The 57671-nt window shown below is 63.0% G+C and carries 47 protein-coding genes (2 of these 47 cut by a window edge); 20 read left to right on the plus strand and 27 right to left on the minus strand.

All coding sequences use genetic code 11. The features are described 5' to 3' along the window. The 8 genes from J2W46_RS29975 to J2W46_RS30010 form a co-directional block, all read left to right on the plus strand. A protein-coding gene (locus J2W46_RS29975; RefSeq protein ID WP_310358780.1) for a DNA-methyltransferase crosses the window boundary here: on the plus strand, nt 1-391 show its 3' end. The gene continues 521 nt to the left of window position 1, outside the view; the window shows 391 of its 912 coding nt (coding positions 522-912); the start codon falls outside the window, past its left edge; the stop codon is at nt 389-391. Between the two features lie 50 nt (nt 392-441). Continuing rightward, nucleotides 442-1254, plus strand: coding sequence for a tryptophan synthase subunit alpha (gene trpA, locus J2W46_RS29980; protein WP_027805100.1), 813 nt, complete (start codon nt 442-444; stop codon nt 1252-1254). 79 nt (nt 1255-1333) lie between these two features. Then, nucleotides 1334-2206, plus strand: a complete 873-nt coding sequence (gene accD / locus J2W46_RS29985) for an acetyl-CoA carboxylase, carboxyltransferase subunit beta (protein WP_012428630.1) — start codon at nt 1334-1336, stop codon at nt 2204-2206. 185 nt (nt 2207-2391) lie between these two features. After that, entirely contained in the window at nt 2392-3702 is a 1311-nt protein-coding gene (gene folC, locus J2W46_RS29990; RefSeq protein ID WP_310358783.1) for a bifunctional tetrahydrofolate synthase/dihydrofolate synthase, read from the plus strand. Between the two features lie 29 nt (nt 3703-3731). After that, nucleotides 3732-4691 (plus strand): SPOR domain-containing protein, encoded by a 960-nt coding sequence (locus J2W46_RS29995; RefSeq protein WP_310358786.1) that lies wholly within the window; start codon nt 3732-3734, stop codon nt 4689-4691. Between the two features lie 7 nt (nt 4692-4698). Next, on the plus strand, nt 4699-5193 hold the full coding sequence (locus J2W46_RS30000; RefSeq protein WP_020071047.1) for a CvpA family protein: 495 nt from the start codon (nt 4699-4701) through the stop codon (nt 5191-5193). Between the two features lie 144 nt (nt 5194-5337). After that, the gene (gene purF, locus J2W46_RS30005) at nt 5338-6888 is read left to right on the plus strand and encodes an amidophosphoribosyltransferase (RefSeq protein ID WP_020071046.1); all 1551 of its coding nucleotides are present in this window, start codon (nt 5338-5340) and stop codon (nt 6886-6888) included. Nucleotides 6889-7210: 322 nt separating this feature from the next. Beyond that, nucleotides 7211-8401 (plus strand): O-succinylhomoserine sulfhydrylase, encoded by a 1191-nt coding sequence (locus J2W46_RS30010; protein WP_204523774.1) that lies wholly within the window; start codon nt 7211-7213, stop codon nt 8399-8401. Nucleotides 8402-8526: 125 nt separating this feature from the next. Here J2W46_RS30010 and J2W46_RS30015 read toward each other — a convergent pair whose 3' ends face one another. Then, nucleotides 8527-9309: an AraC family transcriptional regulator gene (locus J2W46_RS30015; RefSeq protein ID WP_204523775.1), complete on the minus strand. Its 783-nt coding sequence runs from the start codon at nt 9307-9309 to the stop codon at nt 8527-8529. Nucleotides 9310-9342: 33 nt separating this feature from the next. Continuing rightward, nucleotides 9343-9684 (minus strand): FKBP-type peptidyl-prolyl cis-trans isomerase, encoded by a 342-nt coding sequence (locus J2W46_RS30020; protein ID WP_006047612.1) that lies wholly within the window; start codon nt 9682-9684, stop codon nt 9343-9345. A gap of 183 nt (nt 9685-9867) precedes the next feature. Here J2W46_RS30020 and J2W46_RS30025 point away from each other — a divergent pair, with 183 nt between their 5' ends. Beyond that, a complete protein-coding gene (locus J2W46_RS30025) occupies nt 9868-10671 on the plus strand; it encodes a sensor histidine kinase (protein WP_310358792.1) in 804 nt (267 codons plus the stop codon). Between the two features lie 92 nt (nt 10672-10763). Then, the gene (locus tag J2W46_RS30030; RefSeq protein WP_020071042.1) at nt 10764-12107 is read left to right on the plus strand and encodes a hemolysin family protein; all 1344 of its coding nucleotides are present in this window, start codon (nt 10764-10766) and stop codon (nt 12105-12107) included. A 61-nt stretch (nt 12108-12168) separates the two neighbouring features. Here the strand turns inward: J2W46_RS30030 and treY are convergent, their stop codons facing one another. The 8 genes from treY to J2W46_RS30070 form a co-directional block, all read right to left on the minus strand. Next, nucleotides 12169-15024 (minus strand): malto-oligosyltrehalose synthase, encoded by a 2856-nt coding sequence (gene treY, locus J2W46_RS30035; RefSeq protein ID WP_204523777.1) that lies wholly within the window; start codon nt 15022-15024, stop codon nt 12169-12171. Then, on the minus strand, nt 15021-17240 hold the full coding sequence (malQ, locus tag J2W46_RS30040; RefSeq protein ID WP_310358798.1) for a 4-alpha-glucanotransferase: 2220 nt from the start codon (nt 17238-17240) through the stop codon (nt 15021-15023). The genes treY and malQ overlap by 4 nt, the downstream gene beginning before the upstream one ends. Next, nucleotides 17237-19156: a malto-oligosyltrehalose trehalohydrolase gene (gene treZ / locus J2W46_RS30045; protein WP_310358801.1), complete on the minus strand. Its 1920-nt coding sequence runs from the start codon at nt 19154-19156 to the stop codon at nt 17237-17239. The genes malQ and treZ overlap by 4 nt, the downstream gene beginning before the upstream one ends. Before the next feature lie 66 nt (nt 19157-19222). Next, the gene (gene glgX / locus J2W46_RS30050) at nt 19223-21442 is read right to left on the minus strand and encodes a glycogen debranching protein GlgX (protein ID WP_020071038.1); all 2220 of its coding nucleotides are present in this window, start codon (nt 21440-21442) and stop codon (nt 19223-19225) included. Between the two features lie 144 nt (nt 21443-21586). Beyond that, the gene (gene glgB / locus J2W46_RS30055; protein WP_310358804.1) at nt 21587-23797 is read right to left on the minus strand and encodes a 1,4-alpha-glucan branching protein GlgB; all 2211 of its coding nucleotides are present in this window, start codon (nt 23795-23797) and stop codon (nt 21587-21589) included. Beyond that, nucleotides 23790-27251: a maltose alpha-D-glucosyltransferase gene (gene treS, locus J2W46_RS30060; protein WP_204523781.1), complete on the minus strand. Its 3462-nt coding sequence runs from the start codon at nt 27249-27251 to the stop codon at nt 23790-23792. The genes glgB and treS overlap by 8 nt, the downstream gene beginning before the upstream one ends. After that, nucleotides 27248-30700, minus strand: coding sequence for a maltotransferase domain-containing protein (locus tag J2W46_RS30065; RefSeq protein WP_310358809.1), 3453 nt, complete (start codon nt 30698-30700; stop codon nt 27248-27250). The genes treS and J2W46_RS30065 overlap by 4 nt, the downstream gene beginning before the upstream one ends. 475 nt (nt 30701-31175) lie before the next feature. Beyond that, entirely contained in the window at nt 31176-31838 is a 663-nt protein-coding gene (locus tag J2W46_RS30070; RefSeq protein WP_020071034.1) for a DUF1345 domain-containing protein, read from the minus strand. Between the two features lie 397 nt (nt 31839-32235). Between J2W46_RS30070 and J2W46_RS30075 the strand changes: the two genes are divergently transcribed. After that, the gene (locus J2W46_RS30075; RefSeq protein ID WP_020071033.1) at nt 32236-32973 is read left to right on the plus strand and encodes a metallophosphoesterase; all 738 of its coding nucleotides are present in this window, start codon (nt 32236-32238) and stop codon (nt 32971-32973) included. A 34-nt stretch (nt 32974-33007) separates the two neighbouring features. On the opposite strand, the gene J2W46_RS30080 is transcribed toward J2W46_RS30075, so the two are convergent. The 3 genes from J2W46_RS30080 to J2W46_RS30090 all read right to left on the minus strand — a co-directional run bounded on the left by J2W46_RS30080 (nt 33008) and on the right by J2W46_RS30090 (nt 35718). Then, complete coding sequence (locus tag J2W46_RS30080; RefSeq protein ID WP_088176547.1) at nt 33008-33709, minus strand: RES family NAD+ phosphorylase; 702 nt, start codon at nt 33707-33709, stop codon at nt 33008-33010. Next, entirely contained in the window at nt 33706-34143 is a 438-nt protein-coding gene (locus J2W46_RS30085) for an MbcA/ParS/Xre antitoxin family protein (protein ID WP_088176546.1), read from the minus strand. Before J2W46_RS30085 ends, J2W46_RS30080 begins: the two co-directional genes overlap by 4 nt. A gap of 723 nt (nt 34144-34866) precedes the next feature. After that, nucleotides 34867-35718: a LysR family transcriptional regulator gene (locus J2W46_RS30090; RefSeq protein WP_310358813.1), complete on the minus strand. Its 852-nt coding sequence runs from the start codon at nt 35716-35718 to the stop codon at nt 34867-34869. 98 nt (nt 35719-35816) lie between these two features. On the opposite strand from J2W46_RS30090, the gene J2W46_RS30095 reads away from it, so the two are divergent. Next, complete coding sequence (locus J2W46_RS30095; RefSeq protein WP_020071028.1) at nt 35817-36200, plus strand: tautomerase family protein; 384 nt, start codon at nt 35817-35819, stop codon at nt 36198-36200. 154 nt (nt 36201-36354) lie between these two features. Beyond that, nucleotides 36355-37191, plus strand: coding sequence for a TOBE domain-containing protein (locus tag J2W46_RS30100; RefSeq protein ID WP_310358816.1), 837 nt, complete (start codon nt 36355-36357; stop codon nt 37189-37191). Nucleotides 37192-37232: 41 nt separating this feature from the next. On the opposite strand, the gene J2W46_RS30105 is transcribed toward J2W46_RS30100, so the two are convergent. The 4 genes from J2W46_RS30105 to J2W46_RS30120 all read right to left on the minus strand — a co-directional run bounded on the left by J2W46_RS30105 (nt 37233) and on the right by J2W46_RS30120 (nt 40267). Further along, nucleotides 37233-37934: a sulfate/molybdate ABC transporter ATP-binding protein gene (locus J2W46_RS30105; protein ID WP_310358819.1), complete on the minus strand. Its 702-nt coding sequence runs from the start codon at nt 37932-37934 to the stop codon at nt 37233-37235. A 1-nt stretch (nt 37935) separates the two neighbouring features. Further along, a complete protein-coding gene (modB, locus tag J2W46_RS30110) occupies nt 37936-38610 on the minus strand; it encodes a molybdate ABC transporter permease subunit (RefSeq protein WP_020071025.1) in 675 nt (224 codons plus the stop codon). Nucleotides 38611-38661: 51 nt separating this feature from the next. Further along, the gene (gene modA, locus J2W46_RS30115) at nt 38662-39435 is read right to left on the minus strand and encodes a molybdate ABC transporter substrate-binding protein (protein ID WP_310358822.1); all 774 of its coding nucleotides are present in this window, start codon (nt 39433-39435) and stop codon (nt 38662-38664) included. Between the two features lie 130 nt (nt 39436-39565). Further along, on the minus strand, nt 39566-40267 hold the full coding sequence (locus J2W46_RS30120; protein WP_087752728.1) for a phosphatase PAP2 family protein: 702 nt from the start codon (nt 40265-40267) through the stop codon (nt 39566-39568). 333 nt (nt 40268-40600) lie between these two features. Here J2W46_RS30120 and J2W46_RS30125 point away from each other — a divergent pair, with 333 nt between their 5' ends. Both J2W46_RS30125 and J2W46_RS30130 read left to right on the plus strand, forming a co-directional pair. Next, a complete protein-coding gene (locus J2W46_RS30125; protein WP_310358826.1) occupies nt 40601-41791 on the plus strand; it encodes an extracellular catalytic domain type 1 short-chain-length polyhydroxyalkanoate depolymerase in 1191 nt (396 codons plus the stop codon). Between the two features lie 109 nt (nt 41792-41900). Beyond that, on the plus strand, nt 41901-42077 hold the full coding sequence (locus J2W46_RS30130) for a DUF3563 family protein (RefSeq protein ID WP_084530981.1): 177 nt from the start codon (nt 41901-41903) through the stop codon (nt 42075-42077). 133 nt (nt 42078-42210) lie between these two features. On the opposite strand, the gene J2W46_RS30135 is transcribed toward J2W46_RS30130, so the two are convergent. From J2W46_RS30135 to J2W46_RS30160, 6 genes are all read right to left on the minus strand, one after another. Further along, nucleotides 42211-43710, minus strand: coding sequence for a cryptochrome/photolyase family protein (locus J2W46_RS30135; protein ID WP_310358829.1), 1500 nt, complete (start codon nt 43708-43710; stop codon nt 42211-42213). Nucleotides 43711-43832: 122 nt separating this feature from the next. Beyond that, the gene (locus J2W46_RS30140; RefSeq protein WP_020071019.1) at nt 43833-44252 is read right to left on the minus strand and encodes an organic hydroperoxide resistance protein; all 420 of its coding nucleotides are present in this window, start codon (nt 44250-44252) and stop codon (nt 43833-43835) included. 171 nt (nt 44253-44423) lie between these two features. Beyond that, nucleotides 44424-44876 (minus strand): MarR family winged helix-turn-helix transcriptional regulator, encoded by a 453-nt coding sequence (locus J2W46_RS30145; protein ID WP_310358833.1) that lies wholly within the window; start codon nt 44874-44876, stop codon nt 44424-44426. Nucleotides 44877-45076: 200 nt separating this feature from the next. Continuing rightward, a complete protein-coding gene (locus J2W46_RS30150; protein ID WP_020071017.1) occupies nt 45077-45886 on the minus strand; it encodes a BPSS1780 family membrane protein in 810 nt (269 codons plus the stop codon). Then, on the minus strand, nt 45877-46872 hold the full coding sequence (locus J2W46_RS30155; RefSeq protein WP_310358838.1) for a homoserine kinase: 996 nt from the start codon (nt 46870-46872) through the stop codon (nt 45877-45879). Before J2W46_RS30155 ends, J2W46_RS30150 begins: the two co-directional genes overlap by 10 nt. Before the next feature lie 218 nt (nt 46873-47090). Then, nucleotides 47091-47486 (minus strand): hypothetical protein, encoded by a 396-nt coding sequence (locus J2W46_RS30160; protein ID WP_020071014.1) that lies wholly within the window; start codon nt 47484-47486, stop codon nt 47091-47093. Between the two features lie 200 nt (nt 47487-47686). Between J2W46_RS30160 and J2W46_RS30165 the strand changes: the two genes are divergently transcribed. Next, entirely contained in the window at nt 47687-49213 is a 1527-nt protein-coding gene (locus tag J2W46_RS30165; RefSeq protein ID WP_020071013.1) for an AMP nucleosidase, read from the plus strand. 75 nt (nt 49214-49288) lie between these two features. On the opposite strand, the gene J2W46_RS30170 is transcribed toward J2W46_RS30165, so the two are convergent. Further along, nucleotides 49289-49816 (minus strand): chromate transporter, encoded by a 528-nt coding sequence (locus J2W46_RS30170; protein ID WP_020071012.1) that lies wholly within the window; start codon nt 49814-49816, stop codon nt 49289-49291. Then, entirely contained in the window at nt 49813-50382 is a 570-nt protein-coding gene (locus J2W46_RS30175) for a chromate transporter (protein ID WP_027805094.1), read from the minus strand. Before J2W46_RS30175 ends, J2W46_RS30170 begins: the two co-directional genes overlap by 4 nt. A gap of 97 nt (nt 50383-50479) precedes the next feature. On the opposite strand from J2W46_RS30175, the gene J2W46_RS30180 reads away from it, so the two are divergent. Beyond that, a complete protein-coding gene (locus J2W46_RS30180; protein ID WP_087752667.1) occupies nt 50480-51412 on the plus strand; it encodes a transcriptional regulator GcvA in 933 nt (310 codons plus the stop codon). A gap of 39 nt (nt 51413-51451) precedes the next feature. Here J2W46_RS30180 and J2W46_RS30185 read toward each other — a convergent pair whose 3' ends face one another. After that, nucleotides 51452-52195: an LOG family protein gene (locus J2W46_RS30185; protein WP_310358845.1), complete on the minus strand. Its 744-nt coding sequence runs from the start codon at nt 52193-52195 to the stop codon at nt 51452-51454. A gap of 1 nt (nt 52196) precedes the next feature. Between J2W46_RS30185 and polA the strand changes: the two genes are divergently transcribed. From polA to J2W46_RS30200, 3 genes are all read left to right on the plus strand, one after another. Continuing rightward, a complete protein-coding gene (gene polA, locus J2W46_RS30190) occupies nt 52197-54938 on the plus strand; it encodes a DNA polymerase I (RefSeq protein WP_310358848.1) in 2742 nt (913 codons plus the stop codon). A gap of 155 nt (nt 54939-55093) precedes the next feature. Beyond that, nucleotides 55094-56440 carry an NAD(P)/FAD-dependent oxidoreductase gene (locus tag J2W46_RS30195; protein WP_310358851.1) on the plus strand — a complete coding sequence of 449 codons (1347 nt, stop codon included), beginning with the start codon at nt 55094-55096 and terminating at the stop codon, nt 56438-56440. An 88-nt stretch (nt 56441-56528) separates the two neighbouring features. Then, a complete protein-coding gene (locus J2W46_RS30200; protein WP_088176538.1) occupies nt 56529-57401 on the plus strand; it encodes a dienelactone hydrolase family protein in 873 nt (290 codons plus the stop codon). Between the two features lie 162 nt (nt 57402-57563). On the opposite strand, the gene J2W46_RS30205 is transcribed toward J2W46_RS30200, so the two are convergent. Next, nucleotides 57564-57671 carry the 3' portion of a sulfurtransferase gene (locus J2W46_RS30205; protein ID WP_204523793.1) on the minus strand. Its footprint extends 762 nt past the window's final position, so 108 of the gene's 870 nt are visible here — the last part of the coding sequence; its start codon lies beyond the right edge, outside the window; the stop codon is at nt 57564-57566.

Consider the following 57671-nt stretch of genomic DNA (forward strand, 5'->3'; position numbering starts at 1 on the left):
CGATGCAGTCACGAAGAAGGCGCGTTCGCGTAAGTTGTTCGAGGGCAGTAAGTGGCTGGAGCTTGGCTATAATCCAAAGGACGTCTGGTCTGTATCGAGGCTGCACCGGCAACACGCCGAGCGCGTCGATCATCCCACGCAAAAGCCTTTGGAAATTGTCGAGCGAATGGTGCTGGCAAGTTGTCCGAAGGGCGGCCGCGTGCTCGATCCTTTCATGGGCAGCGGCACCACCGCAGTCGCTTGCGCCCGTCAGCAGCGCGAATTCGTCGGCTATGAGATCAATGAAAGTTACTGCGCGATAGCGCGCGAACGCGTGAGCGCGGCTGCTTCCGTGCCCGCAACGCGTCGGCCGGCCAAACCCAAGGCTCAGCGGCAAACCGAAGTTCAATGACGCAACGCGCCGAGCGCCAGCGCAGCAGTAGCTTAATCGAGAATAACTCCATGTCCCGTATCAAGAACACGTTCGACGCGCTGTCAGCGCAAGGTAAAAAAGGCCTGATTCCGTTCATGACGGCCGGCGATCCGGATCCAGCCCGCACGGTCGAATTCATGCACGCGCTTGCCGCCGGCGGCGCCGATGTGATCGAGCTCGGCGTGCCGTTTTCCGACCCAATGGCGGACGGTCCGGTCATCCAGCAGTCGTCCGAGCGGGCGCTCGCACACGGCGTGTCGCTGCGCCACGTGATCGCCGACGTGAAACGCTTCCGCGAGACCAACGACACCACGCCGGTCGTGCTGATGGGCTACGCCAATCCCATCGAACGCATGGGTGCGGAAGCCTTTGCGAAGGCAGCGAAGGAAGCGGGCGTCGACGGTGTGCTGGTAGTCGACTATCCGCCGGAAGAATGCGCTAACTTCGCCGAAAAAATGCGCTCCGCGGGCATCGACCCGATCTTTTTGCTGGCGCCCACGTCGACCGACGAACGTATCGCGGAAGTCGGCAAAATAGCCAGCGGCTACGTCTATTACGTCTCGTTGAAAGGCGTGACCGGAGCGGCAAATCTGGACGTTTCCAGCATCGCGAGTAAAATCCCGGCGATCAAGTCGCGCGTGCCCTTGCCGGTGGGCGTCGGTTTTGGCATCCGTGACGCCGAAACGGCGCGTCTCGTGGCCGAAGTATCCGACGCCGTTGTGATCGGCAGCCGTATCGTGCAATTGCTCGAGCAGACGGCTCCCGAAGCCGCCGCTGGGACGCTCACACGCTTCGTCGCCGAAGTGCGCGAAGCGCTAGATAGCGTCGCGACCGCCCGATAACAGTAATTTTGTCGTCTGTAGTGCGAGCGGCGGGTTTATCCCGCCGTTTGCTCGACCGTTGACCCCAGAAGGATTGAATATGAGCTGGCTCGATAAGCTGCTGCCGCCGAAAATCAAACAAACCGACCCGAAGAACCGCAAGGGGATTCCGGAAGGCCTGTGGATCAAGTGCCCGTCGTGCGAAGCCGTGCTGTACCGCAACGACGTCGAGGCGAATCTGCACGTTTGCCCGAAGTGCGATCACCACATGCGTATCGGCGCGCGCGAGCGGCTGGACGGTTTGCTGGATCCTGAAGGCCGCTACGAAATCGGTCAGGAAATCGTCCCGGTCGACGCGCTCAAGTTCAAAGACAGCCGCAAGTACCCGGACCGCCTGAAAGAAGCCATGGACGACACCGACGAAACCGACGCAATGGTCGTCATGGGCGGCGCGATCCACACGCTGCCAGTCGTCGTGGCCTGCTTCGAATTCTCGTTCATGGGTGGCTCGATGGGCTCGGTGGTCGGCGAGCGCTTCGCGCGCGGCGCCCAGAACGCGCTCGAGCAAAAAGTGCCGTTCATCTGCTTCACCGCTTCGGGCGGCGCGCGGATGCAGGAAAGCCTGCTCTCGCTGATGCAAATGGCGAAAACCACCGCCATGCTGACCAAGCTGGCCGAAGCCAAGCTACCCTTCATCTCGGTGCTGACCGACCCGACCATGGGCGGTGTCTCGGCGAGTTTTGCGTTCCTCGGCGACGTCGTGATCGCGGAACCGAAGGCGCTGATCGGCTTCGCCGGCCCGCGTGTGATCGAACAAACCGTGCGTGAAAAACTGCCGGAAGGATTCCAGCGCGCCGAGTTCCTGCTGACGAAGGGCGCCATCGACATGATCGTGGACCGTCGCAAGCTGCGGGAAGAACTCGCTCAATTGATGGCGTTGCTGAGCCATCAGCCGGCGGACGCCGTCGCGTAAGCAGCGCTTGACGGGAACGCCCGTCGAACACCGTCCTCGTTGAAATGCAGTAAGAACAGCGCGCCGCGTGAGCAGTCAAGCGGCGCGCTGCCATTTCCGGGATAATCACGGTCTCACCTGCAGCACCATGTGCCGTCCCGCGCATGTTCGTCGCACCGCTCAATGATTTTCTCGCGATTCACCCGATGACCACATTCCCCACCCTCGACGCGTGGCTCACGCACCTTGAATCCGCGCATCCGGTCGGCATCGACATGGGTCTCACGCGCATCAGTCAGGTGCGCGACGCGATGGAACTGTCGTTCGCGTGCCCGGTGATCACGGTCGGCGGAACGAACGGCAAGGGCTCGACGTGCGCGATCCTCGAATCGATCCTGCTGCGCGCCGGTTTTACCGTGGGTTGTCATACTTCTCCGCATTTGCTGTCGTTCAACGAGCGCGCGCGGATAAACGGCGAGATGGCGAGCGACGCCGAGCTGCTGTCGCACTTTGAAAAGGTCGAAACCGCACGGACGAGCCTTGCCGAGCCGGTCTCGCTCACTTACTTCGAATTCACGACGCTGGCGATCATGAGCCTCTTTGCGTCGCGCGGACTGGACGCGGTGATTTTCGAAGTCGGTCTGGGTGGCCGCCTCGACGCGGTGAACATTCTGGACACCGATTGCGCGATCATCACGAGCATCGACATCGACCACACGGAATACCTCGGCGACACGCGAGAGAAAATCGCGCTCGAGAAGGCTGGCATTTTCCGGGCGGGCAAGCCGGCGATCTGCGCGGACCCGGTCCCGCCGCAAACGCTGATCGACTATGCCGACCAGATTGGCGCCGATTTGTGGTTGTTCGGCCGCGATTTCCGCTACGAAGGGCAGGCCGGCAGCGAGCGCCAGCAATGGAGCTACGTCGGCCCGACGCTGCGGCGGTCCGCGCTCGCCTATCCGGCGCTGCGCGGCGCGAATCAGTTGATCAATACGTCCGCGGCGCTGGCCGGGCTGGAGGCACTCCGCGACCGTCTGCCGGTCTCGGCCCAGGACATCCGGCTCGGTCTCGCGAACGTCGAATTGCCCGGACGTTTCCAGGTCCTGCCGGGCAAACCGGCAGTCGTGCTGGACGTCGGCCACAATCCACATGCGGCCGCCGTGCTGAGCCAGAATCTCGGCAACATGGGCTTCTTTCCGTACACGTACGGGGTGTTCGGCATGATGGGCGATAAGGATATTGCCGGCGTGCTCGCGCATCTGAAGGGCGAGATCGACCACTGGTGTGTGACCGATTTGCCGACGCCGCGAGCGGCATCGGCGGAAGAACTGGAAGCCGCCTTGCACGCGCAAGGCGTGGGCGACAGCGCCGACAGCACCGTGACGCGCTACGCCACGCCTGCCGAGGCGTACCAAGATGCGCTAAAGCGGGCGTCAGAGAATGATAGAATCGTGGTTTTCGGCAGTTTCTATACGGTAGCCGGCGTTATGGCCTACCGTAAATCGCAGCAACACTGAACGGGCGCCACGCTCGAACCAAGCGATTCATGGGAATTTTCTCGTTCGGCAAGAAAGACGACGCGCCCAGCCGGCGCGACGCAAACACCAGTTCCACCCGGGCTGCCCGTAGCGAGCGCGTGGAGCGGCGAACCCGCCGCACGGAGCGCACCGTCGACGCCGATGCGATGCTGCTCGACCCCACGTTGCCCGAAAAGCAGCGCGCGCGGCGTCGGCTGGTTGGTGCAATCGCAATGGTCGTAGCGGCGGTGGTCGTGCTGCCCATGGTGCTCGACTCGCATCCGAAGCCTGTCACAGACGACATCTCCATCGACATTCCGAGTCGCCCGGCGCCCAAGCTCGCGCGGCGCGAGGAAGACACTCAGGCTGGCGTAGCGCCGGACAATCCGACGCCCGACTCAGCGCTCGCGGCTTCAGGCCTCGCGCCCGCTACTTCGTCTGCGCAAACGCAGTCAGGCGGCGCAAAGAAGAACGCGACGCAGGAAGCAAAGCAGGACGCCAAGCCGGCGGAAGCGAGCACGAATCCTGCGCCCGCCGCCAAGCCGGCTGTGAAGCCGCAGGCACCCGCCGTTGCCGCCAACGCCGCGCCTGCACCTGCGCCAGCCACCGCGGCGCCAGCCGTTGCCGCGAAGCCGGCCAGCAAGCCGGCACCGCACAGCAATGCAACGTCCGCCGCGCCATCGGCGGAGGAATCCAACGCCGTCGCCAATACGGACGCGAATTCGGGAACGCCGGCGTCGCCGCCGGGCAGCCGTTTCGCTGTGCAGCTCGGCGCTTTTGCAAACGAAGCGAATGCGCGCAGTTGGGCAACCAAGTTGAAAGCGGCCGGAGTGCCCGCATATACCGAACATCGGAAACAGGCTGACGGCACAACGCTCACACTTTTGCGTGCCGGCCCGTTTGCGGACCGGGCAGCGGCGAGTGCCGCAATTGCAAAGGTTCGTGAGGCCGGCTTGTCGTCGGGCGCGAACAACGGCGCTGCACAGTAAGCGAGCGATGTTCACTGCCTTCGACTACGCTGTAATGGCGGTGATCGGTTTGTCGGCCTTGCGCGGCACGTGGCGCGGGTTTTTGTCCGAAGTGTTCGGGCTTATCGGCTGGATTGCGGCGTTTTTCATTGCTTGCCGCTTCGTCGGTTATGTCGTGCCGTATATCCCGTCCACGTGGCCGGGCGGCGCGTTGACACAGTGGCTGCTGGCCTTCGCGTTGGTGGCGATCGGTGTGGTGCTGGTGGCGAGCGTGCTGAACGCGCTGCTTGGCCGCATCGTGCAGGCTACCGGCCTGAGCGGCGTGGACCGCTCGCTCGGTTTGATGTTCGGCCTCGTGCGTGGGGTCGTTCTGGTGCTGATTCTGGTCGCCCTCGCAGGCTTGACCGAATTGCCCCAACAGGAATTCTGGCGCAACGCCTTGCTGCGGCCATATGCGGTAGAGGGCGTGCACGTAATGAAACCGCTGCTTCCGGAGACGCTCGCTGCCTACGTCCGCGTGTGACGAGCAATTGAGTGTCTAAGGAACGCCGCAGGAATCCGGCTCAAACCGGCTGCCTCTACATCATGTCGCGAACCCGCGCGTCATATCGTGCGCTTGCGAGGCACCGGCCGCTCTGACGAATTTCGTACCTTTGAAGGACATGCCATGTGCGGCATCGTAGGCGTAGTTTCCCATTCTCCGGTCAACCAGCTGATCTATGACAGCCTGCTGCTCCTGCAGCACCGCGGTCAGGACGCCGCCGGCATCGCCACGGCGAACGGCAGCAATTTCCACATGCACAAGGCCAACGGCATGGTGCGCGACGTGTTCCGCACGCGCAACATGCGCAGCCTGCCGGGCAACACCGGCATCGGCCAGGTGCGCTACCCGACCGCCGGCTCGGCGTCGAGCGAAGAAGAAGCCCAGCCGTTCTACGTGAACGCGCCGTTCGGCATCATCCTCGCGCACAACGGCAATCTGACCAACTGGCAGCAGCTGAAAGATGAGATGTTCCGCATCGATCGCCGCCACATCAACACGAATTCCGACACGGAAGTCATGCTCAACGTGCTCGCGCACGAATTGCAGCTTTCGAGCTCGGGCCTGCAACTGGATCCGGCTGCGCTCTTCAAGGCCGTGTCGGGTGTGCATCGCCGGGTGCGCGGTTCGTATGCGATTGTTTCGCTGATCGCCGGCTACGGGCTGCTCGGCTTCCGCGACCCGTTCGGCATTCGCCCGCTTTGCCTCGGCAAGCAGGAAACGGCGGAAGGCGTCGAATGGATTCTCGCGTCGGAGTCGGTGGCGATCGAAGGTATCGGCTTCGAGTTCGTCCGCGATATCGCGCCGGGCGAAGCGATTTTCATCGACATCGAAGGCAATCTGCATTCGCAGCAGTGCGCGACGAACCCCAGCTTGAACCCGTGCATTTTCGAGCTCGTGTATCTGGCGCGTCCGGATTCGGTGCTCGACGGCGTGCCGGTCTACAACGTGCGTCTGCGCATGGGTGACTATCTCGCCGAGAAGATCCGGCGCGAGCTGCCTGACGTCGCAATCGACGTCGTGATGCCGATTCCCGATTCGTCCCGTCCGGCCGCAATGCAGGTCGCGAAGAAGCTGGGCGTCGAGTATCGCGAAGGTTTCTTCAAGAACCGTTATGTCGGCCGCACGTTCATCATGCCGGGCCAGGCGGTGCGCAAAAAGTCGGTGCGCCAGAAGCTGAATGCCATGGGCATCGAGTTCAAGGGCAAAAACGTGCTGATCGTGGACGACTCGATCGTGCGCGGCACCACCTCGCATGAAATCGTGCAGATGGCGCGCGACGCCGGCGCGAACAAGGTGATTTTTGCTTCGGCCGCGCCGCCGGTGAAATTCCCGAACGTCTACGGTATCGACATGCCGACGCGCGGCGAGCTCGTCGCTCATGGCCGTTCGGACGAAGAAGTGGCACGCATGATCGGCGCGGACCATCTCGTCTATCAGGACGTCGACGCGCTCAAGCAAGCCGTTCGCGACATTAACCCGGCGCTGAAGGAGTTCGAAGCGTCGTGTTTTGACGGCAACTACGTGACCGGCGACGTGACCACGGAGTATCTCGACCGCATCGAAACCGCGCGTCTCGCACCGTCTTCGCAGTCGGATCGCGACGCTGCGAGCGAAGCGATCGACGGCGGCGGCCCAGCGCGCTCGCAGCTGCATTTGCAGTTGTCGGTGGGCTGAGTTCAGCGCTGGCGTTCGCGGCATGGCGCGCCTCGCTGCACGCCGCGCCGCGAGCGTGTTAGCATGGCAGCTTGCGTCGATTTGATCTCAGCTTGCGGACGCGGGGCAACCCAAAACAGCTAAAGCGAATGGTGGACAAGCCGCAACCATCCGCCTCCGCTCCAGCTTTCCCCCGCATATGAAGCCCGCTTGTACCGACGCAAAAGCGCCGGCACAGAAGCGGGCTTTTTTGTTGCTGCCGTTCGGCCGCGGTTTCGCTGCATACAACCGCAACTAGCCGCGCACCGAACGCAGTCATGGAACATTGGAAACCACAACGAACATGGACGACTCCCTGAACTTCGATACGCTGGCAGTCCGCTCGGGCACGGTGCGCAGCGACTTCAACGAGCATTCGGAAGCGATATTCCTGACGTCGAGCTTCGTCTTCGCGAGCGCAGCGGACGCCGCCGAGCGCTTCAAGAATTCCGAGGACTATTACACGTATTCGCGCTTCACCAACCCGACCGTCTCGATGTTCCAGGACCGTCTGGCAGCGCTCGAAGGCGGCGAAGCGTGCATGGCGACTGCTTCGGGAATGGCCGCGATCATGTCCGTCGTGATGTCCACGCTGCAAGCGGGCGACCACCTGGTCAGTTCGCAGGCGTTGTTCGGTTCCACGCTCGGCATGTTCTCGCAGATTTTCAGCAAGTTCGGCATTACCACCACGTTTGTCGATCCGACGAATCTGGACGCGTGGAAAAACGCCGTGCGTCCGGAGACGAAGATGTTCTTCCTCGAAACGCCGTCGAATCCGCTGACCGAGGTTGCCGACATTGAAGCAATCAGCAAGATCGCCAAAGCCGCCAATGCGTTGTTCGTGGTCGACAACTGTTTCTGCAGCCCGGCGTTGCAACAGCCGCTGAAGCTTGGCGCCGACGTCGTCATGCATTCGGCCACCAAGTTCCTCGACGGCCAAGGGCGTGTGCTGGGCGGCGCGCTGGTCGGCTCGAAGAAGTTCATCATGGAAAAGGTGTTTCCGTTCGTGCGGAGCGCCGGGCCGACCTTGTCCGCCTTCAACGCATGGGTGTTGCTCAAGGGCATGGAAACGCTGTCGCTGCGCGTCGAAAAGCAGTCGGCGAACGCGCTCGAAATTGCACGCTGGCTCGATGACCATCCCGCCATAAAGCGCGTGTTTTATCCTGGCCTCGAATCGCATCCGCAACACGCGCTGGCCATGCGTCAGCAGAAGGCGGGCGGCGCGATCGTCTCGTTCGAGTTGAAGGGCGACACGCCGGAACAGATGCGAGCGAACGCGTGGCGCGTAATCGACAGCACGAAAATCTGCTCGATCACCGGCAATCTCGGCGACACACGCACGACCATCACCCATCCGGCGACGACAACGCATGGCCGCGTGACGCCCGAGGCGCGCGCTGCTGCAGGCATTACGGAAGGCTTGATTCGACTCGCCGTGGGGCTGGAGAACGCAGCGGATATCCGCGCCGATCTGGAGCGCGGTCTGGCAGGCTGAGGCAGTCTGCGTTATCGAAAAGAGTGGTACATGGCGCGCTGAGATGGTCGGTCAGCGCGCCTTTTTCATGCCCCAAAGCGTGGCGTGTCACCGCGTCATTGGGTCAACGCTCAACTGCGCGACGCTCAATGCCGCAACGCGCGCCATTGACCGGGCGCGAGACCAAACCGTCGCGTGAACGCGTGCGTATAAGCGCTTTGATCGCCGAAGCCGATGTCCAACGCAATGTCAGTCAGCGAAAGCCGCGGATCGGCGAGTAGCGTGAGCGACGTATCGAGCCGCAGCCGCTGCAAATAGCGATGCGGCGTTTCGCCGAACGCTTCTATAAAAAGCTGGTGAAACCGCCGCATGCCGAAGCCGCAATGCGCGGCGAGATCGGCGATACGTAGCGGCTCTGATAAATGCGCGCGCAGCCAGCGGTCGATCCTCGCGAAGTCGAGTCCCGCGGCAGGCGCGTCGGCGTCGGTGCATTTCATCGCCGCGCCCGCCACCAGCGCCGCGCCCAGACGTGCGGCAGCATCCCAATGGAAACGACGGGCGTCGAGATCGTCCGCCGGCGCACCGTTCGCGGCCCGTGACGCAATGCGCTGAATAAGGTCGGTAAGCGGCGCGTCGACGGCGACGGCTCGCGCACGGTCGAACAGACGCTCCGGCACAGCGAGCGTCGTAGCCGGAAGATCCAGCACAAGCTGCCGGTTCTCGCCGAGGCCCGCGTAATCGTGCCGTGCGCCTGCGGGAATGAGCCAGGCGCAGTGTGCGTCGATGCGTTGCGCGACACCGTCCACAGACATCACCATCGCGCCATGGAGCCCGAGTACGACCTGGTGAAAGTCGTGCACGTCCGACGCTTGCGCCGCCTCGAAGCGGCGCAGCGAAACGCTCGGTGCGGTAACAGCGGCGTGCGTCATCGGAAAGGCGCCATGGCGAACAGCAACGACGATTTAGACGTCGAGCAATTCGACTTCGAACACGAGCGTCGCGTTGGGCGGAATCACGCCGCCTGCACCACGCACGCCGTAGCCGAGTTGCGGCGGAATGGTCAGCTTGCGCGTTCCGCCGACCTTCATGCCTTGCACGCCTTCGTCCCAGCCCTTGATGACCATGCCGCCGCCCAGCACGAACGCAAACGGATCATTGCGGTCCTTGCTCGAGTCGAACTTCTGGCCATCGGTCAGCCAGCCGGTGTAGTGCACGCTGACGGTCTTGCCAGCAACCGCTTCCGCGCCCGTTCCTTCAACGATGTCTTCATACTTCAAGCCGGATTCGGTAGTCACAGTCGACATATGTCGCTCCTCAGTTCAAAAACGTGAAACCGACATTGTAGGCGCGTTGACGTGGTGCGGTCGAACAATGCCGCGTGGCACGACGATTGCGTTCCAGCCGTCCATCCGGCCAGGGTGGTGACGCCCGGCGGCATGCCTATAATGGGGCTCCCCAATCATGATGCATTGCCAGAGAGGTCGATCGTGACAACGTCTTCAACCGGATCCGCTGGCGCACAACCGGTGACTTCCGGCTTCGCCGTATCCGAACGCACCGCGCATTTGCGCGCTGAAACCGCGCTGTTCATGCGCGACCACGTGCTCTCGCTGGTATCGCACGATCTGCGTGGTCCGTTGAACGCTATCCATAGCTGGGCTTACGTGCTCGAACGCAAGCTCGACGCCAACGATCCCAATTCGCAGCGCGCGGTCACCGGCATCCGCAATGGCGTCGATCAGCAGGTCAAGCTGCTCGAAACGATTGTCGACGCCACGCGCGCCGAAACCAAAACGCTCGCGCTCGTTTATGAGCCGTTCCCGCTTCATCCGCTGCTCGATGAAACCGCCGAAGAAATACGCTCGGCACTCGCGCGTTCGCGACGCGTGGAGATCGCGATCAACTCGCAGCTCGCCACCGAGCAACTGAATGGCGATCGCGAGCGTCTTGCCGCTGCGCTGTGGCTGATGCTCACGTTTGCCGTCGAATCCAGCGCAGAAGGCGCGACTGTCACGCTGGAATCGCGCGCGGATGCGACCAGCTGGCATGCGGCTGTCACGTACCAGACGAGCGCCGCACTGGACGATCCGTCGCTGCCTCATGTGCTCGAAGCGTTCGCGCGCAAGCAGGCCCGGGAAACGCGGGAAGCTAACCGCATCGCATGGGTACTTGCGCTCTGCAAGCGTGTCGCGCAGGCGCACGGCGGCAGCTTCGACCAGCATGACGCCACTGAAACCGCGCCGGCCGCGCTCGCTTTGCGTGTTCCGTTGAGCGCTTCGTCGCCCCGATGAACGGCCGCGCCTTGCACGTGTTGTTCGCGATTAACTTTTCGGCGAGCTTTCAACCTCTATACTGACAACTTTTGTCGCCGGAGCCCTCCGCTTTGATCCAGGTTGTCGCCCTTATCGGTGCGTTGTTTCTCGTCGCCCTGAACGGTTTCTTTGTTGCGGCCGAATTCGGCCTGGTCAAACTGCGGCAGACGCGCGTGCAGAGCCTCGCCGAAAGGCACGGCATGCGCGGACGTCTGCTCGCCAAGGTGCATGGCCGCCTCGACGCTTATCTGTCGGCCTGTCAGTTGGGCATTACGCTCGCGTCGCTCGGCCTGGGCTGGATCGGCGAGCCTGCGTTTGCCGAACTGCTCACGCCGCTTTTCAGCCTCGCCGGCGTGGAATCCGAGAAACTGATCCACGGCATTTCGCTTTTCTTCGCGTTTTCGTGTATTTCGTTTCTGCATATCGTGGTGGGAGAACTTGCGCCGAAGTCGCTCGCAATTCGCGAAGCGGAGAAGGTTTCTCTGTGGGCCGCCACGCCGCTGTACGGCTTTTATTGGGCAATGTATCCGGCCATCTGGGTGCTCAACACAAGCGCCAATGCGGTGCTGAGGCTCGCCGGTCTGAACGCCGACCATGCACACGACTCCCACTATTCCACCGACGAGCTGAAGCTGATTCTGCGTAGCCGCCGCACCAACGTTGCATCGGAACGCGGCGCGCCGGAAGACGCGTATAGCCAGGACGAGTGGAACACCATTGCGCATTCGCTGGACTTTTCGCGCATGACGGTGTCCGACCTGATGCGGCCGTCGTATGAAATGATCGGCTTGCGGCTCGACTTGCCGCTGCGCGAGAACATGCAGGTTGTGGCGCGGCATCGCTTTAGCCGCTACCCATTGTTCGAAGACGCCTCAGGCGAGCGCGTAGCCGGCATGATCCATTTGAAGGACCTGCTGCTGGCCCGCCACGCCGGCAGTACGCTCGACGATCTCTCGCAGTACGCGCGCCCAGTTCAATACGTCAAGCCGGAAATGCCGGCGCTCGAACTGTTTCGCCGCTTCCGCAAGGGTGCGCCGCACTTCGCGCTGGTCGGTCACAAGAACTCGAAGCCTATCGGTTTCCTCACGCTCGACAACCTGCTCGGCGCGCTGGTCGGCCAGATTCACGACGAATTCCGTCAGGGCGACGCCGACTGGACTCGCATGGACGACGGCACGTTGATGGGCAAGGGTAGCTTGCCGGTCGTGTCGCTGGAGCGCGCGTTGGGTATCGACATCGATGAAGGCAAGGCCGAATCGGTTGGCGGCCTCGTCATTCAGGCGCTCAACGATCTGCCTACAGAAGGGCAGCGAGTCGAATTCGATCGCTTCGACGTCGTCGTGAAAAAGATGAAGGGTCCGCGCATCGTGCTGGTGCGCGTGTACCCCAAAGTCTTCGACGACGAAGGCGGCTAGAGTCTCACGACTCCAACACCGCCTTCGTTCCGGTTCGGCAAGCCGGCAATCACGCCCGCTCTCAATTGCGCGGCACGCCGTCCTCGACGAGCACTGCAATCGGCATTGCCGCAAGGGCATCGCGCAAATACAGCAAGCCGTTTTCATCGACCTTCGGCGCAGCCGGACTCAGCCAGTCGAACAACGCTCGCGCTGACAGATCCGCCGGCATCTCGACCGCCGTGTCTTGCCATTTCTCCGGATCGACCATCGGCAGATCGCCTTCTTCGCCGAGCAAGCCGGCCGCGAGCCGGCTTGCTATGACGACAGCCCACGCATTCCCATGTCGCCGCGCGAACGCAATCACATTCGACGCATGCGCGCCCCGCACAGTCAGCGGCAGGTAGGTGCCCTGGCTCAGCAACTCCGGCAGATGCGCACGCAATGCAAGCACTCGCTGCACGACGGCGAGCTTCACACGTCCATTACGCCACGTCGACAGAAACTCCGAAGGCGGCGCCTGGGCAAGCCAGGTCGCACGCTGCTCGAAATCGACGGGCCGGCGATTGTCCGGATCGACGAGACTGAAATCCCACAACTCGGTACCTTGATAAAGATCCGGAATCCCAGGCGATGCGAGCCGCAAGACAGTCTGCTGAAAACTGTTGACCGCGCCGGCGCGTGAAATCCGCGCGACGAACGCGGCCAACTCCTTTAGGAAGCCGTCGCGCCGCTGCGGCGCCATGATGTCGAACAGGAAGTCGCGGCAACCGGCTTCATATGCTTCGTCGGGTGCGAACCAGTTGGTCTGCAGCTTGGCTTCGCGCAGTGCTTTGAGTTGCCACTGCGCGACGCGCTCAGCCAATGCCTTGACGCCCGCTTCGTCGTCCGGCTTCAGGTCCGGTGGCCAGCAACCGACCAGCGTCTGATACAGCATCGCTTCAGCGGCGGGGCCGGGCGCCCAGTCGTAGCTAGTGTCCTGTGCAACGCTGCTGATCGGCGTGCCTTCAGGCGAACGCCGGTGCGGCGCATTCAACGTCGACCATGCACGCGAGGTCGCGCTCCACTCGTGCGCAATTTCGCTGAGTACCGCGAGCCGTGCGCGCACGTCTTCGCCGCGCTTGTGATCGTGGGTCGCCGTTGCGAGCATTGCGTAAGGAAAGCGCTGTGAGCGCTCGACATTGCCCGCATGAAACTGCTCGACCGACAACGCGAATTCTCCCGGATCGGCACCCACCTCGTTACGCGACAACAGCCGCCCGTAGCGATAGCACGCGGTATCTTCGACCGCCTTCGCGGCAACCGGCGCAGTCAACTGCGAGAACAGCGTCTGCGCGGTGCGCCGCGCCGAACCCGCATGGTTTGGCGGTGCACCGTTCTGCCCTTGCTGTTGCTGGCCATGACGCCCTGCGGGCGCTTCGTCCACACTGCCGCCGAGCCATGCATTGACGCGCTCCAGAACGCCATGATCGGCGCGAGAAAGCGTCGCGCGCGCGCCGGCCAGCGCCTGCTCGAAGAACACATTGTCGGCGGCACTGCGTAGACCGTTTTGCGGATAAATGCGGTACACCGGAAAATGTACGACCAGTTCGGTCAGCACGCGGCGCAATGTCGTGAAGGTGTAATCGCGCGTGGCGAGCGAGTCGCGCGCAATGCGATGCAGCGCTCGCGCCGCGCGGTCGAGTTCCGCCGAAAGATTTTCCGCAAGAACCTTGCGCCGTGCGACGAGTGCTTCGTCCGCAAAATTCGCGCTGCGTCCCGTGAGTTCGGTCCACGCCTGCGCAAGCGGCTCTGCGCCCGCCGGGTCGTGCAACAGCGCGCCCACGTCGTTCATGAAGTCGTAGCCGGTGGTGCCGTCCACCGGCCAGTCGTCGCGCAGCGGTTCGCCGCGCGCAAGAATCTTTTCGACGACTACATACGGCGTGGTGTCGCGTAACTCTGTCAGACGTTGCCGCAGCCGCTGACAGTACTCGCGAGGCTCGGCGAGTCCATCAACGTGGTCGATCCGCAAACCGTCGATCGTGCCTTCCTGATACAGGCGAAAGACCAGCGCATGCGCGGCTTCGAATACTTCCGGCCGCTCGGCGCGCACCGCGGCAAGCGTCGAAATATCGAAGAAGCGCCGCCAGTTGACTTCGTCGGCGGCGGTGCGCCACCACGCGAGACGGAAGTGCTGACGCTCGAGCAGCCGATGCAGGCGGTCGCGTGTGACCGGGTCTTCGGGGGAATACGTCTGGATCACGGAATCGATTGCCGACTTGCCGTTTTGCGCGACGAACTCACGCAAAGCGTCGCGCCCTTCGGCGGCACGCGGCTGATCCGCGGGCTGCGTCGTCAGTCCATGGAAGCGTTCGGCGAGTGCGCTGAGATCGGCGCGGTCGGCGCTCTGCAGAATCGACGCGTAGTCGGTCGGACACACCGGAAAGACGTGCGGCCCGTAGCCGACATAAAAGCGTCCGCTATCTGCCGCGAAGTGCAACGCGATACGGCCCGACGCGAGTTCATCGCCATACGGGCCGCCAAGTGTCGGCAGCAACACCTTGCCGCGCAAAGCCGGATCGGGCGAATGCCAGTCGACATCGAAGTGACGTGCATAGGCGCTATGTCGCCCCCATTCAAGGATATCGAGCCACCACGCGTTGCTCGATCCGCCGACGCCCATATGGTTCGGCACCATGTCGACGATGAGGCCCATGTCGCGCGCGTGGAGTTTGTCGACGAGGCGCTTCAAGCCTGCCTCGCCGCCGCATTCGGCGCTGACCTGGGTGTAATCGACGGTGTCGTAGCCGTGCATCGAGCCTGGCTCGGCCGTGGTAATGGGCGACGCGTACACATGGCTAATGCCGAGCGCCGCGAAGTAGTCGACGTGCTTCGCGGCGTCGTCGAACGTAAAGCCCCGGTGAAACTGGAGGCGAAGAGTGGAGCGCGGGACGGTCATGGCGTGTCAGGCCCCGAAGAAGTGTTGGCTGATGGATTAGAAACGGTCGCGGTGCTGCGGGCCCGATCGACGGCGAGAAGCCTGTCGCAGAAATTGTCGTCTTCAAACATCTCGTCTACAGACAGATTCCCGCGACGGCGCCAGTTCGGATGCTCGTCGATCGAACCGGGCAGGTTCGGCTGGTCGGTCTGACCGAGCAGGTCTTCAAGCGGAAATGTGACGAGCGGGCTGGGCGTCGCCGCAACGAATGCGAGGGCTTCATCGACGGGCGGGCTCTCGGGCGGCGGCGCTTCGACATCGGGCGCGGCGACGCCGGCTTGCTGGAACGCGCGCCACAATTCGGCGCGGTCGCTTGCGCGCTCTTCCTGCGCCGCTTCTTCCGGATCGCGGCCGTCGGCGCGCGCCGTCGTCTGCCCAATCTTGTTGCGCCACGTAATGTCGCTGCCGCGCCACCAACCGGCGACGGTCGGCAGATCGTGAGTCGTGGTGGTGCCGACCGCGTTGCGGTCCCAGGACTGCGGCGGCTTGAAGCCGGTGCCGTCTTCGTCACGCTCGAACCACAGCACGCGGATGCCGGCAATGCCATGATCGTCGAGGCGTTCGCGGAAGCCGGGCGGCACGGTCCCGAGATCTTCGCCGATCACGATTGCGCGATGCCGCCACGATTCGAGCGCGATAAGACGCAAGAGGTCTTCGAGCGGATAGCGCAGATAAGCGCCGTCGCGCGCGCTTTCGCCTTCGGGCACGAGCCACAGACGCCGCAAACCGAGAATGTGATCGATGCGAATGCCGCCGGCATGCGCGAACGCGGCGCGCAACATGTCGATGAAAGCGGAGAAGCCCTGCGTGCGCATCGCGCGCGGTGAGAAGGTGGTGAGTCCCCAGCTCTGACCGGCCTGATTGAACAGGTCGGGCGGTGCGCCGACAGATACGCCTTGCAGCATGTCGTCGCGATACGACCACGCGTGGCTGCCGGCGCTGTCGCATCCCACCGCGAGGTCGGCGATCAGCCCGACGGCCATACCTGCCTCGCGCGCTGCGTGCTGCGCGTGCGACAACCCCTTGGCCGCGAGCCATTGCAGGAACAGATGGAAGTCGACTTCATGGCGATTCGCTTCGGCGAACGCATCGACTTCTGGACTGCGCGGATCGCGCAAGGCTTCAGGCCAGTTTCGCCAATGACCGTTGCCGCCTTGTGCGAGTTGCGCTGCCTGTAGCGCTTCGAAACGCGCGTGGTCTTCGAGCGCACGTCCCGCGCGTTCGCAGAATCCGTGAAATTCCAGCGCGCGCGGTGTGTCCTGCTTGCCGCCTTGCGCACGTTCCTGGCTGCAGAAATTCTCGAACAGCGCGCGCAAGACTTTCAGCTTCAGCACCACGGCGTTCGGCCAGTCGATCAGCGGCAAGGCTTCGAGTTGCGTCCACGCGTCGGTGGCTTGCGCGGACTCCATCGCGGCGCGTGCAGCGTCTGCTCCGAACACGGCGGCCGGATCTATGTGCGTGACGTTCAGCCACAAACGCGACGACGGCGAATACGGGCTGAAGCGATTCGGCTCCGCGCTGAACATGGCGTGCGTCGGGCTGACGGCAAGCGCATGCACGCCGTGCTTCGCGCTTTGCGTCGCAAACTGCGAGAGCGCCGAATAATCGCCAATGCCTCCATCGCCGGTGCGTCGCAGGCCGTACAGCTGCGCGGCGATGCCCCATAGCGGCGGAGTCCTGGCGTCGTCACCGCCGTCGTCGTTGCGCAAGGCGCGCCACGCGTCGTCGACGGTATAGCAACGCGACGGCGCGACCGCGAGCGTGACGCGCTGTTCGTGAATCACGAGCGTGTGATAGCCGGGTTCGTCGATCGGCGCGAGCAAAGCCTGCTCGCCTTTGGGCGCGGTAAAGCGTCCGTCGATGATCGAGCCGCTCTCCAGCTCGATCCGGTAGTGGCTGCCCGACTTCAGCGCCGACGCAGGCAATGCTATGCCGCGCCCGACTTCAGCGGTCATGAGCGGCGGCAGCTTGCGGCCCGACAGTTCGGCTTCGAGCGCGGCGGCGCTCTGGCGGATCTGCGTGGCATTGCCGCATGGCAAGCCCATCCGTTCGAGCAGCACTGCAAGCGTGTTCTCGGGCACACGATGCACCTTGCGATGCGCGTCTTCCCACTCCACCTCGAAGCCGGCGCGCGTCGCGAGTGTGGCTATCGTGTCGTTAGGGCGTCGGGTACTCACGTGCGGCGCTCCTCTTTGCCGACAACACGCGCATCGTGACCGCTCGCGTAGTCGTTGATGTCGCCCGTCAACCATGCGACGAACGCATTCGGCGGCAACACGTTCGCATCGATCTGTTCGCGCACGCGCGGCGGCGTTTCGAAAATGACCTTGCCCGCGGGCACGTCGTTGAACGGCACACTCTGTTTCGACAGATTGAGCGCGAACGACAACGTCTCGCCGTCGCCGAGTTTCCAGCGCGCAATCAACGCATTCGCGTCAGCGCCGTTCTCGTCGGTCAGCACCGTTGCGTCGAGCGCCTTGCCGTGTTTCAGTCGCGGCGTAATCAGTTTTGCGCGTACCGCCAGCGCGGACTTGTAGAAGTGCATCCAGTCCAGCCGGTCTTTCGCTTCGTCGTCCTGCGCGGGTGCCGTCGCGGTCTCCGGCGGCGACGATGCGGCGAACGTCCCGGCGTCGTTCGGATCGGGAATCTGCGCACGGCGTTTCTCATCGCTGAACGACGAGAAGCGCGCGAACTCGCGGCGGCGTCCTTCACGCACGGCGTCGGCGAGATCGCCGGTGTAGTCGGTGAAGAACAGGAACGGCTGCGTGGAGCCGTACTCTTCGTCCATGAACAAAAGCGGAATTTGCGGCGACAGCAGCAGCAACCCGGTCGCCGCACGCAATGCGTCGTCCGAAGTCAGCTTGCGCAGGCGCTCGCCGAATGCGCGATTGCCGATCTGATCGTGGTTCTGCAGGAACATGACGAACGACGTCGGCGGCAAATGCCCGCTCGATTCGCCGCGCGGCGCACCGTCATGAATCGGCGACGGATCGCCTTGATACGCAAAACCTTCGGACAGCACGCGCGCGAGACGCCGAATCGGCTGATCTTCATAGGCGTGGTAATAGCCTTCGGTTTCGCCGGTCAGCAGCACGTGCAGCGTGTTGTGCGCGTCGTCGTTCCATTGAGCGTCGAAGTGCGTCTCGAGCAGGCTCGCGCTGTTGTGCTCGTTTTCGAGCACGAGATGCACGTGGCGGCCATGTTGGACGTGCGCGCGGATATGGTCGGAGAGCTCGCGCAGCCATGCGTGATTGTCGATGGCGTGGACGGCGTCGAAACGCAACCCGTCAATGCGATATTCGTTGATCCAGTAGATGGCGTTGTCCGTGAAGAAATCGCTGACTTCAGTGCGGTCGAAGTCGATTGCCGGGCCCCACGGCGTATGCGTGCCTTCGCGGAAAAACGATCGCGCGTATTCATGCAGGTAGTTGCCGTCAGGTCCGAAGTGGTTGTAGACCACGTCGAGAAACACCATCAGGCCGAGACCGTGGGCGGCGTCGATCAGCGCTTTGAGTTCTTCGGGACGGCCGTATGCGGAGTCGGGCGCGTACGGCAGCACGCCGTCATAGCCCCAGTTGTGCTTGCCGGGAAAATCGTTCAACGGCATCAGTTCGATGGCGGTCACGCCAAGCGCAGCGAGCGCCGGCAAGCGCTTCTGCACGCCCGCATAGCCGCCCATTGCGCCGACATGCAGCTCGTACAACACCGTTTCTTCCCACGGACGGCCATGCCAGTCCGTATGTTCCCAACGATACGCGCGCGGGTCGATGACTTCGCTCGGGCCATGCACGTCTTGCGGCTGGAAGCGCGACGCCGGATCGGGCACCGCATTGCCGTCGTCCAGACGGAAGCGATACAGCGTGCCCGCGCCGCTTTCCACGCTTGCTTCAAACCAGCCGTTTCCCGCCGGCGTCATTTCATGCGCGCCTTTCGCGGGGCCGTTCTCGATTTCAACCTGAACGCTTTTGCACGACGGCGCCCAGAAACGAAACCGTGTGCGTGGGCTCGTCCCTTTTGGACCCAGCAATTGCGCGCCAAACGGCAGGCAATGAGCGTAATGATGCGCGTGTGGGTCGATTGGATTTTCTGACATGATTCTTCACCATTCGGTTTTGCTGTCGGATTGCTCACACGCCGTTGGCGGCATCGCCGCCGCGATCTACGTGGTCGGCGACGAGTCGCTCGTCGGCGGATGCTCGCCGGGATCGGGCGGCAGGGCAGTCAACAGACGCGGCCCATGCTGCGCGCCGGCTATCCAGCCCGCTTGCCAGTCGGCCTCGCCGACCGGTTGCGCGGCCAGTATCACGAGGCCATGCGCCGCGACTTCGATATCCAACGCGGCGAGCCGGTGCGGCGCGCTTTCCGTATCCGCAGTGTCTAACAGCACGTGCCATTCCAGGTGCGGCGCAGGGGGCGTAAAACGCAGCCCTTCCGCACTCGCGTTGAGCATCATCAACAATACTTCCGTTTCGCCATTCAGGCCCGGACCCGCACGCCGCAATGTGAATGCGCGCCCTTCAGGGTCCTGCCAGGCTTCGATCGTCAGCGGGTCGCCTTTCTCGTCGAACCAGCCGATGTCGAAAAGCCCCGGCAACACTTCACGGTCGCCAAACAGAAAACGCGTTTCGCGCAGCAGCGGATGCCGTTTGCGCAGCGCGATCACGCGCGCCACGAATTCGGTCATCTGGCGGCCGTCCGGCGCTTGCGCGGCTTCCCAGTTGATCCAGGACAGTTCGTTATCCTGGCAGTACGCATTGTTGTTGCCGTTCTGCGTGCGCAACAATTCGTCGCCGGCGAGCATCATCGGCGTGCCGAGTGCGACGAGCAGCGTGGCCATCATCGAGCGCGCCACGCGTTTTCGGGTTTCGAGAATCGCCGGGTCGTCGGTCGGTCCTTCCACGCCCCAGTTGCTGCTGCAATTCTCGTTGTGACCGTCGTTGTTGCCTTCGCGATTCGCCTCGTTGTGCTTGTGCTCATACGCAGTAATGTCGGCAAGCGTAAAACCGTCATGCGACGCGACGAAATTGATCGACGCCCACGGCTTCCTGAAACGCCGGTTGAAGAAATCGGCGGAACCGGTCAGGCGCGCAGCGAGATCCGGCCGCAGGCCCGCGTCGCCACGCCAGAAACGGCGCACGGTATCGCGGAAACGGTCGTTCCATTCGCCAAAACCCGGTGGATGATTGCCAAGCTGATAACCGCCCGGACCGATGTCCCACGGCTCCGAAATCAGTTTGCGTTGCGAGAGGATCGGGTCCTGGCGCAGCGCATCGAAGAAGCCCGAGCCCGGATCGAAACCATGCTGCTCGCGCCCGAGCGTCACGCCGAGATCGAAACGGAAGCCATCGATATTGAAGGCCGTCGACCAGTAGCGCAGTGAATCCATCACCATTTGCAGTACGCGCGGATGCGGCAGATTCACCGTGTTGCCGCAGCCGGTGTCGTTGATATGGTGCCGTTCGTCGCCGGGAATCAGCCGGTAGTAGCTTGCGTTGTCGAGGCCGCGCCATGAGACGGTCGGGCCCATTTCGTTGCCTTCGCACGTGTGGTTGTACACCACGTCGAGAATCACTTCGATGCCGGCCGCGTGCAACTGGCGCACGGCAATGCGCATTTCGTCGAGCCGGTGCGTGCTGAGATACGACGGCTCGGGCGCGAAGAATGCCGCTGTGTTGTAGCCCCAGTAGTTGCGCAGGCCGCGTTCAACCAGAAAGCGGTCGTTCAGAAATGCATGTACGGGAAGCAATTCGACGGCGGTCACACCGAGCTTCAGCAAATGCTCGATAAAGTCCGGCGACGACAGCGCCGCGAACGTACCGCGTTCATGCTGACGCAAATCGGGGCGCAGCATCGACGCGCCGCGCACATGCGCTTCATAAATAATGGTTTCGCCCCACGGCACATCAGGGCGCTTGTCGTGCGACCAGTCGAACGCTTCGTCGATCACGACGCACTTAGGCATCGCAGGCGCGGAGTCGCGCCGGTCGATTGAAAGATCCGCGCGATTCGAATGCACGCGATAACCAAACAACGCATCCGACCAGCGGAACTGGCCGACGAGCTTGCGCGCGTACGGATCGAGCAGCAGCTTGTGCGGATTAAAACGATGCCCATGCTGCGGCTGATACGGACCGTGCGCGCGAAAGCCGTAAGCGGTGCCCGGATGCGCGTTAGGCAGATAGCCGTGCCACACTTCGTCAGTGCATTCGGGCAGCGGGTAGCGCTTGATCTCCTTGCGACCCGTGGGATCGAACAGGCAAAGCTCGATTTTCTGCGCGTTCGCCGAGAACACTGCAAAGTTGACGCCAAGGCCGTCCCAACTGGCTCCGAGCGGATACGGCGAGCCAGGCAGAAGCCGGTCGGGCATTGCATGCGACATGGTTCCGCTTCCTTGTTCTGTTTGATGCAGCGCTAGCGCGGGCCTTCATGCAACGAGCGCGCGGCCGGTTTTCACGCGGCCGCGCGCTCGCTTCGGCACGACCGGGCGGCGCCCGATCGCACCCGGTTCCCTGTCAGTCTCCGCTCAATCGGCTCGCAGCACGATCGTCGCTAGCGGCGGCAAGGTCAGGGAGGCCGAATGCGGCCAGCCGTGGCTCTGAATCGCCTCGGTATGAATAAGACCGCCGTTGCCCATATTCGAGCCGCCGTACACGCCTGCATCCGTATTGAGCACTTCCGACCAGCGTCCTTCGCGCGGCATGCCGACGCGGTAACCGACGCGCGGCACCGGCGTCATGTTGCACACCACGACCAGTTCGCGGCCCGCCCCGTCCGTGCGGCGATACGCGAACACGCTGTTGGCGCTGTCGTCGCCCACCAGCCAGTCGAAGCCGCCTGGCTCGCTGTCGAGCAGATGCAGCGCCGGTTCGTGGCTGTACAAACGGTTCAGGTCGCGGACCAGCAACTGCACGCCATGGTGATGAGCGTCGTCGAGAAGATGCCAGTGCGGGGACGCGTCATGATTGAATTCCGCGATCTGACCGAATTCGCCGCCCATGAAAAGCAGCTTCTTGCCAGGGTGCGTCCACATGAAGCCGAAATACGCGCGCAGATTGGCGAACTTCTGCCACGTGTCGCCGGGCATCTTGCCGAGCAGCGAGCCTTTGCCGTGCACCACTTCATCGTGCGAGAGCGGCAGCACGAAGCGCTCGGAATACGCGTAGACCATGCCGAACGTCATGTTGTGATGGTGGTACTGCCGATAGACGGGATCTTCCTGCATGTAGTGCAGGGTGTCGTGCATCCAGCCCATGTTCCATTTGAAGTTGAAACCCAGGCCGCCGTCTTCGACGCGCGCCGTCACGCCTGGCCAGGCGGTAGATTCCTCGGCGATGGTGATCGCGCCGGGCACGCCTGGCACGTAGCCCACTTCATGATTGAGGCGCTTCAGGAACGCGATCGATTCGAGGTTTTCGCGCCCGCCGTAAATATTCGGCACCCACTCGTCGGCGGCGCGCGAATAGTCGCGGTAAAGCATCGACGCAACGGCGTCCACGCGCAGGCCGTCCACGTGATAGCGCTTCAGCCACGCGAGGCCCGAGGCCACCAGGAACGCGCTCACCTCGTTGCGGCCGAGGTTGTAAATCATCGTGTTCCAGTCCTGGTGATAGCCCTCGCGCGGGTCGGCATGTTCGTAAAGCGGCGTGCCGTCGAACTCGACGAGGCCGTGCGCGTCGTTCGGGAAATGCGCGGGCACCCAGTCGAGAATCACACCGAGTCCGGCCTCGTGCGCCTTGTTGACGAAGGCGGCGAACTGCTCCGGTTTGCCGAAGCGCGCGGACGGCGCAAACTGCCCAAGCGGCTGGTAGCCCCACGATCCGCCGAACGGATGTTCCGCGACCGGCATGAACTCCACGTGCGTGAATCCCATGGTCTTCACATAGGGAATCAGGCGCTCGGCGAGTTCTTCCCAATTGAGGCCGCGCTGACCTTCTTCGGCGATGCGCAGCCACGATTCCGCATGCACCTCGTAAATGGAAATCGGCGAGCGCGGCGTCTGCTTTTCGCCGCGCGACTGGATCCATTCGTGGTCGCTCCACGGAAACTGTTCGATCTCGTCGACATGTGCGACAACCGACGCCGTGCCTGGCGGCTTCTCGGTCTGCATTGCGCAAGGGTCGGCCTTCAGCGGCAGCGGATGGCCGTCGCGTGCGAGCAGCTCGTATTTGTAGCGCGTGCCCGGCCCGACCCGCGGCACGAACAATTCCCACACGCCCGCCTGATGACGCAGGCGCATCGGATGACGCCGGCCGTCCCACGCGTTGAAGTCGCCCACCACGGAGACGCGCCGCGCGTTCGGCGCCCATACGGCAAAGCGCACGCCGGGCACGCCGTCCACTTCCATCGGACGCGAGCCGAGACACTCGAGCACGGCATAAGGATCGCCGCCCGCGAGACGCCCGAGCGGTTCATCGCCGAGAACGGGGCCGAACGAATACGTGTCCTCGATTTCCTGCTCCGTGCCATGCCAGTCGATACGCAGACGGTGCGGCACCGCCGCGCTCACGCGGCCCGCAAAAAGGCCCGGACGCAACTCCTGAAGTTCGCCGAGCAACGAGCCGTCGGCGCGCGAAATCACGCTGACGTGCGCCGCATTCGGCAACAGCGCGCGCACCACGGGACCACTGTCCGTGTGGTGCAGGCCAAGCTGCGAGAAAGGATCGGGGTGACGCGCTTCGACGAGCGCATCCATATCGAGCGGCTGGAGGCCTGCGGCCGGATCGTGTTCACTCATAGTCGCCCTCGGCCGGATGAGGCGGTGTGGCGGCGTCTTGCGCCTGGGTTGACGGATCGTGCGACGTGGTTTTGTCGCCGAGCAAACGGCCTGCGAGCGCGGCTAGTCCGCGCACCGGCAAGCTGAGCCATGCCGGACGGTTGGCCGCTTCATAGCGGATTTCGTACGCAGCCTTCTCGATCAGGAACAGATCGAGTAGCGCCTGTTCCGCCTCCGGCGCGACGAGCGGCGTCGGTGCTTCGGCGGTGGCCGCGCGGTATTCCTTCAGGAATGTTTCCGTGGCTTGCACGCGGAAACGGTCGAACAGGGAACGTTTGCGATCCGCGGTCTGCTGCGGTGCGCTTTCCATGGTGGACTGCGCCGCGGCGCTCGCATACGACAACGAACGCATCAGGCCGGCCACGTCGCGCAGCGGGCTCGACTTCTGCCGACGCTCTTCGAGTGAGCGCGCCGGCTCGCCTTCGAAGTCGATCAGATAGGCGTCGCCCTGTGCGACCAGCACCTGGCCCAGATGGAAGTCGCCGTGAATGCGAATCCGCTGCGCTTGCGTGTCGGGCGAAACCAGTTTGTTGACGGCCTCGACCAGCGCGGCACGCCGGTCGACCAGGCTTTTCGCGAGGGCTTTCGTCTCCGCATCGAGCATCTGGTCGACGCGCGGCGCGAGCAGGTCGAGCGCGCTCGCGAGCATCGACTGCGTGCCGTCGACCCATGCCTTCACTTGCTCGGCACTTGCCTGTTCGGGTGCGAACGCCGGGTCGTCGGTCGGCGAGGCGAGCGCGACGTGCAACTGTCCAAGGCGCCTGCCGATGATGCCGGCCAACGACGAGTAGCCTTCCAGCAGAAGAGTTTCGTTGCCGCGGTCGGGCGTCGACGACGCGTCGGTATCGACGGCGATCGCGAGTTCGTCCACCGAGCGGCGCAGATGATCGAGCGACCAGTTCCAGGCATCGCCCTGGTTATCGACATAGCCTTGCAGAATCGCGAGCGTATGCGGCACGCCCTCGGGATCGACGCGCACCACTTCGCCAAAGAGCGGCGCGGTGTTCGCATAACCGAGCTGCGTCAGATAGCGGCTGATCTCCGCTTCCGGATGAATCCCGCTCACGAGGCGCCGCACCAGTTTCAGTACCGCAGCGTCTGCAATGATGAGCGAACTGTTGCTTTGCTCCGCCGCGAGCCAGCGAATTTCCGGACGTTCGCCGAGATTTTCGAGTTCAGCGAAACGCTCCGTCGGAATGAACCTGATCTCGCTTTTCTGCACGGTCGGTATGACCGCGCGTTCGCGCAACTTGCGCATCACGCCGTGCGCGAAGATCGGCAACGCAAATGCGTCGGTCAGATGCCCGACGTTGCGGCCGCGCCGCACACGCGCCAATGCAAGTTGAAGGAACAGCGGCGTGGTCGTCTCGCCACCCCAGGTGATTGCGATCGGCACCACATAACGTTCGGTGTGATCGCCGACGTCCGCTTCAATCTCGGTAAAGGCGAAGCCTCCGTTGGGGATCGTGGTCAACGCGGCGAGCCGGACCGCATGCATCTTCTGATCCTTCGATGCAAACCAGCGCCGGCGGCTCAACCACGAAGGCAGCACTTCGGATTCGAGGAGCCGCACGTTTTCGGGCGTCGGTCCGACCTGGCCCTCGCGTATCACGATCGTGACGAATTCGGGCAACGGCTCGGGGTGCGCCTGCGACCAGGTCGGACGCTGTCCACCTGGACACAACATGAACCACAGGAAGCCGTACGGCGGGAACGTCAGCAGGTAAGTCAACTGGCCGATTGGGGGGAACACGGAATCGGCGGTCATTTCAATCGGCACCGAGCCGTTGAATTCCGACAGGTCGAGTTCCACCGCTTGTGGTGCGCGTGACAGATTCGCGACGCAAAGGATCGGCGGCTCGTTGGGCATCTCACGTAGATACGCGAGAATCTTGCGATTCTCCGGCTTCAGGAAGCGGATCGTGCCGCGTCCGAAAGTCTGTTTCGCGCGACGCGTGGCCAGCATGCGCCGGGTCCAGTTGAGCAGCGAATGCGGATCGCGGCTTTGCGCTTCGACGTTGACCGCGTCGAAGCCGTAAAGCGAACCCATCACGGGCGGCAATACAAGTTGCTCAGGATCGGCGCGCGAAAAGCCGCCGTTCCGGTCCGACGACCATTGCATCGGCGTGCGCACACCGTCGCGGTCGCCAAGGTGGATGTTGTCGCCCATGCCCAGTTCGTCGCCGTAATAGATAACGGGCGTGCCCGGCATGGACAACAGCAGCGAATTGATCAACTCGATGCGGCGGCGGTCGCGCTCCATCAGCGGTGCGAGGCGGCGGCGAATGCCGAGGTTGAGGCGCGCGCGGCGATCGCTCGCGTAGGTATTCCACAGGTAGTCGCGCTCGGAATCCGTGACCATTTCGAGCGTCAGTTCGTCGTGATTGCGCAGGAAAATGGCCCACTGATTCGTTTCGGCAAGGTCCGGCGTTTGCCGCATGATGTCCGTGATCGGAAAGCGGTCCTCGCTCGCAATGGACATGTAGATGCGCGGCATCAGCGGGAAGTGGAACGCCATGTGGCATTCGTCTTCGTCGCCGAAATATTCCTTCACATCTTCCGGCCACTGGTTCGCTTCGGCGAGCAGCATACGGTTCGGATATTCGGCGTCGATAGTCGCGCGAATCTTTTTCAGAATGGCATGCGTTTCCGGCAGATTCTCGTTGTTCGTGCCTTCGCGTTCGACCAGATAGGGCACCGCGTCGAGCCGCAGCCCGTCGATACCCATGTCGAGCCAGAAGCGCATGATCTGCAACACCTCGCGCAGCACGGCCGGATTGTCGAAATTCAGATCGGGCTGGTGCGAGTAAAAGCGGTGCCAGTAGTAAGCGCCCGCGACCGGATCGTGCGTCCAGTTCGACGGCTCCGAGTCGATGAAAATAATCCGTGTTTCCTGATACTTCTGGTCGGTATCGGACCACACGTAGAAGTTGCGATGGTTCGAGCCCGGCTTTGCGCGGCGCGCGCGCTGAAACCACGGGTGCTGATCCGACGTGTGGTTGATCACGAGCTCGGTAATCACGCGGATGCCGCGCGCATGCGCCTCCTGAATGAAGCGCTTGACGTCGGAAAGCTGGCCGTAGTCAGGATGCACGTTACGGTAATCGGCAATGTCGTATCCGTCGTCGCGACGCGGCGACGGATAGAACGGCAGCAGCCAGATCGCATTCACGCCGAGTTCGGCGATGTAATCGAGCTTGGCGATCAGGCCGGGAAAATCGCCGACGCCGTCGTTGTTCGCATCGAAGAACGACTTGATGTGCACCTGGTAGATGATTGCGTCTTTGTACCAGAGCGGATCGTCGCTCAATGTCGCGGGCTTGCCGCGGCGGCGCGCGCGAGCTTTTGTTGCGGTGGCGGTTGCCGTGCTTGCCTGGGCTTCCGACGTGCCTTGTGAGGGATCGTCACGCTTCATATCGCACCTTCCGTCGGGGTAGGGTTGCCAGCGTCTGCGTGAAGGTCGCTGGTCGAATCGCTGTCGGCTTCATCGGGACGCTCTGCGGGCAGGCCGCCGAGCGGCGCAATGCGCCAGATAGAAAAAGGCTGGCCCGGGCCGAGCCGCACATGTTGCCAGCGGCCGTGCCATGTGAAACGCGCGCCTGTCATCTGATCGGTCACTTCGAGCGCGCCCTGATCGTGCAGATTCCAATTCTGGAATGTCTCCCGCGACAATTCGATGTCCGCGCCCTGTTCGTTGAACGGGTCGAGATTGATGGCGACGACAATCACGTTGTCGCGCGTTTCGGTTGCCTTCTCAAAGAATAGAATGTTGTCGTTGTGCGCGGGCAGGAACGTGAGGCCGAGGTGCGTTTGCAGCGCGGGATTCGCGCGGCGAATGCGGTTGAGCGCGGCGATCTCCGCCGTGATGTTGCCGGGCCGGTTCCAGTCCCACGCGCGCAACTGATACTTCTCGGAATCGAGATATTCCTCGCTGTTCGGCAGCGCAGCCGCCTCGCACAGTTCAAAGCCGCTATACACGCCCCACAAGCCGGCGAGCGTGGAAGCGAGCGCCGCGCGAATCAGAAAGCCGGTGCGTCCCTGCGATTGCAGATGGCGTGGGTTGATGTCCGGCGTATTCACGAAGAAGTTCGGCCGATAGAAGTCACGTGCGCTGGTTTGCGTGAGGTCCGTCAGATACTCGATGAAATCGCGTTTCGACTCGCGCCACGTGAAATACGTGTAAGACTGCGAGAAACCGATCTTGCCGAGCCGGTACATCATGCGCGGACGCGTGAATGCTTCGGCGAGGAAAATCGTGTCCGGATGCCGCGCACGCACGTCGCCGATCACCCATTCCCAGAAGGGCAGCGGCTTGGTATGCGGGTTGTCGATGCGGAAGATATGCACGCCCGCGTCGATCCAGAACAGAAACACGTCGCGCAATGCGAGCCACAGGTCGGGCTTCGCGTCGTGCGCGTAGAAGTCGGGATTGACGATGTCCTGGTACTTCTTCGGCGGATTTTCAGCATATCGCAGCGTGCCGTCGGGACGCCACGCAAACCACGTGGGGTGCTCCTTCAGCCACGGATGATCCGGCGAGCACTGCACCGCGAAGTCGAGCGCGATTTCGAGGCCATGCGCGTGCGCGGCGGCGAGCATCTTCTTGAAGTCGTCGAGCGTGCCCAGTTGCGGATGCACGGCGGTATGTCCGCCTTCTGCCGCGCCGATCGCATACGGACTGCCTACGTCGCCGGGCTGTGCGTTCAGCGTGTTGTTGCGGCCCTTGCGATTCGACACGCCGATTGGATGAATCGGCGGGAAGTACAGCACGTCGAAGCCCATGTCGCGAATGCGCGGCAGCTTGGTCGTGACATCGGCGAATGTGCCGTGGCGCGATTCGTCGTCGCTCATCGAGCGCGGGAAGATTTCGTACCAGCTTGCAAAGCGCGCGGCGGTGCGCTCGGCGTCGATCTTGTATGTCACTGGATCGCGACTCAGGAACGGACGATGCCGCGCGGCGGTCATCGCCTTCCTGGTGCCGGCATCCAGAAGCAGTTTGAGCTTCGTTTCGGCGTCGGTCTTGGTGAAATGCTCGACGATATTTTTAAGCGGTTCGATGACCGCACCTTCGGTCGTTTCGACTTCGGCCAGCACGAGCGCGAACAGATGCGCGGCTTCGTCGAGTTCGGTCTCGACGGTTTGGCCCGCCTTCAACTTTTTCTCGACATGTTCGACGAGCGAAGCGAAGTCGTCGCGCCAGGCGATCACGGTGAATTCGTGACGTCCCATGCGATCGAGCGGAATGCGCGCCTTCCAGATGTCGAGACCCGCGGGCTGCGCCGGCGCCATCAGCACTTCGTGCCAGGTGTTCTCGTCGGCGGCACGCCACAGCACGGCGGCGGCGATCTTGTCGTGTCCTTCCGCGAAAATCGCGGCGCTGATTTCAGCGCGCTCACCCACGCTTCGCTTGGCGGGGAAGCGGCCATTGTCCACAGAAGGCGTCACGCTTTCGATCGCCACGCGCGGCGCGTTGATCGCTTCGATCACGGTCTTGCGACCGCTACGCTTGCTGTTGGGCTTGTCGATGGGCGGCGCAAGACAAATCGGCTTCTCCGCCAGGGCCTGGAAGAGGCGCACAGCGCCGGGTGCGAGCGCGAACGGCGTCAAAGCCGCAGGCGAGGCACGGCCTGGCGCATCGAGAGGGACAAAGCGCGTGAAATTGCCGGGCACGCTGGCGAGAAAACGCGCCGGATCGACGCGCACAGGCGCGCCGAGTTCCGGATTGATTGCGATGAGGACCGCCTCGGCGGCATCGCGCAGGTCGGGTTGATCGGCGCGCAGCAGCACCGCGGCGGGTGCGCCAGGCCCGCTCAACGCGCGCAATTCCCCGTTCGCGTGCAGCGCTCTTGACGTGCGTGCAAGTTCGTTGGCGCGCGTGATCTGCGGCGTCAGGTCGAATTTTTTCGCCTGGCAAGCCAGTGCGAATTGCGACGCGTCGCCTCGCGTTTGCGACATCGGTTCGCTCACGCCGTATTCGAAGCCCATGGGCATCAGCCAGCCGGTGCCGATGGCGGACGCCGCGTACAGCGCGCGGCGATACGCGCGTTCGACGATGCTCGAATCATGCGGGTCGCTCAACTCGGCGGCGAGGCGCGTGCCGTAAGGCGCTTCGGGAAACGCAATCGGTCCGCCGATGCGCGCGAGCACCGCATGCTCTTCCACCATCCAGCTCGCGCGATAGTCCCACCAGCGCACCGACGAGAACACGCTGTCGAAGCCCGCGCCCTGAAGACCGATCAGATCGCCGCGGGCAAGGCCTGGCGTTGCCGCGAGAAATCGCACGTCGGGATGCGCGGTGCGCACGGCGTCGCGCAAATGCCGCCAGACCTCGGCGGGTACGCGATGCGGAGAATCGAAGCGGAAACCGCCAATGCCGGCGTCGGCAAGCGCCAGCAGCTGCTGCGTCCACCAGTCGGCTAGCGCGGCACGCGTGTCGGCGTCATTGAAGTTCGCATAGGCGACGTTGTCCTCACGATGCACATGCCGCGGGTCTAGCCGCGCCTCTTCGGATTCCAGCGGATGGAACCAGTCCGCATGCTCCGCGTAGAGTGCGCCATCGGCGGCCACCCGGTCGATCACCAGATCGACCAGCAACGTGAGGCCTTGCTGACGCGCCCCGCCTGCGAGAGTGCGGATGGCGTCGACGGCGGGCTGTTCGGTTTCAAACACGGGATGCAGCCGCGCATGGTTGCCGACTACCTGCCCGTGGCTCGCCCGGCCCGGTTCGAAGAGGCTGCCGATCAACGCGTGATCGAAGCCCAGTGCGGCCGCGTGGGCGAACTGCGCGGGCCACGCGTCAAGCGGTCCAACCAGAAGTGAATGAAAAAAATAGATCCGCGGCGCGTACCCGTTTGGAGATTCCATCGGTCGTTTCCAGATTTGTCCTGCTGCGGTGTGGATGCAAGTGACATGCGATCACAGCGCTCATTGGGCTTCCAGAGCCGGAGGCCGCGCGGTCCGTAGACTGTGGCGCGTACTGGTCAATGTAGTGCAAAGATCGTCACGCCGCTGGCCAGTTACAGGTGCACAGACGCCAGGCGTCGGGGCGGGCCGGCCAGAACCGTCTGCGGAGGTCAGCAAGGCTTGTGCCACTGAATTGACGCGACTGGCAGTGCAGGGCGACGGAGTGCCCTTATGGGAAGGTGTGCGGCAACGAAGTCGGCGCGCCGCTGGTGAGGGCTGCGGGCACGTGTAAAACGGGCCGCGGTGGTCCGCGTTTTACACGAGATCTGCGGTGGGACGGGCAATAGCCGTCATTGGGAGCGGCACGCGCGACTCACAGCTCGGCGAGGCGCACGCGTCGTATTGGTGCGTGCGCGCCTTCGAGCAGTGGCGAACCTCAGGAACCGAGAAGGCCCGCCGCGATGTTCACGCACAAGCCGAGCACGGCGACGTTGAAGTAGAACGACAAAACGGATTGTGCGAGCGCGGCCCGGCGAATGGGACGTGAGCGCAGCACGACATCCGAGGTTTGCGAGGCAACCGCGATCGTGAACGAGAAGTAAAGTAAGTCCCAATAGTTCGGCGTGAGCGAATGATCGGGAAACAGAAGCGGCGTCTCCTGTACGTCGGTATCGTAGTAGAGCCGGGCGTAGTGCTGGGTGAAGATGGTGGGAATCAGGAACCACGCGCCCATCAGCGTGAGGCCGGTCAGCGCGTAGTGCCATACCGTCGACGCTCCCGCCGTGCCCTTCGCCGAGGCGAGTTCCAGCACGATCGCGGCAATGCTTGCAATGGTCGCCATGCAGATCACGAACAGTACGACGCCGGCGTTCTCGTCGTCACGGCGCGCGGAGTCGCGCACGCGGCCTGCATCGGCGGCGGCCATGTGCGCCCAGATCAGCACCAGGTAAGTCCACACCGTAGTGTCCCAACCGACCAGCACGCGGACCATCGGACGCATGTGTTGTGGCGTCAAGATGGCGACGACGACGCCGACCGCGAGAGCGATCAGCATGCGCGGACGATTGCGAAGCGTTTGCGGATAATATTTTATGAGCATGGAAGGAAAGCGGAAGGCGGGCGTGTCGCGGATTCTACTCGTCTGCGTGCGTCGATTGATGAACGGGGCGCGTCGCACTCACAGCCGCTTACAACGGCTTTGCGAGCGCCTTTCAGTCGAAGCCCGGATGCAAGCTCGCAGCACTGGTGCGCGCAACTTTCAGTGGCCAATCCAGGTCGGATTGCTGTTCGCGCGCGCGTGACAGCGGCTTGCGGGCAACATGAGTTGTCAAAACGCGAAGCCAGCAAGACCGCGCCCGCAAACAGGCTGTTTTCGGCAAACTCTGCCGCGTACGCGCGGGTTTTTGCGTGGTTTACTGTCAACTTTGCGCTTTCTCCTGCCGCGCTACGAGAGGCAGCGCTCATACGCATTGGAGATTGCGCATTATCATGAACGTATGGCTTCCGTACTCGACACCTCTGTTCAGCACCATTCGGCGAACCGGAGCGGCCGCGACTTCGTAGTCGGCGACTTGCACGGTTGTGTCGACGCATTGCGCTATCTGCTGCGCCTCGTCTCGTTCGATCCTGCATGTGACCGGCTCTTTTCAGTCGGCGATCTGGTGGATCGCGGCGAGCATTCCGAACAGGCGTTGGCTCTGCTCGACAAGCCCTGGTTTTTCGCCGTGCTCGGCAATCACGAAGACGCGCTGTGCGCCGTCGCCGATGGCCGGTTGCGGCGGCAATGGTGGTACGGCATTGGCGGCGCGTGGGCAGCGAATCTGCCCGACGAGAGTTTGCGTCGCTATGCCGAGCGGCTGCGCACGCTGCCGCTCGTGCGCGTGGTGGGCAGCGGCCCTGAACGTTTCAATGTTCTGCATGCCGAATTTTTCGGCACTGACGCCGAACTCGATGCCGGCAATTTCTCCGCGGACACGCGCCAGCAATTGCTGTGGGGACGTGATCTCGCGATGGGCAACGGCGATCCGCAGCGGCAGCGTGGTTTGTCGCTCACGTACTGCGGCCATACTCCGATGCGCGACATCAAGCAGGTCGGCGCGCAGGTGTTCATCGACACGGGCGCATTTGGCCCGGGCGGCAGGCTGACTATCGTCGAGCCGCGAGCGCTGCGGCGCTGGTCGATTTCAGTGGAAGAAGCGCGCGCCGAAGGCGCGGCGGCGCTGGCGCTGCCCTGACGAGGCGCTTATCGAGGCGCCCATCGAGGCGCTCTCAGCCGACCTGGTTGAGCTCGAACACCATATCCACGCTCGTGCCGTTCCAGTTGTATTCCAGATACGCCGCGTGGTGACAGTCGCGCAACAGCGTTGTCCTGAATGCAGCGAGGCATTCGCCTTCAGTATCCCGCACCGATGGATACGCGATGCCCGGCGCTCCCGCCTCACGCACTGCACGGCCGAGCGATTGGCCGGCGAGGTAGTCGTCGGGAGAGAGCACTGCGAGATCGAGCTTCGGATCGCCGCGAAGGTCGACCACTTCCCCTTGGGCCACGACGGTATAGAGGCGCATTTGCTGACGCATTGGCGGCTCCGCGGTGGCTTCCAGAAATCTGGCCGTGTGATACCGCGTTTCGGCGATGGCCGTGACGCGCGAACGGGCGCAGTAAAACACGCCGTAGGTGCCGTCGGAAAATCTGCTGCCTAGCGGATTCAGATGCGTGAGCGCGGCCATGATCGGTCCGTAGCCCGGACCAAAACGGCGTTCTTCACGCGGCACGAGATCGAGTTCTCCGACTTCGGTGCGCAGACGGTCGTTGGTCATTGCTTCGAGCGCGTATAACGCGTCGAAATCTTCCGGCGATGCAACCCGATCGAACAGATTGACGGCCGGAAAGCGAGTGGGAATCACGCGATACGCGGGCGACCAATCCAGAGGCGCGCTGCGCCAGCGGTCCTGCCAATGCGGTTCTGTCACGCCCAGCCGCCTCGCATTGCGTCGAGATACTGGCGCACGGCCACGAGGTCGCTGACATTGCCCGCCAGCATGCGGTCCAGCGCGCGACGGCCGCCAAACGGAGGTGCGCTGTTAGGGCGTTTGATCCAGGTGTCCGCTGTGCCCGGTTGCGGCAACAGGATTTGCAGCGCCTTGTAGATGCCGAGCAGCAGAGACAGGCGCTCCAGCGTATCGCGACCGACGCGCGCCGTTTCCGGCGCCTGCTTCCACTTGAAAAAAGTGGAGCGGCCTGGCGAACCGAGCAGCATGATCTGCTCGTCGGCGCTCAGATCCCAGTCTTGCGCAATTCTGAAGAACGCGCGCAAACCCGCCGCAGACATTTCTGCAAACGATGGTTCCGAAGTCGGCCGATGCAGAGGTGCTTCGGGCTGGGTGGCGCGGGCGGCATGAGCCATGAGCGGGTAAGTCCTTATATGTACTTATTGCCTATGCTAGTCCAAATATGGATTTTTGCAAGGGAATATAATCCCGGCTCGTCACGAAAGTCAAAGATTCAGGAGATGCGGCAGATGTGGTTTCGAGCAGTAGCAACGGCGGTCGCCGTGTGGTGTACGTCTGGAGCGGCCATCGCGGCCGGTTATACAGAAGTGTGGAATCCGCCTGAGGTGAGCGCGCATGGCAAGCACGGCGCGGTTTCCGGGCAGTCTGTGCGAGGTGGAAAGGGTGCTTCGAAGTCGGCGACCGCGGCCGGTCACCTGGAAAAGTCGACCGATCACGGCGCTAGCAAACCCGTGGCGGCCACGGGCGCCAACAAAGCCTCTCACACGGCGCAAGGTAAGTCGAAGCAGAAGGTAGCGGTCGCCGCCTCAGGGACGAAGGGCCGCGCCCAAGTGGCACAGACTCAACCCGCGCAGTCGAAGGCAACGCACGCCGCTACGACCCAAAGTCACGCCGCCGGGGACGGCGCGATGAGCGACAACGGGAGCAAGCGAAGTGCGGCGAAAACATCGGCGACGATCGCGCCTCATGCCTCCGCGCCCTCGCCAAATACCAGCGCTAATCAGACGGCAGCAACCGCGGACCCGGCAACAGCCCGCAGCGGCTCACTTCCGCCGATCTTGCACTGAGTCGGCCAACCGCTAATTGCCAACGCAGCCACAACGCGTTCCGTAGCAAGCTCACCCGCTCGCCAGCCCGTTCGTCACGAGCCGCAGCGTTTCCTTTGAGCGCTCGTCCCGCACGCGGGAGTGCAGCGTCACGCGAGACTCCGGCAGTCGCGGCAGCCCAAGCCGCCCGCCGACATCGATCAAACCGCGCGGCGCGACTCTGCGCGCAAGTGGCGACACCGCGAGTCCCGCAGCCACCGCCGCGCCGACAGCCGCGACGCCGCCACCGACGAAGACCTCCTGCCACGCCACCGACGCCTCCGTCAGCGTACGCAGCGCGACATCGCGCACGTTGCACGGCGGGCTCAACAGCGCGAGCGCCAATGGCTCGCCCATCCGCGGCAGCCATGCCGGCGTTGCCAGCCATTCGAGCGGCTCGCTGAACAACACCTGAGCGTCGTCGCGCGGCGGTTCGTCCGCGCCATACCGGATGATCACCGCATCGAGACGGCGTTCGTCGAAATGGGCGAGCAACGCAGCGGACGTACCCAGGTGCAGTTCGACCACGAGCCCCGGGTCGTGCGCGTTCAGTCGCGCCAGCAGTTGCGGCAGGTCGGGCCCCGCAACGTGTTCGCTCAGGCCGAGCGAGAGCCGCCGACGGTCCACTGACAGCGACCCCAGCGCCCGTTCATGCGCGGTCAACAGATCGCGGGCAGCGCTGAGAAACGCTTTGCCGTCGCCGGAAAGACGCACCACGCGGGGCGTGCGCTCCAGCAACTGCTTGCCCAGATGCACTTCCAGGCGCTTGAGCTTGAGGCTGACCGCGGATTGCGTCGTGTCGAGCGCAGCGGCGGCGCGCGTGAAGCTGCAGAGATCGGCGACAAGTACGAACGCACGGACGGCGTCCAGATCGAGGACTTTCATTTCGAATGAATATGGATGAAATAGCCAGCAATATCTGTTCATTATGAACCTGCCGGCCTAAGCTGTGTGCACGTATTCACACATTTGAGGAGTCAGTCATGCCGATTACCCGAATCGCTTTGCGCGCCGGCAAGCCCGCCGAATATCGGAAGGCAATTGCGGACAGCACCCAGCGGGCGCTCGTTGCCACATTCAACGTGCCGAAGGACGACATCTTCATGTTGATCACGGAGCACGAAGCGGACAACTTCGTGTACGACAACCAGTACCTGAATGTGCAGCGAACCGACGATCTCGTGATGATTCAGATAACGCTGAACAACACGCGCACGCTGGAGCAGAAGAAGGCGCTCTACAAGCGCATGGTCGATGAGTTGCACGAGTCGCCCGGGCTGAGGCGAGAGGATGTGCTGATTAACCTCGTCGAAGTCCTGAAGGAGAACTGGTCGTTCGGCAACGGGATCGCTCAATACGCGCTTTGAGCGGCGGCGCTCGCTTCAACCGATGCGGTCCGGGCGGCGCGGCAGTGTTACCTTTCGGCTTGCCTGGCTAGCGTAGCCTTCAGCCTCCGAGGGGCGCAGCACCGGTCGCTATAATGATCCGCTGTTCCCGATCATTCACTGACCGCTCCTCGCCATGGCACCCGAGCTCAACGATCCGTCTCACGAACCGCTGGAAGTCGGCGGTTCGGTCTGGTTCCAGGCGGGCGCCAATACGCTCGGCGGCGCGTCGCGAATCGCGCTTCTCGCGGCGATCGGCGAAACCGGCTCCATCACCAGCGCGGCGAAGGCCGTCGGCATGAGCTACAAGGGCGCGTGGGACGCCGTCGATGCAATGAACAATCTCGCCGGCGAGCCGCTCGTCGTGCGTCTGACTGGCGGCAAGGGTGGCGGCGGTACCACGCTGACGCCGCGCGCATTCAAGCTCATCGAAACATTCCGCGCGGTAGAGCGCGAACATCGGCGCTTTCTCGAGCGGGCGGGCGCCGCAATCGAAGGTTTCGCGCCGGACTGGGATCTGATCGGCCGCATCGGTGTAAAAACGAGCGCACGCAATCAGCTGTACGGCACTGTGGCGCATATCGCGCGTGGCACGATCAACGACGAAGTCTCGCTCGCGCTCCCCGGCGGCCACACGATCGTCGCCGTCCTCACGCACGAAAGCACTGAATCGCTCGGCCTTGCAGTCGGCTCGGCGGCGTTCGCGTTGATCAAGGCGTCGTGGGTCGTGTTGCTAGTCGAACGGGAAAACAGCGCGCCGCTGAAGCTTTCTGCGCGCAACCAGCTGCGCGGCATCGTGCAAAGCGTGAAGCGGGGCGCGGTCAGTGCCGAGGTGTCGCTCATGCTGGAAGGCGGCGCGATCATCACCGCCGTGGTCACGAACGAGAGCGCCGAATCACTCGGTCTCGCACAAGGCGCGAGCGCCGTCGCGGCATTCAAGGCGTCCAGCGTGATTCTCGGCGTGAAAGACTGAGCGTTCGTGCGAGAGAGAGCAAGGCCAAGGGCGCGCGCCGATCAGGTTTCGCTGCGTGCGTAGCCGCTGAATGCCTGATTTTCGCGGACGCGGCCGTCGCTGATCTGCACGACCTGATCGCCGAAGGCGGCCACGTCGTCGGGATCGTGCGTGATAAGCACCATCGGAATATCAAGCCGTGTCTGCAAGTCGGACAACTCCAGCCGCATGCGCTGACGCAGCGTGCTGTCCAACGCCGAGAACGGCTCGTCCAGCAACAGCAGTTGAGGTTGCGCGACGAGCGCACGCGCCAGCGCGACGCGCTGTTTCTGTCCGCCCGAAAGTTGCGCCGGATAATTGCCGGCGACACCGCGTAACTCCAGCGCGTCGAGCCAGTAATCGATCTGCGCATGGCTGCTGCGCGCACGCGGATTGAACCAGCCGCGCTGCAAGCCGAAACCGATGTTTTGACGCACGTTCAGATGCGGAAACAGCGCGTAGTCCTGGAAAAGGTACGCGACCTTGCGCGCCTGCGGCTTCAGATCGACATTGAGCTTGCTGTCGAACAGCGCATTGCTGTGCAGCGTGATCTTGCCTTCGTCGGGACGCAACAGGCCGGCGATCGCCTGCAACGTCAGGCTCTTGCCCGCGCCGGACGGGCCGAACAGCACCACGCGCTGCGTGGTCGCAGTGAAAGCGACGTCGAGCGTGAAGCGGCGTTCGGCGCTCACGAATGTCTTGTGGATGTCGACTTCGAGCGGCATATCAGCGGGAAACCAGAAGCGTGCGCTGCGGCACGAGGCGGCCGGCGAGCAGCAGGATCACGACGCACGTCACCGAGGTCACGATCACGAGGAAGTTCGCCGTGGCGTCGTCGCCCGCTTGCACAGCTGAGTAGACCGCGACCGAAAGCGTCTGCGTGCGGCCCGGCAGGTTGCCCGCGATCATCAGCGTGGCACCGAATTCACCGAGCGCCCGCGCGAAGGCGAGCAGGCCGCCGGCGAGAATTCCGCGCGCGGCAAGGGGCAGGCTCACGCGAAAGAAAACCGCCGTTTCGCTGACGCCGAGCGTGCGCGCGGCGCGTTCGAGTTGGGGATCGACGGCTTCAAAGGCGGCGCGCGCCGATTTCAGCACGAGCGGGAACGCCACCACCGTCGACGCGATCACCGCGCCTTGCCAGGTGAACACCAGCTGAATGTCGAAGCGGTCGAGCCAGGCGCCGATCACACCGCGTCGCCCGAGCAGGACGAGCAGGTAGTAACCGAGCACCGTGGGCGGCATGACGAGCGGCAGCGTCAGCAACGAATCGACGACGTCCCGCGCTCCCGAGCGCCAGCGCGACAGGCCGAAACCGGCGGCAACACCGAACACCAGATTCAGCGCGGTCGCCCAGCCTGCCACTTTGAGTGACAGCATCAGCGGAATCCAGGCTTGTTGCATGATCGTCTGCGGTCCGTTGTCGACGTTGATGGAGGTGGAGCGATCCGGACGTTAGTGGGCCGGTTTGAAACCGTACTTCGCCAACACCGCCTGGCCGGCCGGCGACAAAACGAAGCTCACGAAGGCCTGCGCGTCCGCTGCATGACGGCTGCCCTCCACTTGCGCGATCGGGTAGGTGATCTGGGTTTGCGTCGGCACCGTCAGCGCGACCTTCACGTTGCCGGGGACGATGGCGGCGTCGGTGCCGAACACGAAACCGGCGTCCACTTCACCACGCGACACATAGTCGAGGCTTTGACGCACGTTCGCCGCCAGCACGGCCTTGGCGCTCACGGCATCCCACACGCCGGCGGCTTGCAACGCACCTTGCGTGTAGCGGCCAACCGGCACGGAGGCCGGATCGCCATACGCAATCCGTTTCACATTCGACGACGTCAATTCGTTGAGACTGGACGGCGCAAAACGGCTGTCCGCCGGGACGATCAGAACGAGCGAATTGGCAGCGAAGTCCTTACGCGTGGCCGGTACGATGACTTTCTCCGCCGCGGCCTTGTCCATGGTCTTCTGGTCGGCCGACGCAAAAACGTCGGCGGGCGCGCCTTTGACGATTTGCTGCATCAGTACGTCGGACGCGCCGAAATTCAGCAGAACCTTGGTGCCGGCGTGCTGCTTTTCGAAGGCTTCGCTCACAGCGGTGAACGCATTCGTCAGGCTCGCGGCGGCGGACACTACCAGTTCATCGGCGCGGGCGTTGACGCTAAAGACAATAGAGACCGCGCTGGTCATGAGCAGCGCTTGTTTCAGCAGGCGGCGGGACAGTGTCATGAACGTGTGGAAGTCCGGCGCGCGCCGGACGGTGATTGGAAACCCGTATCGTAATATAGACGAGGTTATAGCGCTGGCGCGACGAGCATGCCGCCGCGCGAAGAAGGCGGATGGCGAGGCAGAAAACGGCTTAGGCGTTCAGAGAGCGCGGCGGCGCGAGGCTGTTTCGCGTCTGCGAGAGCGGCGCGGCGGCCGGCCGGACGTCGCGCACGGCCTTCCACTTCGCGCGGATGAACGGCCGGTCGTGGCCGGAGACTTTCAGCGCGATGTGCGTCACCCAGCGCTGAGTCGGCACGTGAACGCCGTGCATCAGCACGGCAAGCGCCATCAGACTGACCGCGACCGGGAGCACGGAAAGGCGCTCAGGGACGGCGTTCCAGGCCATCCGCACGAACAAAAGCGCGGCTAGCGCGCCGACGAGACACCCAGTGATTGCTTCCGAAGGCGAGTGCGCGCTCAGCACGACGCGCGACAACCCAACCGCCATTCCGGCAGCCAGCCCGAGTACAACGCCCAGCACGCGGACGGGCGGCCGCGTGCGCAAAAGCATCAGGAACAGGGCGACGGGATAAACGGCCGTCGAGAGCATGGCGTGGCCACTGACGCCCGTGAAATCGAACTCGCGCACCCCTACGCCCCAGCCGAGGAACGCCAGCTTCGTGACCGTCACGACGCCGATTGCCGCGCCGAGCAGCAACAGCCAGCCGGCCGCCATGCGCCACGTGTAGCCGACCCCGAGCCACAGCGCGATGGCGAACGCTAGCGGCAGCGTCATGCCGGCGCCGCCGAGGCTGGTGATCGAGTACCACAATTGGGCTGGCAGGTCGGGCATCGAGAAAAGGCGGTCAGAGCCGCATAGAATCATTGATATCTCACTAACGCGCGAGCGAGGCAAAGCGCCGACGCGTTGGGGTAAGCGCCTAGTATAGACGGCGCCTGCCGACGGCTCGCGGCGCGCAGACAAGCTTTTTGCTTGGGGATGTTAGGCGGCTAACAGGCGCCAGCAGCCTTTAATGGCGGTCGGGGACAAGGTTTGGTGCGGCGAGCGATGCCGGCGGACTCGCCAGGCGGCTCCTGCATCGCCTGAGGATTGATGTTATTGTGCATTGCACAAGAAACGCATGTGCGTTCGTCAATCCTGCCCTTTTTGCGAGGTTCAGCGCCGATGGCAAAAAGTCTATCGAAAATCTGGCTACGCGGCCTCAAGCGCCTGCTCGCTATTCAGACCGAGCGCGCCCACACGACCGCCAAGCGCGCCACTAAGCGCCCGACCCGCGCGGCGTCCAGCAAGCCGTCGACGAAGGTTCGCCCGCTGAAGTCTGCCGCGCTGCGTTCGCCCGTCAAACGCGAAGCGCCGCACGCGGCCGCACGCGAATCGCGGGTGCGCCCACGGGCGGCCGCCTGGGCGAGCGGATCGTGGACGCGTTCGTTCCATTCGGCGCCTGCGGCGCCCGGCCGGCTGGTTAATCATCTTCAATACGGCCTCTACGTTCCGTCGGGCCACGCTCTCGAAGCCATGCCGCTGCTTGTGATGTTGCACGGCTGCACGCAATCCATCGACGAATTCGCGCAAGGCACACGGATGAACGTGCTGGCGGACCGCTACGGCTTTGCTGTCGTTTATCCGGAACAGTCGAAGCATGCGCATTCGCACCGGTGCTGGCATTGGTACGACTCGGGCGAAAGCGCGGGTGGTGCCGAGGCGCGGGCGGTGGTGTCGCTGGTCGATGCGCTGGTCGCCCAGCATGGTTTCGACAGCGAGCGCGTTTATGTGGCTGGAATTTCTGCGGGGGCAGGGCTCGCGGCTCTGCTGGCGCTGCGTTTTCCGGACCGCTTTGCGGCGGTCGCGCTGCACTCTGGACCTGCTTTTGGCGAAGCCCGCTCCGGCATTACGGCGATGGACGTGATGCGGCGCGGCGCGCGGCGCGATCCTGCTGAACTCGTCGATGAGGTGGCGGACGTTGCGCATTATCCGGGCATGCCGGCGCTCATCATCCACGGCGACGCCGATCATGTGGTTGCGCCGGTCAACGCCGACCAGCTTGCGACGCAATTTTTGCGTCTGAATAGGATGATCGATCCCAAAGGCGCGCGCAAATCCGGCGAAATGCGCGAAGAGCGCAAGGGCGGCATGACGCTGCGCGACTATTTCCGTAGCGGCCGGCGCGTCGTTCGCGTGTGTCACGTGCAAGGCGTCGCGCATGCCTGGAGCGGCGGAGACGACTCTGTGCCGTTTCATTCCGCGAAGGGCCCGGACGCCAGCGCCATGGTGTGGGAGTTCTTCAAGCACCAGCGGCGGGTGGGCGCGGGCGTCGCCGAGAGCACTTCGGCCGACGCCTCTGCGTACGCACGGTGACTTTTGAGCAACAGCCGAAAATGAATGTTGGCGTAATCCTAGGGTTTTCCCTATAATACGGGTTATCCCCTAGGTGTTAATGCCTACACTCATTGCCGAGGTTCTCATCATGTACCTGCTTACCCGCCTGTTCCTGTTTCTGACCAAGTCGCCCGAACAACTCGCAAAAGAACGCGCTGACGCGTTCCTGGCCGAAGCGACCGACCTTTACGACCTCGAGTTCCGCATGCGCAAGCTCGATCGCGACGCGAACTTTCGTCAGCCGTCGTGGATGAGCCAGCACTAAGCTGCGCTGTAATAAAGCATCGGCGGTAGCAAAGACGCCGGTGCTGGCGAAGGGCTGAGCGTCGGTCTAAGCCAGTAGCGCTACTACAAAAACTCGCTTTCCGGCTGCGTCACTAGACGCGGTGAGCGTGTGCTCACTTTCCGAATCGAGCTAGCGTCCGGGCTCTCGCCTGAGCGTGGTCGACAATCGGCTCCGGGTAATCCTTGCCTAACACAACGTCGTATTGTGCGAGCCGATCCGCGCCCGCCAGCCACGGCGCGTGGATCCATTTGGCCGGCAGTTTCCCCAACTGCGGCAAATAGCGTTTGATGAACCGGCCGTCGGCATCGAATTTCTCCGATTGCGTGACTGGGTTGAAGATCCGGAAATAGGGCTGCGCGTCGCATCCTGTGGAAGCCGCCCATTGCCAGCCGCCATTATTTGCCGCGAAGTCGAAATCGTTCAGTTGATCGGCGAAATAGCGCTCCCCGAGCCGCCAGTCCACGCCTAGGTCTTTCACCAGAAAACTCGCGGTGACCATGCGCAGACGGTTATGCATGTAGCCGGTGCTGTTCAGCTGCAACATGGCCGCGTCGATCAGCGGATAGCCGGTGCGGCCTTCGCACCATGCGGCGAACGCTTCATCCGCTTCCGGGCCCTGCTCCCAACGCAGACGGTCGTACTCTTCCTTGAACGACGCGCCGCTAGCCAGCTTCGGGTGATGCGACAGGATCATGAAGTAGAAATCCCGCCAGATCAGTTCCGAGAGCCACGTGGCCGAGCCTTGGCCGTCCGGTTGCAGAGACATCTCATGAGCGAGCCGCGCGAGCGTGCGAATCGACACGGTGCCAAAGCGCAAATGCACCGACAGATAGCTAGGACCCTTGGCCGCCGGAAAATCTCGCCGTTCTGCGTAGCTGTCGATACGCGTGAGAAAGTCGTCGAGCAGCAGCCGCGCGCCGCTCATGCCGGTGGGCAACTCGAGCTCTCCGAGATTGCTGGGCGCGAAGCCCAGTTGATCGAGCGTCGGTAGATGCCGGTCTAGTTTTGCCGGCAGCTTGGCTAGGTGGCCTGCGTAGGTTTCGACCGGATAAGGCTTCAGATCGAAGCTTGTCAGTTGCTTGAGCCACGCGTTCTTGTACGGCGTGAAAACCGTGAATGGCTTGTTCTGGCCAGTCAACAGTTCGGCGCGCTCGAAAATCACCTGATCCTTGAAAGTCAGCCATTGGCGTCCTGCATCGGCGAGACGCTCGCGCATGTTCTCGTCCCGCTCGATCGCGGCGGGTTCGTAGTCGTGGTTCGCAAATACCGCATCGACCTGCAACTCATTGGCGAGCTTCGGCACCAGATCGACCGGATCGCCGCTCAGCACGACGAGCCCGCCACCCTGAGCGCGCAGCGCGTCGTCGAGTTCGCGCAGTGACGCAAGAATGAACTCGACACGGCGATCTTCCGCCTGCGTGCCCGGATGACGCGTCAACCACTTATCAATCAGCGGTTGCAGGATCGTCGTATCGAACACGAACACGCACCACACGCGCTCGCAATGCTTGAGCGCATAGTACAGCGCGGCGTTATCGGTGCTGCGCAGGTCACGGCGAAACCAGACCAGGCCGGTGTCGAAGGTGTCGTTCAGTCGTCGGACGCGTGTCATCGGCAAGTTGAGATGTAAATGGCTGCGCGCCCGCCCTCGGCGTCGAGGGCGGGCGCGGATGAGCCGGCAGTTAAAGTGTCGCGTTTCCCGGCGAGCCGTGAGCGATCCGCCGACCTGGCAGCTTACGCGACTTGCAGACGAACTGCGACGTTGTTGCGCGTAGCGTTCGAGTACGGGCAAACCTGGTGAGCGGCGTCGACCAGTTCTTTAGCTGCATCTGCATCCAGACCCGGCAGCGAGATGCGAAGATCGATGTCCAGTGCGAAGCCGCCCTTGTCGTTCGGACCGATGCCGACTTCTGCGGTGACCTGAGTATCGGCAGGCAGCGTCTGCTTGTGCTGACCCGCGACAAACTTCATTGCGCTGAGAAAACATGCCGAATAGCCAGCGGCGAACAACTGCTCAGGGTTCGTGCCGGCTGCGCCGTTGCCGCCCAATTCGCGCGGCGCAGCGAGCTTAACGTCCAACGCATTGTCCGACGATACTGCACGGCCGTCGCGGCCACCGGTGCTCGTTGCACTTGCTTTGTAGAGGATGTTCATCGCGCTGCTCCTTGATCTGGGTTTGGGAAGATCTGCATGTTGCCGCTTCACGCTACCTGCCGTTGTGGCGCGGTGCCAGTGAAGCGGCATGTGATAAATATAGTACACAAATCATTTGTGTACAAATGAAATTTTGCATGGCGTCGATAGCCAGCGTTTGCACCGGCGCGTCTAGTTATCCATGTAGTCGTTAAGCGTGGTGCGCAGGCGAGTCAGATCGTCGCGCAAACGCAGCAGGAATTCGGGCGTCTGTTGCGTGGCGCAAAAGATTTCGGCGGGCACCTCGCGGGCCTGACGCTTGAGCGCTGCGCCGGCCTTGGTGAGCCGAACGTAGACGAGACGTTCGTCTTCCACTCCCCGCACCCGTTCCACCAGACCTTGCGTCTCGAGGCGCTTGAGCAGGGGCGTGACAGTTGCCGAATCGAGGTTCAGGCGCGCGGCCATACGCTTGACCGTGACGTCGTCGCTTTCCCATAGCACCAGCATCGCCAGATATTGCGGATACGTGAGACCGAGCTTGTCGAGAAGCGGCTTGTAGGCCTTGGTCATCGCCAGCGACGTGGAGTAGAGGGCGAAGCACAGTTGCTCGTCGAGCGTGAAGGGCAAAGCGGGGCGCTGGGTCATGATGCATCTCGTGTCAAAGGAGTGCACGCAAATAGATTGAGTGCAAACCATTGTGCCGCAAATCGGCGCACATTGACGACTATGAGATGTAAAGGCGGACTACGAGAAGCAGGCGCCGCGGTGGACGCAGCGCCGCCAAACAAGCAACAGAGCGCCCGCGCCGCGAGCGGCGATTGGCGCCTGGCGCCCGGCGTAAGGCCTCAGGCTGCCGGTGTAGTCGGCAGATCAGGCGTTTGCGGAGTCTGCACGCCGTAGCAGCCGCGATATGTCGCGTAGAACGAGCAATACAGCATGGTCGTGACGATCATCGTGGCGGGCATCAGCACGGCGAACGCGAAGTCACCCGCGCCGAGCGCCTGCATCAATGCCGACAAGCCGAGCGACACTATCATTGCCACGGCAAACCACAGTGCGCCGAACACGATGAATGCGCCGCGATTTCGCCAGCAACTGACGAGGCTGAAGAACATCGCCTTGACGGGCGGTACATCGTGCCATGCCGCAAGAATGGGCGAGAACCAGAACAGCATGGCCACCGGAATGTAGAACGCAAAGGCCGTAACCACGGCGAGCGGCATATTGCTGTTGGCGACTGCCTGAGGGTCCATTGCCGCGCCCGCTCCAAGCATCACCTTCAGCAACATGCCGCCGTCGGCGAGTGCCGAACCCGCGAGCACCACCGCCATTGCGATTACGTAGAACACGCCGAGCACGATCAGCCGCCGGGCGACCACTGGTCCGTACGAACGGAAGCCATCCACGAGGATTGTCGGAAAGACGGGCTTGCCCGCGATCGTATTGCGGCATGCGGCCATGAAGCCGACGGCGACGCCTGGAATGAACGCGAGCGGCAACACGCTGCCGATCAGCGGGATTTGCGCAACCAGCGTCATCACCAGCAAATAGGTGAAAAACAGCGTGAGAAACGCGAGCGGATTCTTGCGGAACAGCCAGATACCTTGCCGGAACCATACATAGCCGGTTTTCGCGGGAACTTCGATCAGTTGCATGAGGTGTGAATGCCTGGAAGTGCGACGCCGGACAGGCGCTCGCGCAGAATGCGTTCGAAATGGCCGGGATCGTGCGGTTTAAGCAGTTCGGCCGCGCGCGGCAAATGAAAATCATACAGGCGCGAGACCCAGAAACGGTACGCGCCCGCCCGCAGCATGTCGCCCCAATGACGGTTTTCTTCGACGGTAAAAGGACGCACCGTTTGATACGCGCGCAGCATGGCTTCGGTGCGCGCCTCGTCGAGCTTGCCCGTGGCGAGGTCGACGCACCAGTCGTTGACGGTGACCGCGACGTCGAACAGCCACTTGTCGCAGCCGGCGAAGTAAAAATCGAAGAAGCCGCCGAGACGTACTTCGTGACCGGTTCCCGGCGCGGCATGCGCGAACATGGCGTTGTCGCGGAACAGGTCGGCGTGACAGGGTCCCTCAGGCAGCGCCGCGTAATCTGCCGACGCAAAGAACGCCTCCTGATACGCGAGTTCGGACGACAGCAAGTCACGCTGCTCGCCTTCAAGAAACGGCAGGATGGTCGGCACCGTTTCCTTCCACCACGGCAGGCTACGCAGGTTCGGCTGATAGCCGGTGTAATCGCGCCCGGCGAGATGCATGCGCGCAAGCATCTGTCCGACTTCGATGCAATGTTCGACGCCCGGCGCCAGTTCCGGCGCGCCTTCGAGCTTCGTCACGATAGCGGCCGGCTTGCCGTGCAGGATGCCGAACAGCGACCCGTCCTCGCGCGGCATAGGGTCCGGCACGGGTACGCGGTGCTCCGCAAGATGGCGCATCAGGTTCAGATAGAACGGCAACTGCGCGGCCGTGAGCTTTTCAAAAATGGTGAGGACGTATTCGCCGCGGGTGGTCGTGAGAAAAAAGTTGCTGTTTTCGATGCCGGACGTAATGCCGCGAAATTCGACGACTTCGCCGAGATCGTAATGGCGCATCCAGTCTGCTAGTTGGGATTCGGTGACAGCGGTGAAGACAGCCATGCGGGAAACGTCAGGTCAGGTTGGTCGGGCTGGCGCGATGCGGCCAGCGGGCTACGTGCGGTGGTGAAAGCAGTGTGGAGCGCGCGTTCAGGCAGGTCGGTGGAACGGTTGCGAAGCTCGGCGCACCGCCGCGCGATGTGGAATTCAAGCTCACAGCACCGACGACGCGCGCCGGCGCAGGGCATTGATCAGGAGCGGCGCCGGCGCCCCGCCAGGCATCAGTACCTCAGGTTCACCGAGGGCAGACGCGTGCTCGCGCGTCCGTTGTCGCGCACGGTGGGCGACGTATCGAGCGGCGCGCTCATCTGGTAGCGCGTGCCAAGGTTCGAGCGGACGTTGATTTCGACAGGCTTGCCTTTGTCGCGGTATTCAGTGATTTCCGTGCCGTTCCCGCTGCGCTCGTGGAAGCTCGGCGTGCGCGGGACGTTGATTTCCACCTTCGAGCTGACCTCGGCTGCCGGCCGGTTGATCTTCTCCAGGTCGGGCAGGCCGGCGCGTTCGTTGGCGGACTGCGGGGCGCCCGGGGGCGGAGTGTCGTCGACAGGCTGGGCAGCCATCGCGGCGTTGCCAAAGGCAAGGGCCAGTGCAACGGCGACGGGAAGGAGCGGCTTCATGGTGATTCTCCGGAATGGTGCCCCGATTCTAGCAAATCCAGCTTCTGCCACGGGCGCAATCGCCTTATTTTGCGCCGCTTTCGCGCAGCGCGCCCGCAATCTCGCTGGGCTCCCGGCGGCGCGTGCCGCGCTCGCCTCGACGTCATTTGGCGATCATGGGTTCCGTGGTAATGTCGTCTCATCAATAGAGGCGAATGAAGATGAACAACGATACCAATCAACGCGCGGTGCAAACTCCCGCCAACAGCTTCCCGACCGAATCCTTTGACGACGCCGCCGAGGCCGTCACACGCCTGTCGGCCATTTACGAAGCCAACACGTCTTTCTTGCGCGACGCCTTCGCGCGCTATCGCCGCAACGAGCTGTTCGAACGCCGGGTACGTGCTTGCTACCCGTTCGTGCGCGTCTGCACCGAAGTCAACACGCATATCGACTCGCGCCGCTCGTACGGTTTTGTCGCGGGCCCCGGCGTGTTCGAGACAACGGTTACGCGCCCCGATCTGTTCGGCAACTACTATCGTGAGCAGTTGCGTCTGCTCGCTAAAAACCATCACGTGAAGATCGAAGTTGGCGTGTCGAATCAGCCAATCCCCATTCATTTTGCGTTTGCCGAGGGCATTCACCTCGAAGGCGATCTGGATCGCGAGCGCCTCTTCCTGATGCGCGACGTGTTCGACACGCCCGACCTGGCGCTGCTCGACGACCGTATCGTCAACGGCACGTATGAGCCGCTGGCGGGCGAGCCGCATCCGCTCGCGCTGTTCACGGCGGCGCGCGTGGATTTCTCGCTGCATCGGCTGAAGCACTACACGGCGACTTCGCCCACGCATTGCCAGAACTACGTGCTGTACACGAACTACCAGTTTTATATCGACGAATTCGTCAAACTTGGCCGCACCATGATGGCCCATACAGACGACGAGGAATTGCGCGCCTATCGCAGCGAATACACGTCGTTTGTCGAACCGGGCGACGTAGTCATGTACAACGAGAATCTCGGTGAGCAGGCCCAGGAAGGCACGGCGCCGCCGCGTCTGCCGCAGATGCCCGCGTATCACCTGAAGCGCGCGGACGGCAGCGGCATCACGATGATCAACATCGGCGTCGGGCCGTCGAACGCGAAGACCATCACCGATCACATCGCCGTGCTGCGTCCGCATGCGTGGATCATGCTGGGCCACTGTGCGGGCCTGCGCAACACGCAGCGCCTCGGCGACTATGTGCTCGCGCACGGCTACGTGCGCGAAGATCACGTACTCGACGCCGATCTGCCGCTGTGGGTCCCGATTCCGGCGCTTGCCGAAGTGCAGGTTGCGCTGGAGCGCGCGGTCGCGCAAGTCACGCGGCTTGACGGCGTGGAACTCAAACGGGTTATGCGCACGGGCACTGTCGCGAGTGTGGACAACCGCAACTGGGAGTTGCGCGATCACCGTGAGCCGGTTCAGCGGCTGTCGCAAAGCCGCGCAATCGCGCTCGACATGGAAAGCGCGACCATTGCAGCAAACGGATTCCGCTTCCGCGTGCCTTACGGCACCTTGTTATGCGTGTCCGACAAGCCGCTGCACGGCGAGCTGAAGTTGCCGGGCATGGCCGATCAGTTCTATCGCGCGCAGGTCGACCAGCATCTGCAGATCGGCGTGAAAGCCATGGAGCTTTTGCGCGAGAACGGGCTGCATCGTTTGCATAGTCGCAAGCTGCGCAGCTTTGCAGAGGTGGCGTTTCAGTAAACGGAGTGTTAGGTCGGTCGGTTCTTCCGCCGGCGGCTGCGATCGGCGGAAGAGCAAGGACATCAACCGATGCGTCTACTGCCCAAAGCCGGTCAGCCCGATCAAGCTTCCGGCGGCCAGCAGCCATAGCGGATGAATGCGCGTCTTCAATGCGATTGCGGCGGTGGCCGCCGTGACTGCCCACGCAATCGCCGTCGAATCCGACGCTTCCGCGATCAGCGCCGCGCTCGCTGCGACGATGCCTGCCGTAACCGGCACCAGCCCCAACTGCGCATAACGCCGCCACGGCCGGTCCTTGAAGCGGTCCCACGCGTGGAGCGCGAGTATGGTCACGATCGACGACGGCCCGAACTTCGCGATCGACGTCACCAGCATGCCAGGCCAGCCGGCCACGTGCCATCCAATCAGTGTCACGATCATCAGGTTGGGCCCCGGCGCGGCTTGGGCAAGCGCGAATAGCGCACTGAATTCGCTGGCCGGCATCCAGTGATGCACCTCGACCACCTGACGCTGCATCTCCGGAAGAATGGTGTTGCCGCCGCCGAATGCGAGCAGCGAAAGCTGACTGAAAATGATGGCGAGAGAAACGAGCGTGTCGTTCATTGTGCGCTCCTCGATGCAACGTAGATGCTGAGCGGCGTCAGCACAAGCATGGTGGGCAACAGCGGTAGCCGCATGATCGCGATAGCAACGAAGCCGAGGGCGGCGATGAGCGCGGCCATCGGTTTATTGCGCAGCGGCAGCACGATTTTTACGGCCATCGAAATCAGAAGCCCCGCTGCGGCCGCCGCGAGTCCCGCAAATAGATGACGCACATGCGGGTCGTCCTGCGTGCGCTCGTATAACACGCCAAGACCGATCACCACCAGCGACGGTCCGGCGATCAAGCCGAGCAATCCAGCGAGCGCGCCCGGGATTCCGCGAAAGCGCATGCCGACGGCTACTGAGAGATTGATCACATTGCCGCCCGGCAGAAACTGGCAAAGCCCCAGCAGATCGGTGAAGTCTTCCGCGTTCAGCCAGCGGCGTTGCTCGACAAGCGCGCGGCGCGCGAGCGGCAGTGCTCCGCCAAATGAGATGAGTCCCAAGCCCAGAAAACCGCTGAAAATTTCCCGCAGAGTGGGCCTCGGCCCTGCGGCGGAGTCGAGTGAGGTGAGATTGTGGTCCATGGCGCTTCGCTTTCCGTTCAAGCTCAAGAGGTTAGCGCCGAAATGCCATGCGGCAAAACGATTTTTGCGCGCGTCTTTGTGATCTACAATCACAAGCATGGCCCGTAATCTTCCTCCTTTTCCCGCGCTGCGCGCCTTTGAAGCCGCGGCGCGGCACGAAAGCTTCACTGCTGCGGCGAACGAACTGCATGTGACGCACGGTGCAATCAGCCGGCAAGTCGCGGCGTTCGAGTCGTGGCTCGGCGTGCAGGTGTTCCAGCGTCACGGCAAGCGCGTGCGCCTGACGACGGCTGGCCGCCGCTACCTGTCCACCGTGCAGGCCGCGTTCGACAGCATCGCGCACGCCACCGATCAATTACGCGACACCGGCGTGGTTCACGTGCTGCGGGTGAATGCGCTGCCCACGTTCGCGATGAAATGGCTGCTGCCGCGCCTGCATCAATTCCAGCGCAAGGTGCCGAACGTCGAATTGCGATTGGCGACGTCGAACGCGCCGGTCGAAACATTGGATAGCTTCGATGTTGCGGTGAGGCGAGGCCCCGCTCACTGGCCAAACTGTGTGAGCGGCCACTTTCTTGGCGAGAGCGAGCTTCCGGTGTGCAGTCCCGCGCTACTGCAGCGCTCGCCGATCAACACGGCGGACGACCTCGCGCGACACGTTCTCCTGCATTCCGACACGCGGCCCGATGCCTGGGGCAACTGGTTGTCGGCCGCGGGCGTGACGGCGAAATGCCGGAAGAAGCAATCGTTCGATCACTTCTATCTGGCCTTGCAGGCCGCAGTGGATGGACTCGGCGTGGCGCTGGGCCCGCTGCCGTTACTTGCCGACGAACTCGCGTCCGGCCGCCTCGTGATGCCGCTGGCGGCGCCGCGCATCGACGCGCGCGGCTATTGGTGGGTGGCAAGAAGAGAGGTCGCCCATGCGCCGCTCGTCGCGCAATTCTGCGAATGGTTGCAGGCGCAAGGCGATCAGACCGATCAGGCGCAAACGCAAACGGGCAGCCCCGAGGCCGCCCGCTTGAATGAGTGATCCAGCAGTAATGCAGCGCGCGAGCGCTGCATTCGCACGTTACAGATAGAACATGCGGTCTTCTTCCGACTTGGTGGGCTGCGGCTCAGCGCCTTCGCGATCTTCGTAGAACTTGAGCACCGCTTCGAGCACCTGGTCCGGGCCGTCGATCACCTGCATCAGGTCGATGTCCGTCGGATTGATGAGGCCCATAGGCGTGAGCGAGTTCTTGAACCACGCAAGCAGACCTTCCCAGAACTCTGCGCCCACCAGAATGATCGGCACGTGACGCGACTTCTTGGTTTGAATGAGCGTAAGTACTTCCGCGAGTTCGTCGAGCGTGCCGAAGCCACCGGGCATCACGATCACGGCATCTGAATTCTTCACGAACGTAACCTTGCGCGTGAAGAAATGACGGAAGCGCAGCGAGATGTCTTGCCACTGGTTACCGGACTGCTCATGCGGCAACTCGATATTCAACCCGACCGAAGGCGCCTTGCCTGCATGAGCGCCTTTATTTGCGGCTTCCATGATGCCTGGGCCGCCGCCGGAGATCACGGCGAAGCCTGCATCGGAGAGCTTGCGGGCAATTTGCGTGGCGAGTTTGTAGTACGGCGAGCTGGGTTTCAGGCGCGCTGAACCGTAGATGCTGACAGCGGGGCGGATCTCCGAGAGGTACTCGGTCGCCTCGATAAACTCTGCCATAATCGTGAACATCTGCCACGATGCGCGGGCCTTTTTTGCCGTTGCGCGCTCTTGATCTGCGAGTGATCGCAGACTCGGAATCACTTTTCTCTTAGTCATAATGCCTGAAGAACGAAGCCTTGAAGGTAAGACCCTGCTATTGGTCGACGGTTCGAGTTATCTGTACCGGGCCTACCATGCGATGCCTGATCTGCGCGGGCCCGATGGTGGTCCCACAGGTGCGCTCTACGGGATGATCAACATGCTGCGGCGCATGCGCAAGGAAGTCACAGCAGAGTATAGCGCGTGCGTGTTCGACGCCAAGGGCAAAACGTTTCGCGACGACTGGTATCCCGACTATAAGGCGAATCGGCCATCCATGCCGGACGATCTCTCGCGGCAGATCGAGCCAATTCATGTGGCCGTGCGTGCACTCGGCTGGCCGCTTCTGATGATCGACGGCGTGGAAGCCGACGACGTGATCGGCACGCTTTCCACCGAGGCGGAAAAGCGTGGCATGAACGTGATCGTGTCGACCGGGGACAAGGATCTGGCGCAGCTCGTGTCGGATCATGTCACCCTCATCAATACGATGACCAACGAAAAACTCGACCGCGCCGGCGTTCTTGCGAAGTTCGGCGTCCCCCCGGAGCGCATTGTCGACTACCTGTCGTTGATCGGCGATACCGTCGACAACGTGCCCGGCGTCGAGAAATGCGGGCCGAAAACCGCGCTCAAATGGCTGTCGCAATTCGAGTCGCTTGATGGCATCGTCGCACATGCAGACGAGATCAAAGGTGCGGTAGGAGACAATCTGCGACGTGCTCTGGATTTTCTGCCGATGGCGCGCAAGCTCGTCACCGTGGAGCGTCATTGCGATCTGACCGGGCATCTCACGTCGATTGAGGAGAATTTGCAGAGCCGGCCCGAATCGCGCGAAGAATTGCGCGATGTCTTCACGCGTCACGGGTTCAAGACCTGGCTGCGCGAGGTCGAAATTGCCGATGCGGTCGAAGGGCCGGAAACCGACGTGCCGCCCGCGCTCAGCGTCGATCACGAACGCCACTATGAAACCGTGCAAACGTGGGAACAGTTCGACGCGTGGCTGCAAAAAATCAACGCAGCTGAACTGACTTCGTTCGATACCGAAACCACGTCGCTCGATCCAATGACCGCGCAAATCGTGGGTCTGTCCCTGTCGGTAGAAGCGGGTCATGCCGCTTATGTGCCGCTCGCGCATCGCGGCCCCGACGCGCCCGTGCAACTGCCGCGCGACGAAGTGCTTGCGAGGCTCAAGCCGTGGCTTGAAAGCGCGGAGCACAAGAAGGTCGGTCAGCATCTGAAGTACGACGAGCAGGTGCTGGCCAATTACGGTATCGAGATGCGCGGCGTCGAACACGACACGCTGTTGCAATCGTACGTGCTGGAGTCGCATCGTCCGCATGACATGGACAACCTTGCGTTGCGCCATCTCGGCATCAAAACGATCAAGTACGAAGACGTCGCGGGCAAGGGTGCCCAGCAAATCGGTTTCGACGAAGTCGCGCTGGACAAAGCCGCCGAATATGCGGCGGAAGACGCCGACGTGACATTGCGTCTGCATCAGGCACTGTATCCGCAGCTTGCTGCGGAAGAGGCGCTCGAGCATGTCTATCGCGACATCGAAGTGCCCACGTCGCGCGTGCTGCGCAAGATGGAGCGTACCGGCGTTCTGATCGACGCGGAAAAACTGCGTCAGCAAAGCAGCGAAATCGCCGCGCGTCTGATCCAGCTGGAGAGCGAGGCGTATGTGCTCGCCGGCGGCGAATTCAATCTCGGCTCGCCGAAGCAGATCGGTCAGATCTTCTTCGAGAGACTCGAATTGCCAGTCGTGAAGAAGACACCGAGCGGCGCGCCGTCCACTGACGAAGAAGTCCTTCAGAAGCTCGCGGAAGATTATCCGCTGCCTAAAATCCTGCTGGAACACCGCGGCTTGTCGAAGCTCAAGTCGACCTACACCGACAAGCTGCCGCGCATGGTCAACGCAACAACCGGTCGCGTGCACACGAATTACGCGCAGGCCGTTGCTGTCACGGGGCGCCTTGCGTCGAACGATCCGAACCTGCAAAACATTCCGGTGCGCACCGGCGAAGGCCGCCGTATTCGCGAGGCCTTCATTGCGCCGCCGGGGCACAAGCTCGTCTCAGCGGATTACTCGCAAATCGAACTGCGCATCATGGCGCACATTTCCGGCGACGAATCGTTGCTGCGCGCGTTCTCCCAAGGGGAAGACATTCACCGCGCGACTGCGGCCGAGATTTTCAGCGTGACGCCGCTCGAAGTGTCGAACGATCAACGGCGCGTGGCGAAGGTCATCAACTTCGGTCTGATCTATGGCATGAGTTCGTTCGGCCTCGCGTCGAACCTGGGCATTACGCGCGACGCCGCGAAGCTCTATATCGACCGCTATTTCGCACGCTATCCGGGCGTCGCTCGCTACATGGACGAAACGCGTCTGAGCGCGAAGGCGAAGGGTTATGTCGAAACGGTGTTCGGCCGCCGGCTGTGGCTGCCGGAAATCAACGGCGGCAATGGTCCGCGCCGCCAGGCCGCGGAGCGCGCGGCCATTAACGCGCCAATGCAAGGTACGGCTGCCGATCTGATCAAGTTGTCGATGATCGCGGTGCAGAAGTGGATCGAACAATCCAGGATCGGCACCCGCATGATCATGCAGGTGCACGACGAACTCATTCTCGAAGTGCCGGACGCGGAACTGTCCGAAGTGCGCCAGCGTCTGCCCGAGTTGATGTGCGGTGTCGCCGCGCTGAAAGTCCCGCTGGTCGCCGAAGTGGGCGCGGGCCTCAACTGGGAGGAAGCGAATTGACGCCTGTGTGACGGCGCGCGATATCGTCGTGTGCATGTCACATATGCGTATTGGCGGCTTGTGACAAACCATGATGCTCGCGGACAATCGGTAAAGACGCGTGCCTCTCGCGCGCGATCACGACGCACAACCCATTGGCAAATACGGAGAGTTCAATGCATCGGTTTATCGTCGTTGGCGGAGGCGCAGGAGGACTGGAACTGGCAACTCGCTTAGGCGATCGCTATGGTCACAAGAACAAAACCGGTACGCGGGCTCAGGTCACGCTCGTCGACCGCAATCCGACGCACATCTGGAAGCCGCTGCTGCACGAAGTGGCGGCCGGCAGTATGGACCCGTTCACGCAGGAACTCGAATATGCCGCGCAAGCGCGCTGGCATGGCTTCGAGTTCCAGCAGGGCGAACTGACGGGCCTCGACCGCGCGAACCGGCGTCTTACCCTTGGCACAGTGCTCGACGACGACGGCGCCGAACTCCTTCCCGAACGCCAGCTCGAATACGACACGCTGATCATCGCGATCGGCAGCACGACGGCATTCTTCGGCGTGAAAGGCGCGCCCGAGTTCTCTCTGGCACTCGACACCGTGAGCCAGGCCGAGCGCTTCCGCAAGCGCCTTATCGCGGCTTGCATGCGGGCCGAGCATCAGGCGCACGAGCCGGTCGAATCCGGACTGGGCACGTCGCCTTCGTCCGAGCCGCGCATTCAGGTGGCGATTGTCGGCGGCGGCGCGACGGGCGTCGAACTCTCCGCGGAGTTGCGCAATACGGCTCAGGTGTTGTCCGCGTATGGTCTGCACAAGCTCGATCCTCGGCACGACGTGGGCATTGTGTTGATCGAGGCAGGGCCGCGCATTTTGCCGGCTCTGCAGGAACGTGTGTCGACGGCCACCGCCGAGCTGCTCACCAAGCTCGGCGTAAAGCTCATGACGAGCGAGACCGTGGCCGAGGTCGCGCCCGGCATCATCCGCACCGCGAGCGGAAAAACCGTGCGTGCCGATCTGACGGTGTGGGCGGCAGGTATCAAGGCGCCCGCTATTCTGAGCCAGCTCGACGGCTTGCCGGTCAACCGCCTCGGCCAGCTCAACGTGCGCCGCACGCTGCAAACCGAGATCGACGACAACGTCTTCGCGCTTGGCGATTGCGCTGCCTGCCCTTGGCCCGGCAACGAAAGGAATGTACCGCCGCGCGCGCAGGCCGCGCATCAACAGGCCAGTTTTCTGCTGAAAGCGCTCGCGGCGCGGCTTGAAAACAGGCCGCTGCCGGAATTCACGTATCGCGACTTCGGCTCGCTCGTGTCGCTCGGTCACTTCAGCGCGGTCGGCAATCTGATGGGCGGCGTGATCGGCGGCAATATGCTGATCGAAGGACTGTTCGCGCGTTTCATGTACATGTCGCTGTACCGGCTGCATATTGCCGCGCTACACGGCTACGCCCGAATGGTGCTCGACACGTTTGCGCACTGGCTGCGGCGCACCACGTTACCGCGGGTCAAGCTGCACTGAAGGCGCGCCTCGCGAAGAGGTTGCATCTGCAACAGGACACGCGCGAGGCGTATCCTGTTGCCTCCACCGTTCAACGAGGAGCGCCCGCATGCTGAATCCCGATGTCGACAGCCTGGTCCCGCACGTTCCCTTCAACCGGCGCACTTTCATCAAGGCCGCGATCGGCACTGGATTTGCTGCCGCCGTGTTGCCCGTGTCGGCGCAAACCATCCATACCGACAGCGAAGGTCTCGAAGCCGGCGAGATCGCCGTGCGTTCAGGCGGCACGCTCGTGCCGGCCTATCGCGCGCAGCCGAAGGGCAAGACGCATCTGCCGGTGATCATCGTCATTCATGAGGCGTTCGGCGTGCACGAGCATATCGCCGACGTGTGCCGGCGTTTCGCCAAGCTCGGCTATCTGGCGATCGCGCCGGATCTGTTTGTCCGCGAAGGCGATCCGATGGCGCTTCCGACCATCCAGCAAATCAGTCAGCAGATCTTGAGCAAGGTGCCGGACGAACAGGCCATGGCCGATCTCGACGTGACAGTCGCGTGGGCCGGCGAGCATGGCGGCGATCTGAACCGGCTGGGCGTGACGGGCTTCTGTTGGGGTGGGCGCATCGCGTGGCTGTACGCAGAGCACAATCCGCGGCTCAAGGCAGCGGTTGCGTGGTATGGACGTGTTACCGGCGATCGCACGGCGACTACACCCACGAACCCGCTCGACCGCGTGGCGGATCTGCATGCGCCGGTGCTCGGTCTCTACGGGTTGCAGGACCAAAGCATTCCGCAGGACTCGCTCGAGCAGATGAAGCAGGCGATTGCGCAAGGGCCGCAGGTAGCGCGCGGTTCGCAATTCGTTGTGTACGACGATGCGGGCCACGCGTTTTTCGCGGACTACCGGCCGAGCTACAAGAAGGCCGACGCGGAAGACGGCTGGCGTCGGACGCTGGCGTGGTTCAGGCAGCGCGGAGTGGTTTGAGCTTCGGGCTTCGAGCTTTGAGCTTTGACAGTGCGGCTTCTGCTTCTGCGCCGCGCGTGAGCTTGGGGCCGCCCGGTCCCCGCCGCATACAACACATAAAAAGGCCGTTGCCGCTCGTGAGCGGCAACGGCCTTCGGCTTTCCTGGCGGCGCTTTGCTTCGCTTAGGGATTCGGGCCGGTTGCGACGGGCCGCTTCGGATCAGAACTCCATTCGCTCCAGGAGCCCGCGTAGAGCGCTGCACCGTGCAGACCGGCGACTTCCATCGCCAG

The organism is Paraburkholderia strydomiana, assembly GCF_031456815.1.
Taxonomy (GTDB): domain Bacteria; phylum Pseudomonadota; class Gammaproteobacteria; order Burkholderiales; family Burkholderiaceae; genus Paraburkholderia; species Paraburkholderia caledonica.

Excerpts from the sequence above, each read along its gene's own strand:
- trpA (WP_027805100.1), top strand. The coding sequence starts at position 442 with ATGTCCCGTATCAAGAACACGTTCGACGCGCTGTCAGCGCAAGGTAAA.
- accD (WP_012428630.1), top strand. The coding sequence starts at position 1,334 with ATGAGCTGGCTCGATAAGCTGCTGCCGCCGAAAATCAAACAAACCGAC.
- folC (WP_310358783.1), top strand. The coding sequence starts at position 2,392 with ATGACCACATTCCCCACCCTCGACGCGTGGCTCACGCACCTTGAATCC.
- J2W46_RS29995 (WP_310358786.1), top strand. The coding sequence starts at position 3,732 with ATGGGAATTTTCTCGTTCGGCAAGAAAGACGACGCGCCCAGCCGGCGC.
- J2W46_RS30000 (WP_020071047.1), top strand. The coding sequence starts at position 4,699 with ATGTTCACTGCCTTCGACTACGCTGTAATGGCGGTGATCGGTTTGTCG.
- purF (WP_020071046.1), top strand. The coding sequence starts at position 5,338 with ATGTGCGGCATCGTAGGCGTAGTTTCCCATTCTCCGGTCAACCAGCTG.
- J2W46_RS30010 (WP_204523774.1), top strand. The coding sequence starts at position 7,211 with ATGGACGACTCCCTGAACTTCGATACGCTGGCAGTCCGCTCGGGCACG.
- J2W46_RS30015 (WP_204523775.1), bottom strand. The coding sequence starts at position 9,309 with ATGACGCACGCCGCTGTTACCGCACCGAGCGTTTCGCTGCGCCGCTTC.
- J2W46_RS30020 (WP_006047612.1), bottom strand. The coding sequence starts at position 9,684 with ATGTCGACTGTGACTACCGAATCCGGCTTGAAGTATGAAGACATCGTT.
- treY (WP_204523777.1), bottom strand. The coding sequence starts at position 15,024 with ATGACCGTCCCGCGCTCCACTCTTCGCCTCCAGTTTCACCGGGGCTTT.
- treZ (WP_310358801.1), bottom strand. The coding sequence starts at position 19,156 with ATGTCAGAAAATCCAATCGACCCACACGCGCATCATTACGCTCATTGC.
- glgX (WP_020071038.1), bottom strand. The coding sequence starts at position 21,442 with ATGTCGCATGCAATGCCCGACCGGCTTCTGCCTGGCTCGCCGTATCCG.
- glgB (WP_310358804.1), bottom strand. The coding sequence starts at position 23,797 with ATGAGTGAACACGATCCGGCCGCAGGCCTCCAGCCGCTCGATATGGAT.
- treS (WP_204523781.1), bottom strand. The coding sequence starts at position 27,251 with ATGAAGCGTGACGATCCCTCACAAGGCACGTCGGAAGCCCAGGCAAGC.
- J2W46_RS30065 (WP_310358809.1), bottom strand. The coding sequence starts at position 30,700 with ATGGAATCTCCAAACGGGTACGCGCCGCGGATCTATTTTTTTCATTCA.
- J2W46_RS30070 (WP_020071034.1), bottom strand. The coding sequence starts at position 31,838 with ATGCTCATAAAATATTATCCGCAAACGCTTCGCAATCGTCCGCGCATG.
- J2W46_RS30075 (WP_020071033.1), top strand. The coding sequence starts at position 32,236 with ATGGCTTCCGTACTCGACACCTCTGTTCAGCACCATTCGGCGAACCGG.
- J2W46_RS30085 (WP_088176546.1), bottom strand. The coding sequence starts at position 34,143 with ATGGCTCATGCCGCCCGCGCCACCCAGCCCGAAGCACCTCTGCATCGG.
- J2W46_RS30090 (WP_310358813.1), bottom strand. The coding sequence starts at position 35,718 with ATGAAAGTCCTCGATCTGGACGCCGTCCGTGCGTTCGTACTTGTCGCC.
- J2W46_RS30095 (WP_020071028.1), top strand. The coding sequence starts at position 35,817 with ATGCCGATTACCCGAATCGCTTTGCGCGCCGGCAAGCCCGCCGAATAT.
- J2W46_RS30100 (WP_310358816.1), top strand. The coding sequence starts at position 36,355 with ATGGCACCCGAGCTCAACGATCCGTCTCACGAACCGCTGGAAGTCGGC.
- J2W46_RS30105 (WP_310358819.1), bottom strand. The coding sequence starts at position 37,934 with ATGCCGCTCGAAGTCGACATCCACAAGACATTCGTGAGCGCCGAACGC.
- modB (WP_020071025.1), bottom strand. The coding sequence starts at position 38,610 with ATGCAACAAGCCTGGATTCCGCTGATGCTGTCACTCAAAGTGGCAGGC.
- modA (WP_310358822.1), bottom strand. The coding sequence starts at position 39,435 with ATGACACTGTCCCGCCGCCTGCTGAAACAAGCGCTGCTCATGACCAGC.
- J2W46_RS30120 (WP_087752728.1), bottom strand. The coding sequence starts at position 40,267 with ATGCCCGACCTGCCAGCCCAATTGTGGTACTCGATCACCAGCCTCGGC.
- J2W46_RS30125 (WP_310358826.1), top strand. The coding sequence starts at position 40,601 with ATGGCAAAAAGTCTATCGAAAATCTGGCTACGCGGCCTCAAGCGCCTG.
- J2W46_RS30130 (WP_084530981.1), top strand. The coding sequence starts at position 41,901 with ATGTACCTGCTTACCCGCCTGTTCCTGTTTCTGACCAAGTCGCCCGAA.
- J2W46_RS30135 (WP_310358829.1), bottom strand. The coding sequence starts at position 43,710 with ATGACACGCGTCCGACGACTGAACGACACCTTCGACACCGGCCTGGTC.
- J2W46_RS30140 (WP_020071019.1), bottom strand. The coding sequence starts at position 44,252 with ATGAACATCCTCTACAAAGCAAGTGCAACGAGCACCGGTGGCCGCGAC.
- J2W46_RS30145 (WP_310358833.1), bottom strand. The coding sequence starts at position 44,876 with ATGACCCAGCGCCCCGCTTTGCCCTTCACGCTCGACGAGCAACTGTGC.
- J2W46_RS30150 (WP_020071017.1), bottom strand. The coding sequence starts at position 45,886 with ATGCAACTGATCGAAGTTCCCGCGAAAACCGGCTATGTATGGTTCCGG.
- J2W46_RS30155 (WP_310358838.1), bottom strand. The coding sequence starts at position 46,872 with ATGGCTGTCTTCACCGCTGTCACCGAATCCCAACTAGCAGACTGGATG.
- J2W46_RS30160 (WP_020071014.1), bottom strand. The coding sequence starts at position 47,486 with ATGAAGCCGCTCCTTCCCGTCGCCGTTGCACTGGCCCTTGCCTTTGGC.
- J2W46_RS30165 (WP_020071013.1), top strand. The coding sequence starts at position 47,687 with ATGAACAACGATACCAATCAACGCGCGGTGCAAACTCCCGCCAACAGC.
- J2W46_RS30170 (WP_020071012.1), bottom strand. The coding sequence starts at position 49,816 with ATGAACGACACGCTCGTTTCTCTCGCCATCATTTTCAGTCAGCTTTCG.
- J2W46_RS30175 (WP_027805094.1), bottom strand. The coding sequence starts at position 50,382 with ATGGACCACAATCTCACCTCACTCGACTCCGCCGCAGGGCCGAGGCCC.
- J2W46_RS30180 (WP_087752667.1), top strand. The coding sequence starts at position 50,480 with ATGGCCCGTAATCTTCCTCCTTTTCCCGCGCTGCGCGCCTTTGAAGCC.
- J2W46_RS30185 (WP_310358845.1), bottom strand. The coding sequence starts at position 52,195 with ATGACTAAGAGAAAAGTGATTCCGAGTCTGCGATCACTCGCAGATCAA.
- polA (WP_310358848.1), top strand. The coding sequence starts at position 52,197 with ATGCCTGAAGAACGAAGCCTTGAAGGTAAGACCCTGCTATTGGTCGAC.
- J2W46_RS30195 (WP_310358851.1), top strand. The coding sequence starts at position 55,094 with ATGCATCGGTTTATCGTCGTTGGCGGAGGCGCAGGAGGACTGGAACTG.
- J2W46_RS30200 (WP_088176538.1), top strand. The coding sequence starts at position 56,529 with ATGCTGAATCCCGATGTCGACAGCCTGGTCCCGCACGTTCCCTTCAAC.